The sequence below is a fragment of the Acidovorax sp. NB1 genome, from assembly GCF_005405905.1.
GTDB lineage: Bacteria > Pseudomonadota > Gammaproteobacteria > Burkholderiales > Burkholderiaceae_C > Acidovorax.
Genome location: NZ_BJHU01000060.1, coordinates 1 through 47,472, shown reverse-complemented (window position 1 = coordinate 47,472; position 47,472 = coordinate 1). Strand labels below are relative to the sequence as shown.

General features: G+C 64.1%; 46 protein-coding genes and 1 pseudogene. 35 read left to right on the top strand and 12 right to left on the bottom strand.

The features are described from left to right. The 13 genes and pseudogenes from AvAM_RS25555 to AvAM_RS25495 form a co-directional block, all read left to right on the top strand. A pseudogene (locus AvAM_RS25555) lies at positions 1-175 on the top strand (elongation factor Tu); the annotation flags it as partial. A 26-nt stretch (positions 176-201) separates the two neighbouring features. After that, positions 202-513 (top strand): 30S ribosomal protein S10, encoded by a 312-nt coding sequence (gene rpsJ, locus AvAM_RS25550; protein ID WP_005796953.1) that lies wholly within the window; start codon positions 202-204, stop codon positions 511-513. Between the two features lie 225 nt (positions 514-738). Next, a complete protein-coding gene (gene rplC / locus AvAM_RS25545; protein WP_063460174.1) occupies positions 739-1,413 on the top strand; it encodes a 50S ribosomal protein L3 in 675 nt (224 codons plus the stop codon). Further along, complete coding sequence (gene rplD, locus AvAM_RS25540; RefSeq protein WP_137749703.1) at positions 1,413-2,033, top strand: 50S ribosomal protein L4; 621 nt, start codon at positions 1,413-1,415, stop codon at positions 2,031-2,033. The genes rplC and rplD overlap by 1 nt, the downstream gene beginning before the upstream one ends. Next, entirely contained in the window at positions 2,030-2,344 is a 315-nt protein-coding gene (gene rplW, locus AvAM_RS25535; protein WP_007847815.1) for a 50S ribosomal protein L23, read from the top strand. Before rplD ends, rplW begins: the two co-directional genes overlap by 4 nt. Before the next feature lie 2 nt (positions 2,345-2,346). After that, positions 2,347-3,171 (top strand): 50S ribosomal protein L2, encoded by an 825-nt coding sequence (gene rplB / locus AvAM_RS25530; RefSeq protein ID WP_063460173.1) that lies wholly within the window; start codon positions 2,347-2,349, stop codon positions 3,169-3,171. A 10-nt stretch (positions 3,172-3,181) separates the two neighbouring features. Continuing rightward, a complete protein-coding gene (gene rpsS, locus AvAM_RS25525; RefSeq protein WP_010467177.1) occupies positions 3,182-3,457 on the top strand; it encodes a 30S ribosomal protein S19 in 276 nt (91 codons plus the stop codon). A 9-nt stretch (positions 3,458-3,466) separates the two neighbouring features. Next, a complete protein-coding gene (gene rplV / locus AvAM_RS25520; protein WP_005796970.1) occupies positions 3,467-3,799 on the top strand; it encodes a 50S ribosomal protein L22 in 333 nt (110 codons plus the stop codon). A gap of 15 nt (positions 3,800-3,814) precedes the next feature. Then, positions 3,815-4,696, top strand: coding sequence for a 30S ribosomal protein S3 (gene rpsC, locus AvAM_RS25515; RefSeq protein WP_137749702.1), 882 nt, complete (start codon positions 3,815-3,817; stop codon positions 4,694-4,696). 2 nt (positions 4,697-4,698) lie between these two features. After that, positions 4,699-5,115 carry a 50S ribosomal protein L16 gene (rplP, locus tag AvAM_RS25510; protein ID WP_015012190.1) on the top strand — a complete coding sequence of 139 codons (417 nt, stop codon included), beginning with the start codon at positions 4,699-4,701 and terminating at the stop codon, positions 5,113-5,115. Between the two features lie 17 nt (positions 5,116-5,132). Next, on the top strand, positions 5,133-5,330 hold the full coding sequence (rpmC, locus tag AvAM_RS25505; protein WP_137749701.1) for a 50S ribosomal protein L29: 198 nt from the start codon (positions 5,133-5,135) through the stop codon (positions 5,328-5,330). Between the two features lie 9 nt (positions 5,331-5,339). Further along, a complete protein-coding gene (gene rpsQ / locus AvAM_RS25500) occupies positions 5,340-5,609 on the top strand; it encodes a 30S ribosomal protein S17 (RefSeq protein ID WP_063460171.1) in 270 nt (89 codons plus the stop codon). Positions 5,610-5,791: 182 nt separating this feature from the next. Then, on the top strand, positions 5,792-6,301 hold the full coding sequence (locus tag AvAM_RS25495) for a peroxiredoxin (RefSeq protein ID WP_137749700.1): 510 nt from the start codon (positions 5,792-5,794) through the stop codon (positions 6,299-6,301). Between the two features lies 1 nt (position 6,302). Here the strand turns inward: AvAM_RS25495 and AvAM_RS25490 are convergent, their stop codons facing one another. From AvAM_RS25490 to AvAM_RS25480, 3 genes are all read right to left on the bottom strand, one after another. After that, on the bottom strand, positions 6,303-7,913 hold the full coding sequence (locus tag AvAM_RS25490) for a reverse transcriptase family protein (RefSeq protein ID WP_137749699.1): 1,611 nt from the start codon (positions 7,911-7,913) through the stop codon (positions 6,303-6,305). 243 nt (positions 7,914-8,156) lie between these two features. Then, entirely contained in the window at positions 8,157-8,648 is a 492-nt protein-coding gene (locus tag AvAM_RS25485; protein ID WP_137749698.1) for a GNAT family N-acetyltransferase, read from the bottom strand. Positions 8,649-8,709: 61 nt separating this feature from the next. Next, on the bottom strand, positions 8,710-9,390 hold the full coding sequence (locus AvAM_RS25480; RefSeq protein ID WP_137749697.1) for a cytochrome b/b6 domain-containing protein: 681 nt from the start codon (positions 9,388-9,390) through the stop codon (positions 8,710-8,712). A 157-nt stretch (positions 9,391-9,547) separates the two neighbouring features. Here AvAM_RS25480 and AvAM_RS25475 point away from each other — a divergent pair, with 157 nt between their 5' ends. Then, complete coding sequence (locus tag AvAM_RS25475; RefSeq protein ID WP_137749696.1) at positions 9,548-10,003, top strand: cytochrome c; 456 nt, start codon at positions 9,548-9,550, stop codon at positions 10,001-10,003. Between the two features lie 117 nt (positions 10,004-10,120). On the opposite strand, the gene AvAM_RS25470 is transcribed toward AvAM_RS25475, so the two are convergent. Beyond that, a complete protein-coding gene (locus tag AvAM_RS25470) occupies positions 10,121-10,624 on the bottom strand; it encodes a TlpA disulfide reductase family protein (protein WP_137749695.1) in 504 nt (167 codons plus the stop codon). A 126-nt stretch (positions 10,625-10,750) separates the two neighbouring features. On the opposite strand from AvAM_RS25470, the gene AvAM_RS25465 reads away from it, so the two are divergent. From AvAM_RS25465 to AvAM_RS25440, 6 genes are all read left to right on the top strand, one after another. Next, on the top strand, positions 10,751-11,287 hold the full coding sequence (locus AvAM_RS25465; protein ID WP_137749694.1) for a hypothetical protein: 537 nt from the start codon (positions 10,751-10,753) through the stop codon (positions 11,285-11,287). Next, the gene (locus AvAM_RS25460) at positions 11,284-12,537 is read left to right on the top strand and encodes an MFS transporter (protein WP_137749693.1); all 1,254 of its coding nucleotides are present in this window, start codon (positions 11,284-11,286) and stop codon (positions 12,535-12,537) included. Before AvAM_RS25465 ends, AvAM_RS25460 begins: the two co-directional genes overlap by 4 nt. Before the next feature lie 91 nt (positions 12,538-12,628). Next, positions 12,629-13,081: a PTS sugar transporter subunit IIA gene (locus tag AvAM_RS25455; protein WP_137749692.1), complete on the top strand. Its 453-nt coding sequence runs from the start codon at positions 12,629-12,631 to the stop codon at positions 13,079-13,081. Beyond that, complete coding sequence (locus AvAM_RS25450) at positions 13,050-13,319, top strand: HPr family phosphocarrier protein (RefSeq protein WP_137749691.1); 270 nt, start codon at positions 13,050-13,052, stop codon at positions 13,317-13,319. The genes AvAM_RS25455 and AvAM_RS25450 overlap by 32 nt, the downstream gene beginning before the upstream one ends. Before the next feature lie 45 nt (positions 13,320-13,364). Then, positions 13,365-15,122, top strand: coding sequence for a phosphoenolpyruvate--protein phosphotransferase (gene ptsP / locus AvAM_RS25445; protein ID WP_137749690.1), 1,758 nt, complete (start codon positions 13,365-13,367; stop codon positions 15,120-15,122). 56 nt (positions 15,123-15,178) lie between these two features. Then, positions 15,179-16,417: an MFS transporter gene (locus tag AvAM_RS25440; protein ID WP_375708172.1), complete on the top strand. Its 1,239-nt coding sequence runs from the start codon at positions 15,179-15,181 to the stop codon at positions 16,415-16,417. Between the two features lie 52 nt (positions 16,418-16,469). Here AvAM_RS25440 and AvAM_RS25435 read toward each other — a convergent pair whose 3' ends face one another. Together AvAM_RS25435 and AvAM_RS25430 are read right to left on the bottom strand one after the other, a co-directional pair. Beyond that, on the bottom strand, positions 16,470-17,303 hold the full coding sequence (locus tag AvAM_RS25435) for a DMT family transporter (RefSeq protein WP_137749689.1): 834 nt from the start codon (positions 17,301-17,303) through the stop codon (positions 16,470-16,472). A gap of 79 nt (positions 17,304-17,382) precedes the next feature. After that, positions 17,383-18,105, bottom strand: a complete 723-nt coding sequence (locus AvAM_RS25430) for an AraC family transcriptional regulator (protein ID WP_137749688.1) — start codon at positions 18,103-18,105, stop codon at positions 17,383-17,385. A 154-nt stretch (positions 18,106-18,259) separates the two neighbouring features. On the opposite strand from AvAM_RS25430, the gene AvAM_RS25425 reads away from it, so the two are divergent. From AvAM_RS25425 to AvAM_RS25405, 5 genes are all read left to right on the top strand, one after another. Then, positions 18,260-20,422: a type I secretion system permease/ATPase gene (locus AvAM_RS25425; protein WP_137749687.1), complete on the top strand. Its 2,163-nt coding sequence runs from the start codon at positions 18,260-18,262 to the stop codon at positions 20,420-20,422. 1 nt (position 20,423) lies between these two features. Continuing rightward, positions 20,424-21,839: an HlyD family type I secretion periplasmic adaptor subunit gene (locus AvAM_RS25420; protein ID WP_137749686.1), complete on the top strand. Its 1,416-nt coding sequence runs from the start codon at positions 20,424-20,426 to the stop codon at positions 21,837-21,839. Between the two features lie 5 nt (positions 21,840-21,844). Continuing rightward, positions 21,845-22,489, top strand: coding sequence for a response regulator transcription factor (locus tag AvAM_RS25415; RefSeq protein WP_137749685.1), 645 nt, complete (start codon positions 21,845-21,847; stop codon positions 22,487-22,489). Next, positions 22,482-22,700 carry a hypothetical protein gene (locus tag AvAM_RS25410; protein WP_137749684.1) on the top strand — a complete coding sequence of 73 codons (219 nt, stop codon included), beginning with the start codon at positions 22,482-22,484 and terminating at the stop codon, positions 22,698-22,700. The genes AvAM_RS25415 and AvAM_RS25410 overlap by 8 nt, the downstream gene beginning before the upstream one ends. A gap of 143 nt (positions 22,701-22,843) precedes the next feature. Next, positions 22,844-32,746, top strand: coding sequence for a retention module-containing protein (locus AvAM_RS25405; protein WP_137749683.1), 9,903 nt, complete (start codon positions 22,844-22,846; stop codon positions 32,744-32,746). Positions 32,747-32,997: 251 nt separating this feature from the next. Here the strand turns inward: AvAM_RS25405 and AvAM_RS25400 are convergent, their stop codons facing one another. Next, on the bottom strand, positions 32,998-34,911 hold the full coding sequence (locus AvAM_RS25400; protein ID WP_137749682.1) for an EAL domain-containing protein: 1,914 nt from the start codon (positions 34,909-34,911) through the stop codon (positions 32,998-33,000). Between the two features lie 31 nt (positions 34,912-34,942). Further along, positions 34,943-35,641 carry a transglutaminase-like cysteine peptidase gene (locus tag AvAM_RS25395; protein ID WP_137749681.1) on the bottom strand — a complete coding sequence of 233 codons (699 nt, stop codon included), beginning with the start codon at positions 35,639-35,641 and terminating at the stop codon, positions 34,943-34,945. Between AvAM_RS25395 and AvAM_RS25390 the strand changes: the two genes are divergently transcribed. Next, a complete protein-coding gene (locus AvAM_RS25390) occupies positions 35,640-37,280 on the top strand; it encodes a TolC family outer membrane protein (RefSeq protein ID WP_249368400.1) in 1,641 nt (546 codons plus the stop codon). The two genes, AvAM_RS25395 and AvAM_RS25390, sit on opposite strands and share 2 nt — an antisense overlap. An 82-nt stretch (positions 37,281-37,362) precedes the next feature. On the opposite strand, the gene lipA is transcribed toward AvAM_RS25390, so the two are convergent. From lipA to AvAM_RS25375, 3 genes are all read right to left on the bottom strand, one after another. Further along, positions 37,363-38,343: a lipoyl synthase gene (lipA, locus tag AvAM_RS25385; protein WP_137749679.1), complete on the bottom strand. Its 981-nt coding sequence runs from the start codon at positions 38,341-38,343 to the stop codon at positions 37,363-37,365. Between the two features lie 34 nt (positions 38,344-38,377). Beyond that, on the bottom strand, positions 38,378-39,019 hold the full coding sequence (gene lipB, locus AvAM_RS25380; protein WP_249368403.1) for a lipoyl(octanoyl) transferase LipB: 642 nt from the start codon (positions 39,017-39,019) through the stop codon (positions 38,378-38,380). 61 nt (positions 39,020-39,080) lie between these two features. Next, positions 39,081-39,398 (bottom strand): YbeD family protein, encoded by a 318-nt coding sequence (locus AvAM_RS25375; protein WP_137749678.1) that lies wholly within the window; start codon positions 39,396-39,398, stop codon positions 39,081-39,083. 288 nt (positions 39,399-39,686) lie between these two features. Here AvAM_RS25375 and AvAM_RS25370 point away from each other — a divergent pair, with 288 nt between their 5' ends. The 9 genes from AvAM_RS25370 to AvAM_RS25330 all read left to right on the top strand — a co-directional run bounded on the left by AvAM_RS25370 (position 39,687) and on the right by AvAM_RS25330 (position 46,855). After that, a complete protein-coding gene (locus AvAM_RS25370) occupies positions 39,687-40,160 on the top strand; it encodes an ATP synthase subunit I (RefSeq protein ID WP_137749677.1) in 474 nt (157 codons plus the stop codon). 19 nt (positions 40,161-40,179) lie between these two features. Continuing rightward, entirely contained in the window at positions 40,180-41,058 is an 879-nt protein-coding gene (gene atpB / locus AvAM_RS25365; protein WP_010467223.1) for a F0F1 ATP synthase subunit A, read from the top strand. Between the two features lie 56 nt (positions 41,059-41,114). After that, positions 41,115-41,384, top strand: coding sequence for a F0F1 ATP synthase subunit C (gene atpE / locus AvAM_RS25360; RefSeq protein WP_007847749.1), 270 nt, complete (start codon positions 41,115-41,117; stop codon positions 41,382-41,384). 34 nt (positions 41,385-41,418) lie between these two features. Beyond that, a complete protein-coding gene (locus AvAM_RS25355; RefSeq protein ID WP_007847746.1) occupies positions 41,419-41,889 on the top strand; it encodes a F0F1 ATP synthase subunit B in 471 nt (156 codons plus the stop codon). A gap of 10 nt (positions 41,890-41,899) precedes the next feature. Continuing rightward, on the top strand, positions 41,900-42,442 hold the full coding sequence (locus tag AvAM_RS25350) for a F0F1 ATP synthase subunit delta (protein ID WP_137749676.1): 543 nt from the start codon (positions 41,900-41,902) through the stop codon (positions 42,440-42,442). 42 nt (positions 42,443-42,484) lie between these two features. After that, positions 42,485-44,038 (top strand): F0F1 ATP synthase subunit alpha, encoded by a 1,554-nt coding sequence (gene atpA / locus AvAM_RS25345; RefSeq protein ID WP_137749675.1) that lies wholly within the window; start codon positions 42,485-42,487, stop codon positions 44,036-44,038. 18 nt (positions 44,039-44,056) lie between these two features. Beyond that, a complete protein-coding gene (gene atpG / locus AvAM_RS25340; RefSeq protein WP_137749674.1) occupies positions 44,057-44,923 on the top strand; it encodes a F0F1 ATP synthase subunit gamma in 867 nt (288 codons plus the stop codon). A 33-nt stretch (positions 44,924-44,956) separates the two neighbouring features. After that, a complete protein-coding gene (gene atpD / locus AvAM_RS25335; protein ID WP_137749673.1) occupies positions 44,957-46,363 on the top strand; it encodes a F0F1 ATP synthase subunit beta in 1,407 nt (468 codons plus the stop codon). 75 nt (positions 46,364-46,438) lie between these two features. Beyond that, positions 46,439-46,855 carry a F0F1 ATP synthase subunit epsilon gene (locus AvAM_RS25330; protein ID WP_063460851.1) on the top strand — a complete coding sequence of 139 codons (417 nt, stop codon included), beginning with the start codon at positions 46,439-46,441 and terminating at the stop codon, positions 46,853-46,855. Positions 46,856-47,138: 283 nt separating this feature from the next. Here the strand turns inward: AvAM_RS25330 and AvAM_RS25325 are convergent, their stop codons facing one another. Continuing rightward, positions 47,139-47,432, bottom strand: coding sequence for a DUF4148 domain-containing protein (locus tag AvAM_RS25325; protein ID WP_137745186.1), 294 nt, complete (start codon positions 47,430-47,432; stop codon positions 47,139-47,141). Between the last annotated feature and the right edge of the window lie 40 nt (positions 47,433-47,472).

Genomic DNA, 47,472 nt, shown 5'->3' with positions numbered 1-47,472 from the left:
CGTGACTGGCGCCATCGAGCTGCCAGCCGACAAGGAAATGGTCATGCCTGGTGACAACGTGTCGATCACTGTGAAGCTGATCAACCCCATTGCCATGGAAGAAGGTCTGCGTTTCGCTATCCGCGAAGGTGGCCGTACGGTCGGCGCTGGCGTCGTGGCCAAGATCATTGCTTAATTCATAAGCAGAACAAGGAACCCGCCATGTCCAAGCAAAAAATCCGCATCCGCCTGAAGGCGTTTGACTACAAGCTGATCGACCAGTCCGCTGCCGAGATCGTTGACACCGCCAAGCGCACCGGCGCCATCGTCAAGGGCCCCGTGCCCCTGCCGACACGCATGAAGCGTTTCGACATCCTGCGTTCGCCCCACGTCAACAAGACGTCGCGCGACCAGCTGGAAATCCGTACGCACCAGCGTCTGATGGACATCGTGGACCCCACCGACAAGACAGTGGACGCCCTGATGAAGCTCGACCTGCCCGCTGGCGTGGACGTCGAAATCAAGCTGCAGTAATCCCGGAAGGCTGGCCCGCAAGGGCCGGTCGGATGGTTTGTAACGCGGACTTGCTTGAAAAAGCAGTCCGCGTTATACTTTAGGGCTTCGCCTTTCTCGCGCCTGCAAAGTCGCGGGGTCTGGGTGGAGTTTTATTAACCTTCTTTCGCACGCTGGCGCGCAAGTGCTGAGCAAAAACGCTGAGGCCAATTGAAGTCGCAGCGGTGAAAGTTTTGGAGAAAACCAATGAGTCTGAGCAACTCCCTCGGGTTGCTGGGTCGCAAAGTGGGCATGATGCGTCTGTTCACCGATGATGGGGACGCAGTGCCTGTTACGGTGGTGGATGTGTCCAACAACCGCGTTACCCAGATCAAAACCCAAGAGAACGATGGCTACGTGGCCCTGCAGGTCACGTTCGGTTCGCGCAAAGCATCGCGCGTGACCAAGCCAGAAGCCGGCCACCTTGCCAAGGCAGGTGTGGAAGCCGGTGAAATCATCCAGGAATTCCGCGTGACCGCAGAAACCGCCGGCAAGTACGCCGCTGGTGCTGCAGTGCCTGTGGCTGATGTTTTTGCTGTCGGCCAGAAGGTGGACGTGCAAGGCACCTCCATCGGTAAGGGCTACGCCGGTACCATCAAGCGCCACAATATGGCCTCGCAGCGCGCGTCGCACGGTAACAGCCGTTCGCACAACGTGCCAGGCTCTATCGGTATGGCACAAGACCCCGGTCGCGTGTTCCCCGGCAAGCGCATGACGGGCCACCTCGGCGACGTCACCAAGACCACGCAAAACCTCGATGTCATCCGCATCGACGAAGCGCGTCAACTGCTCTTGATCAAGGGCGCTATTCCGGGCTCCAAGGGTGGGTTCGTGACGGTGCGTCCCGCCATCAAGGCCAAAGCCTCCAAAGGAGCGAACTAATGCAGCTCGAACTCCTGAGCGACCAAGGCCAGAGCGCGTCCAAGCTGGACGTGCCTGAGACCGTGTTCGGTCGTGAATACAACGAAGATCTGGTGCACCAGATCGTGGTGGCCTACCAGGCCAACGCCCGCCAAGGCACTCGCGCCCAGAAGGACCGCGAACAAGTCCGTCACTCGACCAAGAAGCCTTTCAAGCAAAAGGGTACGGGTAACGCACGTGCTGGTATGACTTCCTCGCCTCTGTGGCGCGGGGGCGGTCGCATCTTCCCGAATCTGCCTGATGAAAACTTCAGCCAGAAGATCAACAAGAAGATGTACCGCGCTGGCATGTCTGCCATCTTGTCGCAGCTGGCCCGTGAAGGCCGCCTGGCTGTGGTGGATTCGCTCAAGCTCGAATCGCCCAAGACCAAGGTTCTGGCTGACAAGTTCAAGGCCATGAATCTGCAATCGGTGATGGTGATTGCCGATGAAGTGGACGAAAACCTGTACCTGGCTTCGCGCAATCTGGTGAACGTGCTCGTCGTCGAGCCCCGTTATGCCGATCCCGTGTCGCTGGTCCGTTTCAAGAAAGTGCTCGTCACCAAGGGTGCAATCGACAAACTCAAGGAGATGTTCGCATGAGCACGCTCAAGTTTGACGAAGGTCGTCTGATGCAAGTGCTGGTCGCTCCCATCGTGTCCGAAAAGGCCACCATGGTTGCTGAAAAGTCCAATGCTGTGACGTTCAAGGTGCTGCAGAACGCTACCAAGCCAGAAATCAAGGCCGCTGTGGAATTGATGTTCAAGGTTGAGGTCAAGGGCGTTTCCGTGGTGAACACCAAAGGCAAGACCAAGCGCTTCGGCAAGACCGTGGGCCGCCGCGACAACGTTCGCAAGGCATACGTCACGCTGCAGCCAGGTCAAGAGCTGAACCTGTCCGGGGAGGCTGCTTAATCATGGCCGTTATCAAGATGAAACCCACTTCGCCCGGCCAACGTGCCGTGGTGAAGGTCACGCGTGACCACCTGTACAAGGGTGAAGCGTTTGCACCCCTGCTGGAGCCTCAGTTCCAGAAGGCTGGCCGCAACAACAACGGTCACATCACCACCCGCCACAAGGGCGGTGGCCACAAGCACCACTACCGTGTGGTGGACTTCAAGCGCAACAAGGACGGCATTCCCGCCAAGGTTGAGCGCATTGAGTACGACCCGAACCGTACGGCCCACATCGCTCTGGTGTGCTATGCCGACGGCGAGCGCCGTTACATCATCGCTCCCCGCAACCTGGAAGTGGGCGCAACCCTGCTGTCCGGTTCGGAAGCCCCGATCCGCGCTGGCAACACGCTGCCTATCCGCAACATCCCCGTGGGTTCGACCATCCACTGCATCGAGCTGAAGCCCGGTGCTGGTGCACAGATCGCCCGCTCGGCTGGTGCTTCGGCAACGCTGCTGGCCCGTGAAGGCACCTACGCTCAAGTGCGTATGCGCTCGGGCGAAGTGCGCAAGATCCACATCGAATGCCGCGCCACCATTGGCGAAGTGGCCAACGAAGAACACAGCCTGCGCCAACTGGGCAAGGCCGGTGTGAAGCGCTGGATGGGTATTCGTCCTACGGTTCGCGGCGTGGCCATGAACCCGGTGGATCACCCTCACGGTGGTGGCGAAGGCCGCACCGGCGAAGGCCGCCATGCAGTCGATCCTTGGGGCAATCTGACCAAGGGTTATCGCACCCGTAACAACAAGCGCACACAGATCATGATCGTGTCGCGTCGCAAGAAGTAAGGGGTAACAGATGACTCGCTCTCTCAAAAAGGGTCCATTTGTTGACCATCACTTGCTGGCCAAGGTCGAAAAGGCCGTTGCCACCAAGGACAAGAAACCAGTCAAGACCTGGTCGCGTCGCTCCATGGTTCTGCCCGAGTTCATCGGTCTGACCATCGCCGTGCACAACGGCAAGCAACACGTGCCGGTCTATGTCACCGACCAGATGGTGGGCCACAAGCTGGGCGAATTCGCCCTGACGCGCACCTTCAAGGGTCACCCCGCTGACAAAAAAGCGAAGAAGTAAGGAACGACCATGTCTGAAACACGTGCAGTCCTCCGGGGCGTCCGTCTGTCGGTCGATAAGGGCCGTCTGGTCGCCGATCTGATCCGCGGTAAGAAGGTCGATCAAGCTCTGAACATCCTGACGTTCACGCAGAAAAAAGCTGCTGGCATCGTCAAGAAGGTTCTGGAGTCGGCCATCGCCAACGCCGAACACAACGATGGCGCTGACATCGACGAACTGAAGGTCAAGACCATCTACGTCGAACAAGGCACCACGCTCAAGCGCTTCACCGCGCGCGCCAAAGGCCGCGGCAACCGCATCAGCAAGCCCACGTGCCATGTGTACGTGACGGTTGGCAACTAAAGGCTCGGGAAGACTATGGGACAGAAAATCCATCCTACCGGCTTCCGCCTTGCGGTCAGCCGCAACTGGTCCAGCCGTTGGTACGCCAGCAACCGCGATTTCGCGGGCATGCTGGCCGAAGACATCAAGGTGCGTGAGTACCTGAAGGCCAAGCTCAAGAACGCGGCCGTGTCGCGCATCCTGATCGAGCGCCCCGCCAAGAACGCCCGTATCACCATTTACTCGGCCCGTCCTGGTGTGGTGATCGGCAAGAAGGGCGAAGACATCGAGAACCTGAAGAAGGAACTCGCGTCGCGCCTGGGCGTGCCTGTCGCAGTGAACATCGAAGAAGTGCGCAAGCCCGAAATCGATGCCAAGCTGATCGCCGACAGCATCACGCAGCAGCTCGAAAAGCGCATCATGTTCCGTCGCGCTATGAAGCGCGCCATGCAGAACGCCATGCGTCTGGGTGCTCAGGGCATCAAGATCATGTCGTCTGGCCGTCTGAACGGTATCGAAATCGCTCGCTGCGAGTGGTACCGTGAAGGCCGCGTGCCACTTCACACGCTGCGTGCTGACATCGACTACGGCACCTCTGAAGCCAAGACCACCTACGGTGTGATCGGCGTCAAGGTCTGGGTCTACAAGGGTGACACGCTGGGCCGCAATGACCTGCCCGCTGTGGAAACTCCTCGTCCAGACGAAGAGCGCCGCCCACGTGGCCCACGCCGTGATGGCCGCCCAGGTGGCGACCGTCCAGGCGCAGGCCGTGGCCCACGCCGCCCAGTGGGTGCGAACTCCGCACCTGCCGATGGCAGCGATAAGCCCGCCGAAGCCGGTGGCGCTGACAACACCGCCGTTAAGCGCGTACGCAAAGTCGCCGCGCCCGCTACAGCAGCGGACGGTAAAGGAGAATAACTATGCTGCAACCTGCTCGCCGTAAGTACCGCAAAGAGCAAAAAGGCCGTAACACCGGCGTCGCAACGCGGGGTGCCTCCGTTGCGTTCGGTGACTTCGGTCTGAAGTGCACGGACCGTGGCCGTCTGACTGCCCGTCAGATCGAAGCCGCACGCCGTGCGATCTCGCGCCACGTGAAGCGTGGCGGCCGCATCTGGATCCGCGTGTTCCCGGACAAGCCAATCTCTACCAAGCCCGCAGAAGTGCGTATGGGTAACGGTAAGGGCAACCCCGAGTACTACGTGGCCGAAATCCAGCCCGGCAAGATCGTGTTCGAAATCGTCGGCGTGCCCGAAGAACTGGCCCGTGAAGCGTTCCGCCTGGCTGCTGCCAAGCTGCCGCTGCGCACCACGTTCGTCAGCCGCCACCTTGGCGCTTAATTCAGGAGACCATGAAAATGACCAAAGCTACTGAATTGCGCCAAAAAGACGTCGCCGGCATCGAAACCGAAATCAAGGCGCTGCAAAAGGCCCACTTCGGCCTGCGCATGCAAAAGGCTACGCAGCAACTGGGTAACACCAACACGCTGCGCACCACCCGCCGCGATATCGCACGTGCCAAGACCATCCTTGCTGAAAAGCAAGCCGCCAAGTAAGGAGCCCCTATGACGGAAGCTAAAAAATCCCTCAAGCGCACCTTGGTTGGCAAGGTGGTCAGCGACAAGCGTAACAAGACCGTGACCGTGCTGATTGAGCGCCGTGTGAAGCACGAGCTCTACGGCAAGATCGTTGGCAAGTCGAGCAAGTACCACGCGCACGACGAAAACAACGAGTACAAGCTGGGTGACACAATCGAAATCACCGAAAGCCGTCCGCTGTCCAAGACCAAGAACTGGGTCGCGACCCGCTTGGTGCAAAAGGCTGGCCTGCTGTAATAGGCAGCGCTGCATTGGAGACCGGGAACCCCCGGTCTGCAAGGCCCTTCAAAACGACCCACAATGTGGGTCGTTTTGCTTTGTGGGCGTCCTTTTTTGACGTCCCGGCAGATTCCCGGGTTCATGTTCTGCCATGGACCTCTCAACCCTCCCTCCCACCACCTATCCCCAAGGAGATAACAATGATCAAAGTCGGTGACACCCTGCCAGCCAGCACGCTGATGGAATACTCGGAAGTTGAAGGCGAGGGCTGCAGCATTGGCCCGAACCCCGTGCCGGTGGACAAGGCCACGGCGGGCAAGACGATTGCCCTGTTTGCGCTGCCTGGCGCCTTCACCCCCACCTGCTCGGCCAAGCATGTGCCCGGCTATGTAGAAAAAGCGGCCGAGTTCAAGGCGGCCGGTGTGGACGAGATCTGGTGCGTGAGCGTGAACGACGCCTTCGTGATGGGCGCCTGGGCGCGGGACCAGAAGACCGACGGCAAGGTGCGCATGCTGGGCGACGGTGACGCCACCTTCGCCAAGGCCACCGGCCTCACGCTGGACCTGAACGGCAAGGGCCTGGGCCTGCGCAGCAACCGCTACTCGATGCTGGTGCGCGATGGCAAAGTGCTCACGCTCAACGTGGAAGCCCCTGGCAAGTTCGAAGTCAGCGACGCGGGCACGCTGCTCGAGCAAGCCCAGAAGGCCTGAGCTACCTCTCGCTCTCAGCCACGTCCGTGAACCGGATGGCACCGAACAGCCGCTGGAGTTTGTCCTTGCGGGACGGTGCCAACCACTGGCAAGCCCAGTGGATCTCGCCCTCCAGCCGGGCGCGCTCGCCCACATCCACCCCGGGTAACTGCGCCAGCCGGTGCAGCCGGGCCTTCAGGATGTCGTACTGCTCCCGGCTGTAGTTCGGGCGCTGGTTGACCACCAGACCCGTGACGGACTGGCGCCGATGGGCGGGCATCAGCCGGGTTTTGTCACTGCGCAGTGCAAAACCCTCGTCCTGCGCAATGGCGCCGACCCAGGCGCGCAGCGCGGCAAACTGGCCCTGCAGGTTCTGCGGTCCCGAAAACACCAGGTCATCGGCATACCGCGTGTAGCGTGCGCCAAAGCGCTGCGCCAGCGCATGCAGCCGCACATCCAACCCCAACGCGCACAGATTCGCCAGGGCAGGTGAGGTGGGCGCCCCCTGGGGCAGATGGAGCTGCGCCAGGCGGGCCGAGTTGGCCCGGCGCTGCGCAATCATCTGTGCTGAGGTCGGTGCGCTGTCTTCCCACAGCCGTTCGCGGACGGCGGCAGGCGTGCGGGTGGTGGTCAGACGCGTGAGCAGCTCGGCTGCCGGGCGGCCATGCCCCAGTGCGCGCCAGAGGGCGCGCACGCGTGTGGCGCTGATGTGGGTGAAAAAATCGGCCAGATCAAAACGGACCACCACGGCCTGCCGGGTGTGCACCTGCGCGTGGCTGCCCACGCTGCGGCCGCGTACAAAGCCGTGCGCGGCCTCGTGGGTGGGGATGTGCGCCAGCAGCTTGTCGAGAATGTTGCGCTGCGCGGCTGCCAGGCGCGTTCGTGGTGCTTCTAGCAGGCGCAAGCCGCCGCTGGCTTTGAGCAGCAGGCGATAGCGGTAGTGTGAAACGGGCAAGGCGTGGCCGCCGCCTTGGGGCTCGCGCCAACGGCTGTGCTCGGGCGCCAGCCAGAGCAGATCTTCCAAAGGGATGCCCAGGGCCTGTGCCAGGTCCTGGGCGTTGCCCAGCAAGGGGCACAGGGGTTCTCGGCCCATCCAGGCGGGCGCCATGCCCGCTGTGCCAGGGCGCAGCAGCCAGTGCAAAGGCCTGCCGGTGCGGCGGCTGGCCGCCCAGGTGCGGAAGCTTTGGGCCAGTTGGGCGTCGGTCCATTGGTGCCAGGGGGCTGTAGAGGCACCGGGGTCGTCATCTTCACCATCACCGTCGATGTCCTGGTCCCACAGGCCGATGTCGTCGTCTTCAGCGGCCGGGTCGCCGTCCTCTTGCGACTGCCAGGGCGCGGTGGCATTGCGCACCCCGGCCTTGCGCCACCAGAAACCCCGGCACAGCCAGGTGGCGAGGTCTTCGGGCTCCAGCCGGGCCCATTCGGCTGCGGACACCGTGGACAGGCGGCGCAGTTGCTCAAACAGCGCCTCGGGCAGGGGGTGCGGGTCGGGCGCGGGCGGGGACTGGCCCAGGCAGTGCCCAGCACGGGCCGCCAGCGCGTGCAGGGTGCGGCGATCGGGGCTGTCCGCATCGGCCAGCAGGGCCAATGCCAAGGCCCTGGCCAGGGCGCGGATGGGGGCCGACAGCTTCATGGCGCGGCGCTCAGAAAAAGGTTGGCCTGGCACCAACCAGCGGGTTGGGCGCGAACATGTTGCCACTGCTGGCGGGAGGTTCGCGCGCCGCAATGTGCGCGTTGAAGAACACCGTGGGGCTGCCCCACGGCCCGAACCTGTGCAGGCTCGACATGCTTGGCACCAGGCCGCTGTGATTCTATGTGAACTATCAAATTGATAGCTATCAGCGCTTATGGGATGCGCGCAGAGGCCCCAAAAAGCTCAAGAAATATCGACCTTGAGGTAGTGCGCTCCGGCAATGGGGTTGTGATAGTAAGGCGGGATCTCTTCAAAGCCCAGGTCGGTGTACAGCGCGCGGGCGGACTCCATGTCGTCCAGGGTGTCGAGCAGCACGCAGGCATAGCCTGCCTGCCGCGCGCGGTCCAGCATGGCCTCGGCCAGTTCGCGCCCCAGGCCAAAACCGCGAAACGCCTTGCGCACAAACAGGCGCTTCATCTCGCTGGCGTTGGGGTAGTCGGCGGCGTCCAGCGGGCGCAGGGCGCAGCAGCCGGCCACGGCGCCTTCGACCACGGCCACCAGCAGGGCGCCGCGTGGCTCCGCGTAGTCGCCGGGCAGCTGGGCGAGTTCGGCGTCAAAGCCCTGGAAACACAGGTCCACGCCCAGTGTGCTGGCGTATTCCCGGAAGATGTCGCGCACGGCGTCCAGCTCGGCGGGGGTGCTGGGGGTTCGCAGGGTGATGGAAGGCTTGTCCAAAACGCTAGGGGGCAAAACGATGGAAGCCGCAGTGTAGCGAGGTCGTTCCTGGACCAGGCCGTCAGAACCCTGCCGCCATGGCCAGCGACGAGACCCACCAGGCCAGCCCGGCGCTTCCGGCCAGCACCAACAGCGCCAGGGTGCGGCTCAGGGCGTCGTCGCGCGACGGTGCGGCGGGCACGGGCAGGGCCTTGTCGCCGCCCAGCATGGGGCGCACCAGGGTGTGCTTGCGCACCAGCACATAGAACAGCACGGCCAGCACATGCAGGGCGATCAGGCCCAGCACGAGGTACTGGCCAATCTCCTTGTGGTAGCCCGTGGCCTGGCCCACCACAGCGCTGGAGACAAAACGCGTGAGCGGGCCCGCGAAGGCGATTTCGTCGTCGCTCAGCAGGCCTGTGCCCACCTGCGCGCCCAGCACGGCCAGCAGCGCAAACACCGACAGCGCACCCAGCGGGCTGTGCCCGGCACTGTCTTCGGGGTGGGCGTTGCCACGCAGGTAGCGCACCAGCCGGGCGGGCGAATACAGAAAAGCCGAGAAGCGCGACCAGCGCCCGCCGATCAGCCCCCAGACCACCCGGAACACCAGCAGCGCCAGCACGGCGTAGCCCAGGCGAAAGTGCCATTCCATGGCGTTGCCGCCCACCTTGGCGGTGATGACCAACCCCACCACGCAGACGGCCAGGGCCCAGTGGAAGAGGCGGGTGGGAAGGTCCCAGATGCGTACGGTGTGTTGCGTCATGGTGGCGAAGGCAGGGGAGGAGAGGAGGGGATGGGCGCATTGTGAAGGACGCTGCGCCCGGCTGGAAGGGCCCCGGCCATGCGAAAACGCGCCCGAAGCGGCATACTGCCAGCGGGCCCCAAGGTGGGAGCCCACCCCACGACAAAGGAAATCTCCCATGAAAGCACTTGCCGCATTTGCCCTTGCCGCCGCCACGCTGACCCTGTCGGCACCTGCCTCGGCCCAGTTTGCCAAGGCCGAGGACGCCATCAAATACCGCCAGAGCGCACTCTTCGTGATGGGCCAGCATTTTGGCCGCCTGGGCGCCATGGCCAATGGCCGCGTGCCGTTTGATGCCAAGGCTGCGCAGGAGAACGCGGACATCGTCGCCGACATGGCCAAGCTGCCCTGGGCCGGTTTTGGCGCGGGCACGGACAAGGGCGCTCCCACCAAGGCGCTGCCGGAGATCTGGACGGAGCAGGCCAAGTTCAAGGAGCATTCCGACAAGCTGCAGGCCGAGACCGTCAAGCTGGCCGCCGCTGCCAAGACGGGCAACCTCGACAACCTCAAGACCGCATTCGGCGCAGCGGCAGGTACCTGCAAGGCCTGCCATGACAACTACCGTGCGAAGTGATGTCTGCTATCAAATAAGTAGCTATTAGGGTAAGCCTATAAGGCGCAAGGGGCTGATTTCTCAAGGAATCAGCCCCTTTGTTCGTCAGAGCGGCACCGCCGTCCGGCTCACACTTTGTCAGGTCTCTGCCAGCAGCTTCTCGATGAGCTGGTGCAGCTCGGGGAAGTTGGGCGCGCCCACATAGGTTTTCACGATCTCGCCGCGCTTGTTCACGATGAAAGTCGAGGGCGTCAGGCGCACATCGCCCCAGGCCTTGGCCACGTTGCCGGTGTTGTCGATCGCCACCTTGAAGGGCAGCTTGCGCGTTTCGGCAAAGTTCACCACGTAGCTGGGCGGGTCGTAGCTCATGGCCACGGCCAGGGTCTCGAACCCCTTGGTGTTGTACTTGTTGTAGGTGGCGACGATCTCGGGCATCTCAGCCACGCAGGTGGTGCAGCTCGTGGCCCAGAAGTTGACCAGGGTGACCTTGCCCTTCAGGTCGGCGGTGGATTTGCTGGAGCCGTCCAGAAGCACAAAGGTCGATGCGGGCGCTTCGGCGCGGCCCGTGTCCAGGTACACGTACGCGCCCACGGCCGCAAACGCTGCCACTGCCACACCTGCTGCCCAATGCTTGATCGCCATGACTTCACCATCCATCCAGAAAAATCGAGGGGCTGAGGCCCACACGGCATTGTGCCGGATGGGCGCCCCTGGGGGTCGATTCGATCCCCAGGCAAAAGTTCGGGCCACTCTGCAGATAATGGGCCGATGCATAGGACATTGACCGGGGCGCTGGCCCTGCTGCTGCTGGCGGGCTGCAGCCCCGCGCTGAACTGGCGCACCGTGCCGCTGCCCGAGGCGGGCCTCACCATCACGCTGCCCTGCAAGCCCGACCAGGCCACCCGCACCGTGGAGCTGGCCGGGGCGCCGGTGGCGCTGGCCATGGTGGGCTGCGATGCCGATGGCGCGACCTTTGCCGTGTCCCACGCGGCGCTGGCCGACCCGGCCCAGGTGGGCACGGCGCTCACCCACTGGCGGGCGGCTGTGCTGGCGCGCTTGGGGCCACAGGCAACCACCTCGGCGGCCGACACCCCCTACACACCGCGCGGCGCCTTGCCGCTGCCACAGTCGCTGCGCACGGTGGCCCAGGGCCAGCGTGCCGATGGCTCGGTGGTCACGGCGCAGGCCGTGTGGTTTGCGCGCGCTGCAGGCCCCGAGGTGCGGCTGTTCCACGCGGTGGTCTACAGCCAGAAACCCCGGCCCGAGGTGGCCGAGCAGTTTTTTGCCGGCCTGGCGTTGCCATGAGCGGCGTGTTGTCGCGGCGCTCTGCCGTCATTGTTTTCCTGGCGTTTGCGTTTGCCTATTTTTTGTCGGCGCTGGTGCGCGCCGTCACGGCCACGCTGGCGCCCACGCTGGCGGCAGAGTTTGCGCTGCAGGCACGTGACCTGGGGCTGCTGGCCGGGGGCTACTTTCTGGGCTTTTCGGCCACGCAGCTGCCGCTGGGCACGTGGCTGGACCGCCACGGGCCCAAGAAGGTGGCGTTGGGGTTTCTGGGCGTGGCCGTGGTGGGCAGCCTGGTGTTTTCGGCGGCCACCGGGTTTTCGGGCCTGCTGGCCGGGCGCGTGTTGTGTGGTGCAGGTGTCAGCGCCTGCCTGATGGCGCCGCTCACGGGCTACCGGCGTTGGCTGGACCCTGTGGCCCAGATGCGGGCGAATTCGTGGATGCTGATGACCGGCTCGCTGGGCATGGTGGCATCCACGCTCCCCGTGCAGTGGGCCTTGCCGCTGGTGGGCTGGCGCCCGCTGTTCTGGGGGCTGGCGGTGTTGATTGCGCTGTCGATGGTGGTGATCGCCCTGTGGGTGCCGGGCTGGGGCCCGGCGGCACAGCCGAAGGCAGACTCTAGCGCCGCAGAGGCCGTGCCCCAGGGCTATGGCGTGGTGTGGCGCCACCCTTACTTCCAGCGCCTCGCGCCGCTGGGGTTCTTCTGTTATGGCGGCATGGTGGCCATGCAGACCCTGTGGGCCGGGCCGTGGATGCAGCGGGTGGCGGGCTACACCGCGCTGGAGGCCGCCACTGGCCTGTTCTGGATCAATGTGTCCATGCTCTGCACCTTCTGGACCTGGGGCATGCTCAACCCCTGGCTGCTGCGCAAGGGGTTTGGGGCCGACCGGCTCATGGCCTGGGGCCTGCCGTTGTGCTCGGTGGTGCTGCTGGGCATCATCCTGGCCGGGCCGCAGGCCGGGGGCGGGGCCTGGGCGCTGTTTTGCGTGTCGTGCACCTTTGTGTCGCTGTCGCAGCCCGCCGTGGCCATGGCGTTCCCGCAGGCGCTGGCGGGGCGGGCGCTTTCGGCCTACAACCTGGTGATCTTTGTGGGCGTGTTTGTGGTGCAGTGGGGCATTGGCCTGGCGGTGGATGCGTTTGCGGGCGCGGGCCTGGCCACGGTACCTGCGTTCCAGGCGGCCATGGCGGTGTACCTGGTGTGCAACGCGGGCGCCTATGCGTGGTTCCTGCTGCGGGGGCGGCGCCATAATGTGCTGCCAACCCCTGCACCATGAAGACCGACGCCCACCCAGCCGCCTCCACGCACCGCACCGGGCCCCTGCGCCCTGTGGTCCGTTGACGCTCTGTTGCGCGCAGGTCATGACCATGAGCCCCACCAGCATCCTCATCATTGCCCACGCCCCGCTGGCCCACGCGCTGCGCGAATGTGCCCTGCACGTGTTTGCCGATTGCGGTGACAGCGTGGCCGCGCTGGATGTGCTGCCCAACCAGCCGCCCGAAGAGTCGCTGGCCCAGGCGCGCATCCTGCTGGAGCAGCTGGGCACCGATTCCACCCTGGTGCTGACCGATGTGTTCGGCGCCACGCCGTGCAACGTGGCGCAGCGCCTGGTCGATGGCGTGCGCTCGCGCCTGGTGACGGGCGCCAACCTGCCCATGCTGCTGCGCGCCGTGAGCTACCGGGCCGAACCCCTCGACTCCGTGGTCAGCCGCGCGGTGGTGGGGGGCACGCAAGGGGTGATGCAGGTGGCCATTTCCGCGCCACAGAACCAGAACCGCCGTCACCGACATGATCAAGACCCGTACGACCATCAGCAATAAACTGGGCCTGCACGCCCGCGCATCGGCCAAGCTCACCAAGCTGGCTGGCAGCTTTCCCTGCGACGTTTTCATGAGCAAGGGCGACCGCCGCATCAACGCCAAGAGCATCATGGGCGTGATGATGCTGGCCGCCGGGCTGGGCTCCGAGGTGGAGCTGGAAACCAACGGCGACCGCGAGCAAGAGGCGATGGACGCCCTGCTGGCGCTGATCAACGACAAATTTGGCGAAGGGGAGTGATCCCCTCGACCGTTTTCTTGGCCCTTTTGACCCCGTGACACCACCATGACCTTCTCCGTCCACGGTCTCGCCGTTGCCCGCGGCATCGCCATCGGCCGCGCCGTGCTGGTGGCATCGAGCCGGGTGGATGTGGCGCACTATTTTGTGGAGCCCTCCCAGGTCGAGGGCGAGATCGAGCGCGTGCGCCAGGGCCGCAATGCCGTGGTCGAAGAGTTGCAGCGCCTGCAGACCGACATGCCCGCCGACGCGCCGCACGAGCTGACCGCGCTGCTGGACGTGCACCTGATGCTGCTCCAGGACGAGGCCCTCACAGGCGGCGTCAAGCACTGGATCACCGAGCGCCTGTACAACGCCGAGTGGGCGCTCACCACGCAGCTCGAAGTGATTGCGCGCCAGTTCGACGAGATGGAGGACGAGTACCTGCGCGAGCGCAAGGCCGACCTGGAGCAGGTGGTCGAGCGCATCCTGCGCCACATGAAGGGCGTGGCCAGCCCCGTGGCACCGCCCGCCAGCAGCCCGCGCCGCAAGACGCAGCAAGACCTGCTGCTGGACGACACGGTGGACGTCCCCCTGGTGCTGGTAGCGCACGACCTCTCGCCCGCCGACATGCTGCAGTTCAAGCAAAGCGTGTTCGCCGGGTTTGTGACCGATGTGGGTGGCAAGACCAGCCACACCGCCATCGTTGCGCGCAGCATGGACATCCCCGCCGTGGTGGGCGCGCGCGCCGCCAGCCAGCTGGTGCGGCAGGACGACTGGGTCATCATCGACGGCGATGCGGGCGTGGTCATCGTCGATCCCTCGCCCATCATCCTGGCCGAATACGGCTTTCGCCAGCGCCAGGTGGAGCTGGAGCGCGAGCGCCTGGCCCGTCTGCGCCATACCCCTGCTGTCACGCTCGACGGCCACAAGATCGAGCTGCTGGCCAACATCGAGCAGCCCGGCGACGCCGCCGCCGCCGTGCGCGCGGGCGCTGTGGGCGTGGGCCTGTTCCGCAGTGAATTTCTGTTCATGGGCAAAACCGGCAACCTGCCCGGCGAGGACGAGCAGTACCGCGCCTACTGCGAGGCCATCGACGGCATGCAGGGCCTGCCGGTCACCATCCGCACCATCGACGTGGGCGCCGACAAGCCGCTCGATAACAAGGCCCACAAGGACAACTACCTGAACCCCGCGCTGGGCCTGCGCGCCATCCGCTGGAGCCTGGCCGACCCGGCCATGTTCCGCACCCAGCTGCGCGCCGTACTGCGTGCGGCCGCGCATGGCAAAGTCAACCTGCTGTTCCCCATGCTCGCGCACACGCACGAGATCCAGCAGACCCTGGCGCAGGTGGACCTGGCCCGCGCCGAGCTGGATGCGCGCGGCGAGCCCTACGGCCCGGTGCAGCTGGGCGCCATGATCGAAGTGCCCGCCGCCGCGCTCATGGTGCGCACCTTCCTCAAGTACTTCGACTTCCTCTCGATCGGCACCAACGACCTGATCCAGTACACCCTGGCCATCGACCGCGCCGACGAGGCCGTGGCGCACTTGTACGACCCGCTGCACCCCGCCGTGTTGCGCCTGGTGGGCGACGTGATCGCCGAGGGCGAGCGCCAGGGCAAGAGCGTGTGTGTGTGCGGCGAAACGGCGGGCGACGTGACCATGACGCGCCTGCTGCTGGGCCTGGGCCTGCGCAGCTTCTCCATGCACCCGGCGCAGATCCTGGCGATCAAGCAGGAGGTGCTGCGCGCCGACACCCGCAAGCTCGCGCCCTGGGCGCAGCAGGTGATTGGCGGCGAGGAGCCAGCCGCGCTACTCGTGTCGTGAGTAAGTATCAAAAGTGATAGCATAAGAGACACGCTGATCAGGCGCAAAGGGCCCATTTGACTCACATTTCTGCGCCCGCTGCAGACGCCTCCCTCATCGACTCACGCCAGGCCCTGCAGCGCCTGCTGGTCACGCTGGGCCTGGTGGTGCTGGGCAACAGCAGCATGTATGTGGTGTCGGTGGTGCTCCCGGCCGTGCAGGCCGAGTTCGGCGTCGGCCGCGCCAGCGCCTCGCTGCCCTACACGCTGATGATGGTCTGCCTGGGGCTGGGCGGCTTGCTCACCGGCCGGCTGGCGGACCGCTACGGCCTCACGCCCGTGCTCTGGCTGGGCGCGCTGGCCGTGCTGGGCGGTTTTGTGGGCGCGGCGTTCTCCGGCAGCATCTGGGCGTTTGGCATCGCGCATGCGGTGATGGGCTTCATCGGCAGCTCGGCCACGTTTGCGCCGCTGCTGGCCGACACCGCGCTGTGGTGGAACCGGCGGCGCGGCATTGCGGTGGCGGTGTGCGCCAGCGGCAACTACGTGGCGGGCGCCCTCTGGCCTCCCATCGTGCAGTACGGCATCGACACCGTTGGCTGGCGGCCCACCTACATGGCGCTGGGCGTGGTCTGTGGCTTGGGCATGCTGGCGCTGTCGTTGCGCATGCGCCAGCGCCCACCCGCCATCCAGGCTGAAGCGGCAGGCGCCAGCACCATGCCCGTGGACCGCGCCCGCCCCTTTGGCCTGGCGCCGGGCACCGCGATGGCGCTGCTGTGTGTGGCGGGCGTGGCCTGCTGCGTGGCCATGGCCATGCCCCAGGTGCACATCGTCGCCTACTGCACCGACCTCGGGTTTGGCGCCGCCCAGGGCGCGCAGATGCTGTCGCTCATGCTCGCCTGCGGCATCGTGAGCCGCCTGGTCTTCGGGCTCATCTGCGACCGCATCGGCGGCATCCGCACGCTGCTGCTGGGCTCGGCCCTGCAGGGTGTGGCGCTGCTGCTGTTTCTGCCCTACGACGGGCTGGTGCCGCTGTACGTTATCTCGGCGCTGTTCGGCCTGTTCCAGGGCGGCATCGTGCCGACCTACGCCATCATCGTGCGCGAGCACTTTGCGCCCGCCCAGGCCAGCGTGCGCGTGGGCGCCGTGATCATGGCCACGCTGGTGGGCATGGCGCTGGGCGGCTGGCTGTCGGGCTGGATCTTCGACATCACCGGCAGCTACCACGCGGCCTTTGTGAACGGCATCGGCTGGAACCTGCTGAACCTCTCCGTCACCGGCTGGTTGTTTCTGCGGGTACGCAGGAAAGTGCAAATTTGATAGCTATAAATGCTTGATGGACGCGCGGTAGACGCCAATTTTGTTTGTATTTCTAGCGTGCCCGCATGCCCATGATGGCCGCACCGATGATCATCACCGTCGCCAGCGCAATGCTGGCGCTGAACGAGCGCCCGCTCACCACGATCAGCAGGGCGGTCGAGGCCAGCGGCGTGATGTAGCTCAGGATGCCGATGTGCCGCGCGTCGCCCAGCTTGAGCGCCTTGTCCCACATGAAGAACGACGCCCCCAGCGGCCCCAGGCCCAGCACTGCCAGCAGCGCCCAGTCGCGCGGCTGCAGGCTGACGGCGGGCTCCAGCGCCACATGGCACAGCAGCGACAGCACCCCCGACACCAGCCCGAACAGCCCGATGGCCGTGGTCGGGAAGGCGGCCACGCGTTTGGTCAGCAGCGAGTAGGTGGCCCAGATGAAGGCGGCAGCCAGCGCGGGCAGGTAGCCCCAGGCCAGGGTGCCGCTCAACTCGCGCCCACCGGCAATCGCAATGGCTGCGCCCCCAAACCCCAGCAGCGCCGCCAGCACATGCGGAAGGCGCAGCGCCACGCCGGGCAGCACCACGGGCGAAAGCACCACGATGAACAGCGGCCAGAGGTAGTTGACCAGGTTGGCTTCGACCGGCGGCGCATGGCGCAGCGCGATGAACAGCAGGAAGTGGTAGGCGAACAGGCCGTACACCCCCAGCGCCAGCGTGCGCAGCGGAATGCGCCACTGCGACGGGTCGCGCAGCACGAACGGCCAGGCGGGCACGCTGCCGATGATGAGCGCAACGCCCGTGAGCAGGAACGGCGGAATGTGGGTGAGCGACACGCCCAGCGAGGCGAGCGAGGCCCACAGCGCAATGGCGCCCAGGGCATAGAGGTTGGCTTGCATGGGGGCCGAGCTTACGCGCACCCATCGTCGCGCAACGGCGGTTTGTCGTCGCGTGCGGGGGGTTGCCCCGCGTCCAGGGTCAAGGATGCTGGGTGCGGCGCAGGGCGGCCGTGAGGGCCGAGGGCGAGCGGTAGCCGGTGCGCCGCGCCACTTCGGCCACCGCCATGCCCGTGCTGCGCAGCAGCCGGGCCTGCGCCAGCCGCTGGCTGCGCAGCCAGGCCATGGCGCCCATGCCCTGGTCGCCCTGGCAGCGGGCGGCAAACTGGCTGGGGCTCAGGTGCACCTGCGCGGCCAGGTCGGCCACGGTCAGCTCGGTGTGCCACTGCCGTGCGGCCCATTGCTGCAGCGCAGGCCAGTCGATGGGGCGGCGGCGCGTGGGGCCCGGGGCTGCGTACGGCTGTGTGGCAGGCCCGTGCCCAGCGGCCAGCCAGGCCTCGCGCAGCAATGCGGGGCCATGGGCCAGCGCCAGCGGGCGGCCCTGCTGCAGCGCACTGGCCAGGTAGTGCGCCAGGGGCAGCGCCTGGGCGGGCGGGGTCATCGCCCCGGGCAGGCGCGCGAGTGCAGCCCAGGCCGGGTGGGCGCTGTCGAGCACCAGGCACAGGCTGCCCCCTGCGGACTCGAAATCGTGCCGGTCCCCCGGAGCGATGACACAGCCCCCGCCAGTAGCCACCCGCACGCCGCGCCCTTCCACCTCCAGCTCCAGCGCACCCGACAGCCCCAGCAGGATCTGGAAGTGGTCGTGGCTGTGGCTGCCGGGGGAGGCGCCGTAGCGGCGCAGGGAGAGCTGGTCTGGGGTGTCCATAGGGGGCGTCCGACCCCGGATTTTGCTGCAACCGCTGGCTTGGCTCCAGAGGAGCAAGGGCGGGGCCGTTGCTGCCAAGGCTGCCATTTATTGCTTCGCGGTTTGAATTTATGTTGCTAGAGTGATTTGGAACATTCAGCAACAAGGAACTCATATGGTTTCAAATGCAGGTGTGGCACCGCCTGCAGAGCTTGCAGGGGGCAGTCCCGACGAGTTGTTGTCGTGCCTGCTCATCGTGGCCAAGGCGCATGGCCTGCCGTCCACCGCCGAGGCGGTGATGGCGGGCCTGCCCGCTGACCAGCACCGGCTCACGCCCGGGCTGTTTGGGCGTGCTGCGCGCCGCGCCCACATGAGCAGCCGCTTGGTGCGCGAGCCATTGGCCCGTGTCAAGGACGTGTTGCTGCCCGCCGTGTTGTTGTTGCAGGGCGAGCGCGCCTGCGTGCTGCTGGGCTGGAGCGAGGGGCGCAGCGAGGCGCTGGTCGTTTTGCCCGAGCTGGGCGATGCGCCCATCCAGGTATCGCGCGCCGCGCTGGAGGCGGACTACCTCGGGACCACGGTGTATGTGCGGCCATCCCAGCGCTTCGATGCGCGGGCGCCGCAGGTGAAAGCCGGTCGGCATGGGCACTGGTTCTGGTCCGTGCTGGCAGAAAACCATGGCCTGTACCGCGATGTGCTGCTGGCCGCGCTGCTGGCGAACCTGTTCGCGCTGGGCATGCCCATCTTCACCATGAATGTGTACGACCGCGTGGTGCCCAACAACGCGGTGGACACCCTGTGGGTGCTGGCGCTCGGGCTGTCCATCATGCTCGTGGGGGACCTGGTGCTGCGCACCCTGCGGGGCCGGTTTGTGGACCTGGCCAGCAGCCGCGCGGATGTGAAGCTGTCGGCCCACATCATGGAGAAGGTGCTGGGCACACGCATGGAGCAGCGGCCTGCATCGGCGGGGTCGTTCGCGTCGAACCTGCGGTCTTTCGAGTCGGTGCGGGATTTCATCAGTTCGGCCTCGGTGGTGGCGTTCATCGATCTGCCCTTTGCGCTGATTTTTGTTGTGGTGATCGGCTGGATTTCCTGGCCCATGCTGATTCCGCTGGTCATTGGTGCGCTGGTGATGCTGCTCTATGCGCTGGCGGTGCAGGGGCGCATGCACGAGCTGTCCGAGACCACCTACCGCGCGGGCGCACAGCGCAATGCCACCCTGGTCGAGGCGCTGGTGGGCTTCGAGACCGTGAAGGCGCTGGGCGCCGAGGCGCCGCTGCAGCGCAAGTGGGAACGCAGCACGGCCTTGCTGGCGCGGGTGGGCGTGCAGCTGCGCTTGCTATCGGCCACGGCGAGCAACAGCTCGGCCTTCCTGCAGCAGCTCATCAACCTGGTCATCGTGATCCTGGGTGTGTACATGATTGGCGAGCGCCAGCTCACCATGGGCGGCCTGATCGCCTGCACCATGCTGGCCTCGCGCGCCATGGCGCCGGTGGGGCAGGTGGCGGGGCTGCTGGTGCAGTACCACACGGCGTCCACGGCGCTGACCTCGCTGAACGAAATGATGAAGCGCGAGGTGGACCGGCCCGAAGGGGCCAGCTTCATCAGCCGGGGGCGGCTCCACGGGGGCATCGAGTTCCGCGATGTGAGTTTTACCTACCCGGGCCAGCAGGCAGCATCGCTGCGCAATGTGACGCTGAACATCAAGCCCGGAGAGCGCGTGGCCATCTTGGGGCGCATCGGCTCGGGCAAGACCACGCTGCAGAAACTGATCCTGGGGCTGTACCGGCCCACCTCGGGGGCGGTGCTCATTGACGGGATCGACCTGCGGCAGCTGGACCCCGCCGAGCAGCGGCGGCAGATGGGCTATGTGCAGCAGGATGTGATGCTGTTCTACGGATCGCTGCGCGACAACATCACGCTGGGGGCGCCGCTGGCAGACGATGAGTCGGTGGTGCGCGCGGCCGAGATCGGGGGCATCCTGCCCCTCATCAATGCCCATCCCCAGGGGTTCGACATGCTGGTGGGGGAGCGTGGGGAGTCGCTGTCCGGGGGGCAGCGCCAGGGGGTGTCGATTGCCCGGGCAGTGATCAACGACCCGGCCGTGTTGCTGCTCGACGAGCCCACCTCGTCCATGGACCATTCGAGCGAAGAAGACATCAAGCGCCGCCTAGCAGATTTTTCCAAGGGCCGCACCTTGGTGCTCATCAGCCACAGGACGTCGCTGCTGGAGCTGGTGGACCGCATCATCGTGATGGATGCCGGCCGCGTGGTGGCCGACGGACCCAAGGAGCAGGTGGTGCAGGCGCTGCGGCAGGGGCGCATCGGGAAGGCGGTGTGACATGGCCGAACTCAACGAGAAAGCCTTCCAGCAGATCGGGCGCGTCGTCAAGACGGGTGGAGCGGCCAGCGACTCCATCTTTGGCCGCATGGTCAAACGGCTCACGCCGGCAGGGGCTGCCGAATCGCTGGACTGGGCGGACGACGCCGACTGGGCGCGCCTGCAGCAGGAGCCTCTGCGCGCCCGCGCACTGCTGCGCCTGGCGGTTCTCTTTTTGCTGCTGCTGGTGCTCTGGGCCGCGTATGCCGAACTGGACGAAGTGACACGCGGCGATGGCAAGGTGGTGCCCACCAGCCAGGTGCAGGTGATCCAGAGCGTGGACGGCGGCATTGTGGAAGAGCTGCCCGTGCGCGAAGGGCAACTGGTGGAGGCGGGCCAGTTGCTGCTGCGTGTGGACTCCACCCGGTTTCTGTCTACCATGCTCGAAAGCCGGGCCAGTCTGCTGGCACTGCAGGCCAAGGCCTTGCGCCTGCAGGCCCTGACCCAAGGGGGCAGTTTCATTCCGCCACCCGAGCTGCTGCGGGATGCCCCGGACATCGTGGCGCAGGAGATGCGCCTGTACCGGTCGCGGCGCGAGGAGATCAGCGCGCAGGTATCCATCTCACAGAACCAGCTGATGCAGCGGCAGCAGGAACTCAACGAGGTGCGCGCGCGCAAGGAACAGGCCGAGCGGGGGTTGGAGCTGATGTTGAAAGAGCTGAATGCCACCAAGCCCATGGTGGCCACGGGCGCCGTTTCCGAGGTCGAGGTGCTGAGGCTCGACCGCGAGGTGGCGCGGCTGCGGGGTGACCGAGAGCAAGCGGATGCGCAGATTTCAAGGGTCCAGGCGGCCATCCAGGAGGCTTCCCGGCGCATCGAGGAGGTGCAGCTCACGGCGCGCAACCAGATGAGTGCGGAGCTGTCAGAGACCATGAGCAAACTCTCCAGCATGTCGGAAGGCGGCCGCGCGCTCGCCGACAAGGTCAAGCACGCCGACATTCGCTCGCCCGTGCGTGGCACGGTCAAGCGCCTTCTGGTCAATACCGTGGGGGGGGTGGTGCAGCCTGGCAAGGAGGTCGTGGAAATCGTACCTTCGGATGACGCCCTGATCCTGGAGGCGCAGGTGAGTCCGCGCGACATCGCCTTTTTGCATCCAGGCCAGGAGGCCATGGTCAAGTTCACGGCCTACGATTTTTCCATCTATGGGGGGCTGGTGGCCGAAGTGGTCAATATCAGCGCGGATTCGGTGGTGGATGAAAAGGGCAACGCCAACTACCTGGTGCGTGTGCGCACGCGCAAGGCCAGCCTGGGCCCCAACCTGCCCATCATTCCGGGCATGGTGGCGCAGGTGGACATCCTCACAGGCAAGAAGACTGTGCTGGCCTACCTTCTCAAACCTGTGTTGCGCGCCAAGGCCAACGCCTTGTCGGAGAGGTGAGATCCATGCGTCATTTTTTGGCCAGTGACTCTGTGCAGCCATCAGACCGCTGGTGGATGGCCTTTCCAGAGGGGGCCTGTTTTGGCAAAGCCGACAGGGCCGCCCTGATGGAGGCCTTGCAAAAGGCCGGTGAAACGCCGGCGGCCGCGTGGCTGAGCACGGAGTATTCCGATTGGCCGGAGCTGCTGCGCGCGGTGCTGGCGCAGGCCCCCGCAGCCCGTGTGGTGGTGGTGTCCGGCGTGCCCGATGACCGCGAGGGGTTGCGTGCCATCAATGAGGGCGCGCGGGCGTACTGCCATCTTTTTGCCGTCCCCGAAATGCTGCAGGAGGTGGCCGTGGTGGTGCAGCACGGGGGCCTGTGGGTGGGGCCCGCGCTGGTGGCCCGGCTGGCGGCTGCTACCTGGAGTCTGACGGCTTCGCAGACCGCGCCGCAGGACCAGGAGGAATTGCAGCGGCTGCTGTCCTCGCGTGAGCTGGAGGTGGCCCAGGCGGTGGCGCGGGGGCTCTCCAACAAGGAAATCGCCGAGAAGCTGTTTATTTCGGAGCGGACGGTGAAGGCCCATCTCGGGTCCACCTTCGAGAAGCTCCATGTGCGTGACCGCGTGCAGCTGGTGCTGCGCCTCAACCAAGGGGCCAACGGCCATGCCTGACAAAGACACCCATCCCTTGAGCTCTTCGGACGCGGGGTTGGCCCGGGTCACGGAGGACCTGATCGAGTTGCTGATCGCGCGGGGCGTCATCCGCTTCACCGATCTGCCATTGGCCGCGCAGAACAAATTGCTGGAACGCAAGGAGACGCGGGCGCGCCTGAGTAATAGCCTGGATCTATTGGGAGACGATTCGGGCAACGAAACGATTTGAGTGCCAGGGGGCGTCAGACCCCAAAAGTGGACCTAAGTCCAATGGTGAGCCAGAGGCCCCGCCGGTAGCCTTCACAGCTATCAGTCACATGCCGTTCTTCTGGGCAAAAGGCGCAGAAGTTTCTGGTTTACCGGAGCATTCTCATGTCTCAAATCGCCACTGTCGTAGCCGTGACCGGCACAGCATTTGCGGTCGATGCCAATGGCAATCGCCGCGCCCTCAAAGCGGGGGACACTCTGCAAAAAGGAGAGGTCGTCCAGACCCCGGCGGGTTCCAGGGTGGAGCTGCTGATGGACGACGGCAAGGTGCTGGCCGTGGCACCTGAGCAAAACATCAAGCTCGACGAGAGTGTCACCCAGACGGCGGAGCGCCCCACGGCGCAGGATGCCAGTGTGGCCCAGGGCACCATTGACACCGTGATCCAGGCGCTGGAGCGTGGCGGTGACCTGAATGCGCAGTTGGACGCCACAGCGGCCGGCCTCGGTGGTGGTGGCGGCGGTGAAGGTGAGGGCAGCAGCTTTGTGCAGCTGCTGCGCATCTTTGAAGGGGTGGACCCGCTGGCTTACCTCTACAGCTTCACACCCCAGTCTGCGCCCCAGATCGATGTGAATCCACTGGCCGTGCTGGCACTCGACACGCCCGCACCGGCGCCAGCGCCTGCACCTGCACCGGCGCCCACACCTGTGCCTCCCGCACCGCCACCAGCTCCCAATCCTCCGGTGCCTGCGCCTCCCCCACCTCCGGCGCCTCCTCCACCCGGCCCACCCCCTGTCTCGCCACCGCCCCCATCGCCCGAACCGGTGCGGGTGAACCTGAGCATTACGTTGGAGGAGGAGTCTGTCTCTTCCGGCCGTGGCGACAGCGTGTCCGGGGTGATTGGCAACGATGAGGACGAAGGGCTCTATAGCTACCAGCAAGGCACGTTCGACCTGGGCGGTGGCAGCATTTCCTCCATCAGCGTGCCAGGTTTTTCACCAGTGCCAGTCACAGCGGCAGGCGTGACCATCTATTTCAACGCGCTGGGTCAGCCGATTCCCCAGGGCGATCCCACTCCTCCAGCGGTCCTGCTGGTCATCACCTCCAGTGGTAGCTACACGCTGACGGTGGTAGGTCCACTGCAGCATGCCCCAGGTGGCGGTGAGAACTTCCTGGCCCTGCCTAACGTGACCATCAATGGCGTTACGGGCGAAGGCGGCGCGTTCACCGCCGAGGTGGGTATGTCGGTGCAGGATGACATCCCTGTGATCGAGTCCAGCACCGAAGGTATCCCGACGCTCATGACCTCGGACCGTGGCGTGAACCAGGCCACCAACACCGGGTCCGAAGGAACCGAAAACAACCCGCAAGGGCCCGATGCGGACACCGACAGCAACACCTTCAACGGCACGGCCTTTGTGGTGTCCTTTGGCGCCGATGGTCCCAAGCTGCGTCCTGGCGGAGGCAGTGAGGGCGAGGGAGAAGGCGAGAAGACTCCTGATGGCTACGCTTTTGCCTTCCAGATCGGCAACGGCGGCGCGACGGGGCTCTATGCCACCGGCACCAACACCGAGATCATGCTGAGTGCCACGGGCAACCCTGGCGAGGTGGTCGGTCGCGATGGCAGCGGCAACGTGATCCTCACGCTGCAGATGGACCCGCACACGGGCGCCGTGGTCATGACCCAGACGGGTGCCATTCGCCATGCCACGCCTGATGGCGTGGAAGGTGGGCTGGACGAGCTGCAAGCGATTGGCAAGGGCGTGCTTTCCGTGGTGCTGGCCGCCACGGACAACGACGACGACACCGTGATGGCCGCGCTGGATCTGGGCGGGCGATTGCTCTTTGGCGACGACGTGCCGGTCTATCGCTACGGCAATGATGGGGAAGAATGGCCCGAAGAGGGCGGTGAAAACCAATACTTGCAAGCAGGGCTGGAGCCCAGCCTGTCTCTGGACGCCGAGGAAGAGTCCGTGCGCGTGGGGGGCACCAAGATCGGCAACGACGAGAACGACCTGCCGCTGACTTCCACCGCCAACGGCGGGCTCACCCAGATCAATGGCGCCATCAACTGGGGTGCGGACGGTTTTGGTCAGCTCACCGGCGTGCGCGTGGGCAGTGGCGAAGCTGCCAGTGTGGTGCCCATTGGGCAGACCGTCTGGTTCGGTGCTGATGGTTCCGTGATTCCTGCGGGGCCTGGTGGAGCGCAACCTGATGGTGCCGCTGCCAGCCTGCTGGTCGAGGCCTCGGGCAGCTACACCCTGACCGTGCTGGCCACCATGAACCATGCAGCCGGTGGCACCGTGGTGCAAGGGGAGGATTGGCTCAATCTGGAAACTGTGCGCCTGATGGGCGAAGACGGCGATGGCGACCCCATCTCCGTAGCGCTGGAAACCCGGGTGCAGGACGACGTGCCAGTGCACGTGAAGGTACTGGGCGTCCCGGTACCTCTGGTCGCGCTGCTGGAAGAGGAGTCTGCATCGAATGGCGATGGCGGCGTGATTGGCAACAACGAGTCGTTTGACTCGCTGCTGGGCCTGATACCGCTGGGCTCGTTGAGCGCCTCCACAGGCCACGAGTCCATGACGGGCGTCGTGCGCTGGGGCGCTGATAAGTTCGGCGGCGTGGAGGCTGTGCGCATTGCCGGACAGGAATACGCAGTGGGCAATACCGTTGCCACGATGTACCTGGATCGCAATGGCCAGCCCATTGCTGACGGTGATACGAGCACCCCCCGCTCGGTGATGCTGGAAATCAATGGCGATAGCGGCGGGTACCGCCTCACCGTCATCGGTCCGCTGGACCACGAAGCAGGAGGTGGCGAAAACCTGATGCTGCTGCCCACCGTCACCTTCGTGGGGGTGGATGGGGACGGTGACCAAATTGGTGTGGACCTCATCGCCAAGATCCAGGACGACGTGCCAGAGGCGGTCCGGGTGGATGGGCGGGCCGTCAAGCTCAGCGTGTTGGTCGAGGAAGAGTCCGTGCCTGTGTCGGGTGGCGGTACGTTGGGCAACAACGAAACCGAGAACCCCGACCTCAGCTATGTGAAGTCGGATGCCACCGGCTTCCAGGGCGCGGTGAAGTGGGGCGCGGACCAGTTCGGCGGCCTCACGGGCATCAAGGTGCAGACGGGGTTCTTCACCGAAAACAGCTACAGCCCGGTGGGCGGCGTGGTGACGGTGTACTTCGACCAGAACGGCAAGGCGCTGGCGGCGGGCGCCACCAGCGGCGCAGCGGTGCTGACGGTGAATGCAGAAACAGGGGCCTACCAGTTCGAGGTGCTGTCGGCGCTCAAGCACTCCTCGCAGGGCGAGGATCTGCTGAACCTGCCCAAAATCACCTTCGTGGGCCAGGACGGCGATGGCGACACCATCGGCGTGGAACTCAATGCATCGATCAAGGACGACGTACCCATCGTGACGGTGTCCGAAGCCGTGCCTGTGGCGGCACATGGTTTCACGGTTGAGTACAAAGGCGGCGAGGCGGGCTACAACAACAGTTTCGGCTACTACTTCAAGAATCCCGACGGCACGATCGACACCTCCAAAGGGGGCATGGTGCTCTGGGACAACGTCAAGACCGAGGGCAATGCGGTGGTGTCGCTGCCCACAGGGGTCACGGCGGACCAGATCGGCTTCTTCATCATCCCCAACGGTGACGGTCGCAACGGCGCACTGGGCGACGCGCAGGCCGTGTCCTTCCAGCAGGTCAACGGAAAGTGGACGGCCTTTGTCGGGGGCGTTGCCTTGTCGGGTGATGGCGCGCCGGTCTACTTCTCCGACCAGCGGCTCAATAGCGATGGCCAGTCGCATGTGCAGCAGACACCTTCCGGGACATCGTCCGGCCAGAGCAGCCGGGGCAATTTCAACTGGGAAGACCTGAAGATCACCTCCACCAGCTCGGACAAGGACTATGACGACGTCAACCTGAACCTGAACTGGAACGTGCCACTGCTGGTGAAAGATGCCGAGGCCGATGCAGGCACCAGCTCCGACACGGATGGCAAGGCGCTCTCGGGCAGCTTCCAGTTCAATTTTGGAGCAGACGGCGCTGCCGCCACGGGCAGCAAGACGTTTGGCCTGAGTGTGGGCACCCAGGGGCAGGCCTCTGCCCTGAAAGACACCGGAACGGGTTTTACCGTGCTGGTGAAGAAGGAAGGCGACGCCGCCGTGGGTTACATCCTGATTGGCGGTGTCCAGACCAATGTGTTCAAGGTGACGGTGGCGGGCGATGCCGCCAACAATGGCCAGGTGACGGTGGAGCAGTTCCGTGCGGTGGTGCATCCCACCAACGACCCGCACGAGATCGTCAACATCGGCAGTGGCGTGATCCAGTTGACGGCCTACGCCAAGGATGGCGACGGCGATCTGTCTAACGTGGCCACGTACGACATCGGCCGGCAGATCAACTTCCAGGATACCGGGCCGGTGGCTGCGGACGATGCCCGCAACCTGGTGGCCACGGAGGGGGCCACAGGCACCACGAATCACGCCATCGGCAATGTGCTCACCAACGATGCCTATGAAGCCAAGGCCGACGGTGGTGCCGCCAGTGTGGTGTTCACCCGCTCGGGCGGCGACCGGTCGTACGACACGACCGACCTCACCGGTCCGTCGCTGGACGCGACCGGGAGCATGGGTGTGCTCAAGATCGAGACCGACGGCAAGGTGTCCTACACGCTCGACAACCTCAAGGCCATGGCCCTGGGTGCCGGGGCCACTTTGGCCGACCAGTTCAACTACCAGATGAAGGACGCGGACGGCGACACCGACGTGGCCAACGTGCGGGTGACGGTACAAGGCGTCAACGATGCGCCCGAGTTCGTGACCGGCAACGACCAGACAACCCAGATATGGATCGACAAGGACGGCGATGGCAACAAGGATGACGGAGAGGTGTCGCGCTACTCCGGGCCGAATGCAGACCAGATTGCCGTCACCGTGCACGAAGACGCCTTGTCGCAGGGCAACCGCGAAAACCCAGGCCAGAGCACCAACGGTGCTGCCGGCTTTGGTGTGGCGGACCCGGACATCGGAGACACGGTGGCCATCCGGTTCGACACCGCCCCGGGTTCGCTGCCGGTGTTGACTTCGGGTGGTGTCCCGGTCAACTGGGTGGCCAATCCGTCTGGCACCGAGCTGGTGGGCTGGGTGGGCGGCACCCAGGTCATCAAGGTGACGCTGGGTGGCACCTACGACAGTGGCTACACCAGCACGGTGGAGCTGCTGGGCCCGGTGGACCATGCGCGGCCCGCACCGGGCACGAGCACCGACAGCGATGTGAAGGACCTCGATTTCACCGTCATCGCCAACGACCGGCCTGCCAACCCTGCCACAGGCCTGACCGACAGCATGGCACTCAAGGTCACGCTGGAAGACGATGCGCCCAAGGCCACGCTGGTGGATGGTGCCCCGGTGGTGCTGAGCGCACTGCTGGAGGAAGAATCGGCCCTGCGCGGAGGTTCCAAGATCGGCAACGACGAGCGCGATGCCACGGACCTGGTCAACGGCTCACAGCTGGAGGCTTCCACGGGCGTCAAGGTGATGACGGGCGCCGTGCAATGGGGCGCTGACGGCTTTGGCAAGGTCACGGCGGTGCAGTTTGGCGGCACCACCGTGCTGGTCGATCCGTCTACGGGCGGCACGGTGTACTTCAATGCTGCAGGGGTGCCCCAGGGCACTGCCAGCGGTGCGGCCGCAGTGCTGGAGGTCAAGGCCAACGGCGAGTACACGCTCACGGTAACCGGTGCCCTGACACACTCCGCCCAGGGCGAGGACACGCTGAATCTGGGCGTGGTGAACATCGTCGGTGAGGACCGCGATGGTGACTCCATCGGCGTGGGGCTGGCGGCCAGCGTCAAGGATGACATCCCTGTCATCGCCACGGTGGAGCCCGAACCCGTGCCGGGCATCACCGTGCAGCTGGTGGGCAGCGACGCCGGGTACAACAACACCTGGGGCTACTACATCAAGAATGGCAGTGGCGAGCCCACCACCGGCATGGTGGTCTGGGACAACGTGAAGAACCAGCCGGTGACCAGCGTCACCCTGCCGCCCGGCGTGTTGCCCGGCCAGGTGGGTTTCTTCATGATCCCGAATGGCGACAGCCTCAATGGATCGCTGGGCAACAGCACCCCGGTGAGTTTCTCCAAGGACGGCAGCGGGCAGTGGGTAGCCAATGCGGGCGGGACGCCGCTGGCGGGGCAAGGGGCAGCGGCGCTGTTCGACAACAGCGCGCTGAACCTGGACGGACTCTCCCATGTCAACACGGTGGCCGTGGGACCGGTTTCGGGCAACCAGAACTGGGAGGACATCTATGGTGGGGGCGACCAGGACTACAACGATGTGCTGCTCAATGTCACCATGCCTCTGCTGGTGGACGACAGCTTCTTGAATCAGGAGGCAGAGTCCGATCTCGGGACTACACGCTTCACCGTGAGCTATGGGGCTGACGGTGCGGCCACGTCAGACAGCAAGGTATATAGCCTGGTACTCACAGGCGGCGAAGGCGGCGCCTCAGGCTTTCGTGATACCGCGCTGTACTCCAACGGCCAGCCCTCGGACGTGCTGCTTAAAAATGGTCCTGGAGGCTCGGTGCTCGGCTACGTGATGGTCGATGGCAAGGAGAAAACGGTTTTCACTCTGTCCGTCGATGCCGCCACAGGTGAGGTGACCTTCGAGCAGCAGCGCACGGTGGTGCATTCCACGCCGGGCGACTCGAACGAGGTGCAAGCAGGCATGGCAGGCAGGATTGGTCTGCAGCTCACCGCCGTTGACGGCGATGGCGACCATGTGCAGGCCAGCATCGACGTAGGCCGCATGCTGTTCATTGCCGATGATGGCCCCATCGCACGGGACGACACCGATGGCACGCAGTGGGTGGTGGACCACCGGGTTGCGACCGGCAACGTCCTCACGGGCGCAGGCACCACCTCGGGGGTGGCGGGCCAGGACCTGCACGAAGGCATGCAGGACGGAGCCAAGGCCGAGGTGGTCCAGGTGCGCGCCGGTGCTGAAGGTGCGGTGTGGACCCCCGGCACGGCTGTCGCCAGCGGCGGCAGCGCCACGGTGGCGGGCCAGTACGGCTCGCTCACCATCGAATCCGATGGTGATTACACCTACACAGGCCACCAGACGACCATCCAGCTGGGTGGTGGTGCCGGTGTGCCCGCAGGCACCGATGCGTTCGACTACGGCAAGCCTTACACCACGAACCTGGGCGAGCAGCTCATCACCAACCCGAGCGTGGCACAAACCGGCGGTGCAGTGGTCACGGACCAGCCCAACGGCGCCGGCGTGGATGACCCGACAGAGCCCGTGCCCGGTGACGTGGGTGCGAGCACCCCCGAGCAAGTGGGCTATTCGCCGAGCCAGGGCACGGAAGCCCTGTCGGTGGACCTGGGCAAGATGGCCGTGCGGGCGGTGGTGGATATCTCCAACCTGTACCAGAACGAATCCGGCCAGGCGGGCAACAACGGCGAAACCGGCCGCTGGGAGGCGTTCGACGCTGCTGGCAACAAGGTGGGCGAGGGGATGATTGGCGGCGCGCTGTTTGCCAACACCAACGTGCACCAGGGCCAGGTCGAAATCGAAGTGCTGGGCGCCGATGGCAACCCCATTGCCTTCCAGAACGTGGTGTTCACCGGCGTGGACTACCTGGCGGGCGACAAGGGCAGCGACAGCTCGGACTATTTCGTCAAGGCTGTCAGCTTTGAAGAGTATGTGGAGAGCGGCACCAAGGACCAGTTCAGCTACCAGATGAAGGACGGCGACGGCGACACCGACAGCGCCACGCTGACCATCGACACGGGCCACCAGTTGAGCACGCAGGGCCTGGGAATGGTCTATGAAGATGGCCTGGCCACAGGCAACGTAGACAGCAGCCCGCACACCACAGACACCACGGGTACGCTGGGCATGGGCAGCGCCACCTACACCCTGGGTGTGCCGGTACAAAAGATCACCTCGGCAGGTGACGAAGTGCGCTGGACGGTGTCGGGCGATGGCAAGACACTGACCGGTGTGGCGGGGGCAGGCGCTGACGTACGCACGGTGGCTGTGGCCACCATTGACGACAGTGGCCAGTACAAGCTGGAGCTGAAAGGCCAGGTGGACCACGCCTACACCGAAAGCGGCGAGGAAAACCTGTACCTGCAACTGGTGGCCAACAAGACCGAGGGTGGTGAGACCGAGGTGCAGGGCTTCAACGTCAAGATTCAGGACGATGCACCGGTCTACATGGGCGGAACGCAGGACACCCTGGTCGCCAACAGCGGTGTGGGCGAGGTCGTCGCTGACCTGGGCGCCCGCGTGGGGGCCGATGTGGTGGGGGCGGATGTGAACATGGCGGCTACCACAGCGGCGTCTGTGGGCGGCTCGTCGCTGCGCTATGTGTCCCTGTCGTACATGCAAGGGGGCTCGGTGCAGTCCACGGTGATGACGGTGGATGGCAACAAGGTGTACTACCAGACCACCACCGACGGCACCATCAAGGCGGTGTACGAAGACTGCGGCGAAATCAAGACCGCCTTCACGGTGGAGGGTGTGGTGAACGCCGATGGCACCACGAGCTATGTGACCAACATGGTGGCTGTGGCCGACAAGGTGCAGGTGGGGACGACCGAAGTCCCTGGCGAAACGACCACGGTGACCAAGACGGTGACTTTTGGCAACAGCACGCAGGACAAGGTGTACAAGCCCGACAACTACACGCAGTCGTCTTCTGGGGGCAATGCAGACGCGGCCCGGTATGTGGATTCCGCCACGGGCGTCTACATGCAGATTTCCGCCGAGAAGGACAAGACCATCGTCAACGAGGTCGAGCGGCAGCGGGATGGCGATTGGGAGGTGAAGAAAAACGACACGACCTTTGGCCCGGTGACCAGCGACGAAGACGTCAACTGGTCGTCCACGGGCGGCGGTAACGGTGGTGGCGGCTTTGGTGTGGGAGACAACTACATCGGCAACAAGACCTACGTGGGCTACGAGGAAGACTCCCAGTCCGATGCCATCAAGAAAGGGGATGGTGCCGGGGAGCGGCTGGTCATCGAGTTCTTCAAGCCCGATGGCACACGGCTGAATGTGATCTCTGCGGGCTTCGAGCTGGATCACCTGGGCACCAAGGACACGGCCATCGTCACTGCAGCCAGCACGACCACGCCCGTGGGGTCAGCGCTGGACATCCAGGGAACAACTTCGGGCAACAACACAAACACCGGGAACGCCAGCGTGGAAACGCCCGTCGGGGTGGACCCCAGTGGCCCGGCGACTTTCAACACGGTGCAGTTTGCGGCCAAGGATGGAACAGAGTACCGCGTGACGGATGCCATGACGCTGACCTACACCGAAACCAAGGTCGAGCCTCCGGTCATCAAGCCGGTCTATGCCGACCAGATGTGGATCGACTTCCAGGCGGTGGTGGTGGATGGCGACGGCGACCAGCTGGCCAAACCGATCGACGTCAAGGTGGTCATCGACACCGACAACACGCTCGACGGTGACAAGGTGAGCCTGTCAGACCCCGCACATGGCGGTTTGGCCATCAAGGGTGGCGATGCATCGGAAACCATTGTCGGCAGCAAGGGCGACGACACCGTGCTGGCGGGCAAAGGCAATGATGTGGTCAAGGGCGGCGACGGTGACGACAAGCTCGACGGTCAGAGCGGAAACGACACGCTGGACGGCGGCAAGGGAAGCGATACCCTGGTGGGCGGCAAAGGCAGCGACACCCTCACCGGCGGGGATGGCGACGACACGATCAAGATCAACCTGGCGGACAGCACCACGGGCGGCACCCCTGACAAGGATGTCGTCAAAGACCTGGCCGAGGGCGACAAGATCGAAGTGGCTGACCTGCTGGCGGACGATGGTGGCGACCTGCTGGCCAGCCTGCCCCCCGCGGCCGTCGCCGGCGACACCACCATCACGCTCGACAGCAACGGGCCTGCGGCTGGCGGCGCATCGCAGACGGTGGTGGTGGAGGACACCACGCCTGCAGCCCTGGCGGTGGATCTTGCCCTGGGGGCGCCCAGCGTGGTGACGATTGAGGTCAAGCCGAACGACGACTGACCCAGATGCTGGCCTGGGACTGTGTTCCAGGCGCCTTTGGCCGCTGTGGCTCTTGCCTCAAGGCCCTTGCGCTTCGCAGCGTGAGGGCCTTTTCTATTGAGTTCTTAATAAAAAATGGCCGTCTCCGCGCATGGGAGTAAGAGAGTTTGCTATCAATTTTAAATGGTTAATCAGTGTTGGCTATGTGTCTAGCGGGCGCAGGAATGCATCCGCTGTGAATGGGCCAATACCCCGGCCAGTGTCCGGCCGCTTTAACGGATGCCCGGCCCGGTGGCGCCATCAAAGCCGAGTGAGGCCAGCAGCGGCAGGTCGTCCCGCGACTCCACCCCCAGGGCGATGACCTGGATACCAATCGCGTGGGCGATGTTGCACAGGCCCCGCAAGAACTCCTGGTTGCCCAGGTTGTCGCCAATGCCGCGCACGTAGCTGGGGTGGACCTTGATGTAGTCCAGCCCCAGGTCGGCGAGCTTGTTGCCCTCGGTGAAGCGCTGACCGAAGTACTCGATGCCCACGCGGCAACCCAGTTGCTGCAGGGTGTGGGCCAGTTCCTTGAAGGCATCGAACGCGCGGAACACGCCGTATTCGGGCACCTCGAACAACAAGCGCGCGCACATGTCGGGGTAGGCGTGCAGCAGCTGGGTGAGTTCGTTGCGGAAGCGGAAGTCCGCGATGGTCTCTGCCGAGAGGTTGACCGCAATGTCTCCGGCCGAGCTGCGCAGGTGCTCGATGGCCAGGCGCACCACGCGCAGGTCGATGGGGGCGGTGAGGTTGAGGTGGGCCGCCATGGGCATGAAGTCGCCCGCCGACAGCAGCGCACCGGAGGCATCGGCCACCAGGCGGATCACGCCTTCCTGGTGGATGGCACCATCCCCGCTGCCGTCCACCACGGGGTAAAAGGCCAGCTGGAGCCTGCCGCCGCTGACTGCCTCGGTCAGCAGGGTGCGCCACTGTTCGGCAGGCCGTGCGTCGGCCGGGTGCGTGCCCTCATCCACATACATGCTGTTGGGCCCGAGGGACGCTGCGCGGGCCAGTGCTTCGTCTGCGCGGCTGAAGAGTTCGCCCAGGGGCTCCTGCCTGCGGTATCCCACGGCGCCGATGTGGAACAGGTCCGGGACGAACGCTGACCAGTGGGGAAGCCACTGTGAGGACAGGGCGGCGAAGATGTCCTGTGCTGCTTCTTGAGGCGATGGCGTGGAGGGGCACAGCACGCCGAATTCGCCCCCTTTGAGCCGACCCGCCCGCTGGCCGGGCTTGCCTTCGCCGCTTTTGTACAGCACGGTGCCCAGGTGCTTGAGCAGTGCATCGGCCTTCTGGTGTCCCAGCTGGTTGTTCAGCCCTTCGAGATCGGTCAGCCGCAGGATCACCAGACTGCCTGCAGAGAGAAACTGCTCCCCTTCCAGCGCCTCCTGAAGGTGCGACAGAAAGTAGTCCCGGCTGGAAAGCCCGGTCACCGCGTCGCGATTGACCTTCTTGCGCAGGCCGTCCAGGCGCGCGGCCTCCTCGCCGAACATCGACCGCAGGCGCGTGACCATGTCATTCATGCCACGCGCTACGCTGCGCAGCTCTGGCGTGCTCGGCTCGGCAATCTTGATGAAGCGCCGGTCTGCGATGGCCTCGGCCTGTGCCACCACGTCGCGCAACGGTTTGGTGATGCGCTTGACCGCCAGGGTGCCGATGCCACCCGCAACGATGCTGCCCAGGACAAACCAGGCCAGCAGTTCCAGAGTGCCCGTCCACAGGCTTTGGTAGGCGTACTGGTCGTGGCTGGCGAGGGTGAGGGTGCCGTATTGCTTCCAGCCATCCTGGATCTGGGCCCGGCCGGGCTCGGCGTTCATGGAGATCAGCCGCGCGAACCAGGCTGGTGCGCCCTGCAAGGAGCCAGAGAAGCTGCGTTCGACCAGCGTCTGGCCGGTGGGCGACACAATCCGGATGAAGCGGTAGTGCCCCGCGTCGAACTGTGCTGCCACCTGCAGTTCGACCGTTACGGGGTCCTTGTCCAGTTGCGACAGGGCCAGCGCCAGCGAGGTCGCGTTGTCGATGTTCTTGACCTGCAGCTGCTGCTGCAGGTAGTGCCTGGCAGACAGCACACTGACCAGCATGCTGCCTCCAAACGCAATCGCCATGACCAGGCCGATGGCAAGCCAGAGTTGTTTGGTGAGTGACATGGTGCTGTATCTCCGAGAAAGGGCGCAGCGTTCAGAAGCCTTCTTGCCGCATGCGCTCCAGGACATCGCGCCAGCGCGACAAGCGGGCCGTCGGGTCTGCCGAAGAGGTGGTGGCGCCGGAGACCCAGAGGCCTTCGTTGTTGAAGCTGAAGACGGGTGAAAGATCGGCCCGGGACGAGGCGGGGCGGATGGTGGTGATCAGGTTGTCCAGCACCATCGGTTCGTCTGCGGGGTTGGCGTAGTAGCCCAGCACCATGTGTGCTTCGCTTTTCGTGCTGCCAGCGCCCCCGATCCGGGCCCGCACATAGATCATGCGCAGCTTGGCGTTGGGCACCCCCATGTGCAGCAGCGTGATGTATTTGGCAATGGAGAAGTCCTCGCAGTCGCCTGCGGTTTTTCCCATGAATTCCAGGGGAGTGGCCCAGTAATCGTCCTGCTGCCAGACGGCGATGTCGTTCTCGAACAGCATCCGCCGGTTGAAGAAATTATTGACATGGGCAAGCTTCTCGGGCTCGCTCAGGTGGCTTCCTTCGGTCATCATGGCCCTCCAGGCAATGACGAGATCAGCGCCTTTGGCGCCATAGCGCTGCAGCGCCACCGCCTGGATCTTGTCCAGATCCGGGGCACTGAAAACCGCCCCCAGCACCAGTGCAATGGTGCACGCCACCAGCACCCTAAGTAGCGCAATGACTCGGGGGACGCGCTTGAAAAGTGGCGGTAGGGAGGGCATGGAACGCGGAAAACGCGGTGACCTTGCTGAAAAGTACCCTGTCAGGGGGCAGAGTTTTCTTTGTAAAAAAAAACTGTGCGAGTTTCAAGGTAAATGTTACGTTTCGATTCTGCATCACAAACGATTCGGAGTCGCCATGAAACTGCCTCTTACCCTGATCGCCGCCGCTGTTGTCGCCAGTACGGGCGCTGTTGCGCAAACCCTCCCCGAAGGACTGGTTGAGGCGGCGCGAAAGGCCGTGACAAACAATCCGGATGTGCAAGCGCGTTGGTTCGGATTTCGGGCCGCCGACTCCGAGCGCGGAGTCGCGCGGGCAGGCTTCTTGCCGCAGCTCGATGCAGTGGCCAGCACCGGGCGGGAGAACCGCGTGCGCCCCTCTGGCAGCACGGGCTCATACCACCACACGGGGGCGGCGCTGACGCTGAACCAGATGTTGTTCGACGGGTTTTTCACCAGCAACGAAGTCAAGCGCTTGGGGCATGCCAAGCTGACTCGCTATTACGAGCTGGTGGAAGCGTCGGAGACCGCTGCGCTGGAGGCCGTGCGCGCATATGCCGACGTGGCGCGCTACCGGGAACTGGTTGAGCAGGCAAAACAAAATTACGTCGAACACAAGCTGACCACGAACCAGATCGACGAGCGCACCTCTGCAGGTGTAGGCCGTCGGGTGGATCTGGAGCAGGCGACGGGCCGCCTGGCTTTGGCGGAGTCCAATCTGCTGACGGAAATGTCCAACCTGCACGATGTCAGCGCCCGGTACCAGCGGTTGATCGGGGAGCTGCCCCCCGGGGCTCTGGCGCCCTTGCCGGAAGGATTCAAGCTCAGCACCTTGCCCCCGAAAGCCGAGGATGTGGTGACATTCGCACTGAACAACAGTCCAACGATCAACGCCGCGATCGAGAACATGCTGGCCAGTGAGGCGGGCATTGCATCGCAGAAGGCGGGTTTTGTGCCCCGGGTCGATTTCCGGGCCCGCCAGTCCTGGGACCGCAATCTGATCGGAGAGCAAGGGCGGTCGCGTGACAGCACTGTCGAGCTGGTGCTGACCTACAACTTCTACCGGGGCGGCGCCGACAAGGCCCGTGAGCAGCAAGCGGTGGAAAACAAGTTTCAGGCGCGTGAGTTGAAAGAGAAGGCCTGCAGGGATGTGCGCCAGAACACGGTGATCGCGTTCAACGACGTGCGGCGATTGATTGAACAGATGACATATCTGGACCAGCACCGGCTTTCCACCGAAAAGGCGCGGGAGGCTTATCGCCAGCAGTTTGATCTGGGGCAGCGTACGCTGCTTGATTTGCTCGATACCCAGAACGAGGCATTCCAGGCCAGCCGGTCCTACGTCAACGCACGCTATGACCAAGTGGTGGCCCAGGCGCGCACCCTGAGCGCCATGGGGCAATTGCTCCCTGCACTCAACGTGACCCGTGCCGATATGCCTTCGCCTGCAGATGCTGGACAGCAGCGCAGTGGCATTGATCCTGCGGAGCTATGCCCTGCAGAGGCCCCAGTTGCTATCGTGGTTGACAAGGCCAAAGCCGTGGCGGATACGCCGGCCCGGCCGCGCGCAGTCCTGCCACCGCCAGCCGCAGCCACACCGGGTGCTCCTGCGGGTGCTGCCAAACCTGCTGCAAATCGGTAGCAGTGAGTAGATCAGCGGCCCATCCTTCGGGGGCCGCTACGGCGGGGCCCTTCTATGAAGTGGATGGGCCTGGCCTGAAGGGTCAGACCCCGGCTGCGTGCGCCTGCTGGTCTGCATGGTAGCTGCTGCGCACCATGGCGCCCACGGCGGCGTGGCTGAAGCCCATCTTGTAGGCTTCTTCCTCGAACATCTTGAAGGTGTCGGGGTGCACGTAACGGCGCACGGGCAGGTGGCTGTTGCTGGGCGACAGGTACTGGCCGATGGTCAGCATGTCGATGTTGTGTTCGCGCATGTCGCGCATCACCTGCAGGATCTCTTCGTCCGTCTCGCCCAAGCCGACCATGATGCCGCTCTTGGTGGGCACATTGGGGTGCAGGGCCTTGAACTTTTTTAGCAGGTTCAGGCTGAATTGGTAGTCGGAGCCGGGACGCGCTTCCTTGTACAGGCGGGGGGCGGTCTCCAGGTTGTGGTTCATCACATCCGGGGGGGCTGCCTTGAGGATTTCGAGCGCTCGGTCATCGCGGCCACGGAAGTCGGGCACCAGGATCTCGATCTGTGTAGAGGGCGACAGTTCGCGGATGTTCTGGATGCACTCCACAAAATGGCCGCTGCCACCATCGCGCAGGTCGTCGCGGTCCACGCTGGTGATCACCACGTACTTGAGCTTGAGGGCGGCAATCGTCTTGGCCAGGTTCACCGGCTCGTCCTTGTCGAGCGGGTCGGGACGGCCGTGGCCCACGTCGCAGAACGGGCAGCGGCGCGTGCACTTGTCGCCCATGATCATGAAGGTGGCCGTGCCCTTGCCGAAGCATTCACCGATGTTGGGGCAGGAGGCTTCTTCGCACACCGTGTGCAGCTTGTGCTCGCGCAGGATTTCCTTGATCTCGTAGAAGCGCGTGGTGGGGCTGCCCGCTTTCACGCGGATCCACTCGGGCTTCTTCAGCACCTCGCCTTGTTCCACCTTGATCGGAATGCGCGACAGCTTGGCGGCGGCCTTTTGCTTGGCCAGCGGGTTGTAGGCTTCGGTGGATTGCGCTTCGCGGACGACTTCAGGGGTGCTCATGGCTGTGGGCGGCGTGTGAACGACGGGGTGGAGGTCAAGGCGCGAGCCGGATGCTGAGCTGCTGGCCCAGCACCTGCGCGGCTTCTTCCCAGGTGGTGTGGACCCCGATTGTAGAAAGGTCCACCGTTTGCAATCCTGCGTAACCGCAAGGGTTGATGCGCGAGTAGGGTTCCAGGTCCATGGCCACGTTGAGTGCGACGCCGTGGTAGGTGCAGTGTCGGCTGACCTTGATGCCCAGGGCCGCGATCTTGCCCAGGCCGTCGAAATCGGGGGCTGGAGAGGGGTCGGTGCCGGTGCGCTTTTGCGGGCGCTGGGGCAGCATGGCGTGGCTGTGGGGATCGTCCAGGCGCACGTAGATGCCCGGTGCGCCGCCCACGCGGTGGCCCGTGACGCCAAAATGCGCTAGCGTGCGGATCACGGCCTCTTCGACGCGGTAGACATACTCTTTGACGAAGTAACCAGCACGCTGCAGGTCGATCAGTGGATAGGCGACCACTTGGCCGGGGCCATGGAAGGTGACCTGCCCGCCACGGTTGGTGGCCACCACGGGAATGTTGCCAGGGGCCAGGACGTGGTCGCTTTTGCCCGCCAGCCCTTGCGTATAGAGCGGCGCGTGCTCGCACAGCCACAGGGCGTCGGGGGTGTCGGGTGTGCGCGTGGCTGTGTAGTCCTGCATGGCCTGCACGGTGGTGCTGTAGTCCACCCGGCCGAGGATCTGGGGGCTGGCAGGCACGGGTTTACAGAACGACCTTGACCAGGGGGTGCGAAGACAGGGCGCGGTACAGGTCGTCGAGCTGTTCGCGGCTGGTCGCGGTGATGGTGATGGTTACTCCGAGGTAATTGCCTGCGCGGCTGTCGCGCAGTTCAATCGTGCTGGCGTCAAAGGTGGGGTCGAACTGGCGTGCCAACTCGGTGATCGCGTGCACAAAACCATCCACCTTGGCACCCATGACCTTGATGGGGAACTTGGAGGGGTACTCGATGAGCGAGTCTTTGCGTGGGTCGGTGGCCTGCCCGGCCAGACCGTTGGGGGGCGGAGGGGTTGTGGATGTCATGGTGAAAAGCCCTTGGGTCTTTGCTTCGGTTTCAATAGCTGGCGGCGCTGTGCCATTGTGCGCTAGAGGCCTGCTGGTGAGGCTCTGCTGGTCCATTCGGCGTGCGCCAAGTCGGTGCGTCGCGGGGCGGTTTTTACCGATGAGGCCGTTGGCGTGTCACCACAATGGAGCATGCCTTCACACCGGCCACACACCCGGTTTGCGGGTTTTTGCCGACCGCCATGGGTTTTTACTTATAATTAGAGGCTTTGTGAAAGTTGCAGTCTGTAACGCGGGCGTCATTCAACAATGAAAACAATCGCTCCCGAGACTGAAGCTGAGGCTGAAGAATCTGACTTCAAGCCCCTGACGGCCCAAGAGGCTGAGCAGTGGCGCAGTCGCCATCCTCCCATCTCGGTGTGGAAGGTGGTGGCAGGTCAGGCGCTGGTTGGAATGCTGGTGGCCCTGGTGGCCTGGGTTCTGACGGGTCGTGCAACGGTGGGCTGGTCTGCGGCCTACGGGGCGCTGGCAGTGGTGGTTCCGGCAGGCTTGTTCGCCAGGGGGGTGTTTCGCCACAAGGCGTCATCCGATCCGCGTGCGGCCATGCTGGGGTTCTTTGGTTGGGAAATCGCCAAGATCGTGTTGACGGTGGCGCTGCTGGCAGCGGCACCCCGGCTGGTGCCGGACTTGAGCTGGATGGCCTTGCTGATTGGCATGGTGATCACAATGAAAACGTACTGGGCGGCACTGTTGGTGCGGTCTGGTGTCCGAAAAACCGATTGATATAGAGAAGAGTTGTCCGATGGCCGCAGAAGCGCACGCTCCGACTGCAAGTGAATACATCGTTCACCACCTGCAGCATCTTCAAAACGTCAACCAGACCAAGATTGTTGATTTCACGGTCATCAACTATGACTCGATCATCGTGGGTTTGGTTCTGGGTGCCCTCACCCTCTTGATCCTTTGGTCAGCTGCCCGTAAGGCGACCTCCGGCGTGCCCGGCCGCTTCCAGGCCGCCGTGGAGATGCTGGTCGAGATGGTGGACAACCAGGCCAAGGCCAACATCCACAACGCCGAAAGCCGCAAGTTCATTGCTCCTCTGGGTCTCACAGTGTTCGTCTGGATCTTCCTGATGAACTTCATGGACATGCTGCCTGTGGACCTGCTGCCCGCCATCTGGGCCCAGATCTACGGTGCTGCCGGTCACGACCCTCATCATGCTTACCTGCGTGTCGTGCCCACGGCCGACCTGTCCACGACGCTGGGCTTGGCATTCGCCATTCTGATCCTGCGCTTCTGGTACAGCGTGAAAATCAAGGGCGCTGGCGGTTGGGCTCATGAACTCGTTTCTGCTCCATTCGGCACCAGCAAGAATCCCATCTTCGCCCTGATTCTGGGCGTGGTAAATCTGCTCATGCAGATCATTGAATATGTCGCCAACACCGTATCGCATGGCATGCGGTTGTTCGGCAACATGTACGCCGGTGAACTGGTGTTCATGCTGATCGCCCTGATGGGTGGTGCAGCTGCACTGTCGCTGTCGGGTGTGCTGCTGCCTGTGGGCCACGTCATCGCTGGCACCATCTGGACGCTGTTCCACATTCTGGTGATCTCGCTGCAAGCGTTCATTTTCATGATGCTTGCGCTGATCTACCTCGGTCAGGCGCACAACGCGCACTAAGTTTCCCTTTCGTTTTTTCTTTCCCTTAACTTTTCTTTCTTAACTCAGGAGTCATCATGGAAAACATTCTCGGTCTCGTCGCTCTGGCTTGTGGTCTGATCGTTGGTCTGGGCGCTATCGGCGCTTCCATCGGTATCGCACTGATGGGTGGCAAGTTCCTCGAATCGTCGGCTCGCCAGCCTGAACTGATCAACGAACTGCAAACCAAGATGTTCATCTTGGCCGGTCTGATCGACGCTGCGTTCCTGATCGGTGTGGCTATTGCTCTGCTGTTCGCTTTCGCCAACCCCTTCGCTTCGACGTTCTTGGCCAACCTGCCCAAGTAATTCCCTCCCAACGCCACTCTAGAAAGGTGTTGCCGTGAGTATCAACGCGACCCTGTTCATTCAGGCCATCGTCTTCCTGATCCTGGTGTGGTTCACGATGAAATTCGTGTGGCCCCCGATCGCGAAGGCGTTGGATGAACGAGCCCAGAAAATCGCCGAAGGCCTCGCTGCTGCCGACCGTGCCAAGTCCGAACTGACCGCTGCCAACCAGCGCGTCGAGAAGGAATTGTCGCAGGCGCGCAACGAAACGGCCTCGCGTCTTGCGGACGCCGACCGACGTGCCCAGGCCATCATCGAAGAAGCCAAGGCACGCGCCACGGAAGAGGGCAACAAGATTGTTGCTTCCGCCCGTGCCGAAGCCGAACAGCAAACGGTGCAAGCCCGCGAAGCCCTGCGTGAGCAGGTGGCAGCGCTGGCCGTCAAGGGTGCAGAGCAGATTCTCCGCAAGGAAGTCAATGCCGGCGTTCACGCCGACCTGCTCAACCGCCTGAAGACCGAGCTGTAAGGGGACACACATGGCTGAACTCGCCACCATTGCCCGCCCTTACGCCGAAGCCCTGTTCAAGGCCGCTACTGCGGGTGCGGGCATGGACCTGGCCAGCACCGCTGACTGGGTCGATGAACTGGCGGCCATTGCTGCCAACCCCCAGTTGCGCCAACTGGCGGACAACCCCAAGGTGACGGCAGACCAAGTGTTCGCCGTCTTCACGGGTGTTGCGCGTTCGGCACTGCCCGATACGGCCAAGAACTTCCTGCGCACGGTCATCGACAACGGGCGCCTTGCTGCGCTCCCGGAAGTCGCTGCACAGTTTCGTGCCCTCGTGAATGGCCGCAGCGGCTCCTCGGATGCTGTGGTGCACAGCGCTTTTCCGATGGATGCTGCCGCACTGGCTGAGGTCGGCTCGGCGCTTGAAAAGCGTTTTGGCCGCAAGCTCAATCTCACCGCTCAGCTGGACCCGTCCCTGATCGGTGGCATTCGCGTAGTTGTGGGTGACGAGGTGCTGGACACTTCGGTCAAGGCCCGTCTTGAACAAATGAAAGCGGCCCTCACCGCGTAACGCGCGGCGAGGACAGCGAACCAAAGAAAGAAGGAAAGAGTCATGCAACTCAATCCCGCAGAAATTTCTGAACTCATCAAGAGCCGCATCGAAGGTCTGGCCGCCAGCAGCGATATCCGTAACCAGGGTACCGTGGTGTCCGTGTCTGACGGTATCGTGCGCGTGCACGGCCTGTCGGACGTGATGGCTGGCGAAATGCTTGAGTTCCCCGCCACCAAGGACGGTCAGCCCTCCTTCGGTCTGGCCCTGAACCTTGAGCGCGACTCCGTCGGCGCCGTGATTCTGGGTGAGTACGAACACATCTCCGAAGGCGACACTGTCAAGTGCACGGGCCGCATTCTGGAAGTGCCGGTCGGCCCCGAGCTGGTCGGCCGCGTGGTGAACGCCCTGGGCCAGCCGATCGACGGCAAGGGTCCCATCAACGCCAAGCTCACCGACGTGATCGAAAAGGTCGCACCGGGCGTGATCGCCCGTAAATCGGTGGACCAACCCCTGCAGACCGGCCTGAAGTCGATCGACTCCATGGTGCCCGTGGGCCGTGGCCAGCGCGAGCTGATCATCGGTGACCGCCAGACCGGCAAGACGGCTGTCGCCATCGACGCCATCATCGCCCAGAAGGGCCAGGGCGTGACGTGTATCTATGTCGCCATCGGCCAGAAGGCTTCGTCGATCAAGAACGTGGTGCGCGCACTGGAGCAAGCCGGTGCCATGGAATACACGATCGTGGTGGCCGCATCGGCATCCGAATCGGCAGCCATGCAGTACGTGTCGGCCTACTCGGGTTGCACGATGGGCGAATACTTCCGCGACCGTGGCGAAGATGCCCTGATCGTGTATGACGACCTGTCCAAGCAAGCTGTGGCTTACCGTCAAGTCTCGCTGCTGCTGCGCCGCCCACCAGGCCGCGAAGCCTATCCTGGCGACGTGTTCTATCTCCACAGCCGCCTGCTCGAACGCGCTGCCCGCGTGAATGCCGACTACGTCGAAGCCTTCACCAAGGGTGAAGTCAAGGGCAAGACCGGCTCGCTGACCGCACTGCCGATCATCGAAACGCAAGCTGGCGACGTGTCCGCCTTCGTGCCTACCAACGTGATCTCGATCACGGACGGCCAGATCTTCCTGGAAACCAGCCTCTTCAACGCCGGTATCCGCCCCGCCATCAACGCCGGTATCTCGGTGTCGCGCGTCGGTGGTGCCGCCCAGACCAAGCTGGTGAAAAACCTGTCCGGTGGTATCCGTACCGACCTGGCCCAGTACCGTGAACTGGCTGCGTTTGCGCAGTTTGCTTCCGACCTGGACGAAGCCACCCGCAAGCAACTGGACCGCGGTGCCCGCGTGACCGAACTGCTCAAGCAGGCACAGTACAGCCCTCTGTCCATCTCGCTGATGGGCGCCACGCTGTTTGCTGTGAACAAGGGCTTCATGGACGACATCGACGTCAAGAAGGTTCTCGACTTCGAACACGGCCTGCACCAGTTCCTGAAGACCAGCCACGCCGCACTGCTGGCCAAGCTGGAACAGGCCAAGGCCATGGACAAGGACGCAGAAGCCGAATTGACCGCTGCCATCGGCGCGTTCAAGAAGTCGTTCGCTTAAACCGGACGAGGAGCCATCATGGCAGCAGGCAAGGAAATACGCGGCAAGATCAAATCGGTGGAAAACACCAAGAAGATCACCAAGGCCATGGAGATGGTGGCCGCATCCAAAATGCGCAAGGCGCAGGACCGGATGCGGGCTGCCCGCCCTTACAGCGAGAAGATCCGCAACATTGCAGCCAACCTCGGCCAAGCCAACCCTGAATACGTGCATGCGTTCATGAAAGTGAACGATGCCAAGACGGCTGGCGTGATCGTGGTAACCACCGACAAGGGCCTGTGCGGCGGCATGAACACCAACGTGTTGCGCGCCGTGACGACCAAGCTGCGTGAGTTGCAAGGCGCTGGTGTTTCGACGGAGGCCGTGGCCATTGGCAACAAGGGCCTGGGTTTCCTGAACCGCGTCGGTGCCAAGGTGGTTTCGCATGTAACGGGCCTGGGCGATACGCCCCACCTGGACAAGCTGATCGGCCCCGTGAAGGTGCTGCTCGACGCTTACGCGGAAGGCAAGATCAACGCGGTGTACCTGAGCTACACCAAGTTCATCAACACCATGCGCCAGGAATCGGTCGTGGAGCAACTGCTCCCGCTGTCGTCCGAGCAAATGCAGGCCGAGAAGACCGAACATGGCTGGGACTACATCTACGAACCCGATGCCCAGACCGTGATCGACGATCTGCTGGTCCGCTACGTCGAATCCCTGATCTACCAGGCCGTTGCGGAAAACATGGCGTCCGAGCAGTCGGCGCGCATGGTGGCCATGAAGGCCGCCACCGACAACGCCGGCAGCGTCATTGGCGAGTTGAAGCTGGTCTACAACAAGACGCGCCAGGCAGCGATCACGAAAGAACTTTCGGAAATCGTGGCTGGCGCCGCTGCTGTGTAAGCAGCTCAACCAACATCTAAATTGGAGCGAAAAATGGCTCAAGTGCAAGGCAAGATTGTTCAATGTATCGGCGCTGTGGTGGACGTTGAGTTCCCGCGCGACCAGATGCCCAAGGTGTATGACGCGCTCAAGCTGGAGGGTTCTGCCCTGACGCTGGAAGTGCAGCAGCAACTGGGTGACGGCGTGGTGCGTACCATTGCCCTCGGCTCGTCTGACGGCCTGCGTCGTGGCCTGATGGTCACCAACACGGCCAACGCCATCACCGTCCCTGTGGGCAAGGCCACGCTGGGCCGCATCATGGACGTTCTGGGCAACCCCATCGATGAACGCGGTCCTGTGAGCCAGGAACTGACGGCATCCATCCACCGCAAGGCCCCTGCGTACGACGAACTGTCGCCTTCGCAAGAGCTGCTGGAAACCGGCATCAAGGTGATCGACCTGGTGTGCCCGTTCGCCAAGGGCGGCAAGGTGGGTCTGTTCGGTGGTGCCGGTGTGGGCAAGACCGTGAACATGATGGAACTCATCAACAACATCGCCAAGGCACACTCGGGTCTGTCGGTGTTCGCTGGTGTGGGCGAGCGTACCCGCGAAGGGAACGACTTCTATCACGAAATGGCCGACTCCGGCGTGGTGAACCTCGAGAAGCTGGAAGACTCGAAGGTCGCCATGGTGTACGGCCAGATGAACGAGCCACCAGGCAACCGTCTGCGCGTGGCGCTGACCGGCCTGACCATCGCCGAGTCCTTCCGTGACGAAGGCCGTGACGTGCTGTTCTTCGTGGACAACATCTACCGCTACACGCTGGCCGGTACCGAAGTGTCCGCTCTGCTGGGTCGTATGCCTTCCGCCGTGGGCTACCAGCCTACGCTGGCCGAAGAAATGGGCCGTCTGCAAGAGCGTATCACCTCGACCAAGGTCGGCTCGATCACCTCCATCCAGGCCGTGTACGTGCCAGCGGATGACTTGACCGACCCATCGCCTGCCACGACCTTCGCCCACTTGGACTCCACTGTGGTGCTGTCGCGTGACATCGCTTCGCTGGGTATCTACCCTGCCGTGGATCCTCTGGACTCCACCAGCCGCCAGCTGGATCCGAACGTCGTGGGCGAAGACCACTACGCCACGGCCCGCGCCGTGCAAGGTACGCTGCAGCGCTACAAGGAACTGCGCGACATCATCGCCATTCTGGGCATGGACGAACTGGCTCCTGAAGACAAGCTGGCCGTGGCCCGCGCGCGCAAGATCCAGCGTTTCCTGTCGCAGCCATTCCACGTGGCCGAAGTGTTCACGGGCTCGCCAGGCAAGTACGTTCCTCTGTCTGAAACCATCCGTGGTTTCAAGATGATCGTGAACGGCGAGTGCGACCACCTGCCAGAACAAGCGTTCTACATGGTCGGTACCATCGACGAAGCCTTCGAAAAGGCCAAGAAGGTGGCCTGATTGCCCGGTGGCTGAGCGGCCCACGGTAGCTCAGCCTTCTGCAATCAAGCAACCCACCTTTTCCTAGGAGCAATGATGAACACCATCCACGTTGATGTGGTCAGTGCCGAAGAGTCCATCTTCTCCGGTGAAGCACGTTTCGTCGCGCTGCCTGGCGAGGCTGGTGAGCTGGGCATCTATCCCCGCCACACCCCGCTGATCACGCGCATCAAGCCCGGCTCGGTGCGCATCGAGATGGCCAACGGTGACGAAGAGTTTGTTTTCGTGGCCGGTGGCATTCTGGAAGTGCAGCCCAACTGCGTGACTGTGCTGTCTGACACCGCCATCCGCGGCAAGGACCTGGACGATGAGAAGGCCAATGCGGCCAAGGCATCGGCCGAAGAAGCGCTCAAGAACGCCAAGAGCGAGCTGGACCTGGCCAAGGCCCAGTCCGAACTCGCCGTGATGGCTGCCCAGATTGCGGCGCTGCGCAAGTTTCGCCAGAAGAAATAAGCCCGGAATCCTTCCCGGACTGACCAAAACCCGGCCTGGCCGGGTTTTTTTATGCCCGAGTGAAAGGCTGTTTAGAGAGGGAGCGACCAGATAGAGGTGAGGATTGCCCCTGGGGGCGCCGTCGGCGCATCGCCCTTGTGGTGACTTGTGCCTCTGTTCTCCTTAAACAGGCTTGGGCAAGGTACACGAGCGAAGAAAAACAAAAGGCCGGAGCCCCGCAAGGGACTCCGGCCTTTTGTATGGCATTTGCACTTCACGACCGGCCTGCACAGGCCGGTTGGAATTACATGGCGCTGAATTCGCCTGAAGGGATCTGGCCCGTGCGCAGGGCTTCAGCAGCCTGGGCACGCACAGCAGCGCGGTCAGCGGTGCTCTTGTAGGTCACCACACGCGAACCTGCGGGTTCGATGGAGCGGGTCTGGGCCACCGTGGCGGCTTCGGCAGCCACTTCAGCACGGGTGCGGTTCGTGTCGAACTTCAGTGCGAACTGCGAGCCATCGGCTTCGTCAGCGTGGGCGCCGAAGGCAGAGAAAGCAGCCACAGCGGCGATGGAGATGATGCGAGCGGTCTTGTTCATGGTGAAACTCCGATGAAATTCAAAAAAGAGGGATGTACTA

Coding starts and splice junctions, on each gene's coding strand:
- rpsJ (WP_005796953.1), top strand. CDS start 202: ATGTCCAAGCAAAAAATCCGCATCCGCCTGAAGGCGTTTGACTACAAG.
- rplC (WP_063460174.1), top strand. CDS start 739: ATGAGTCTGAGCAACTCCCTCGGGTTGCTGGGTCGCAAAGTGGGCATG.
- rplD (WP_137749703.1), top strand. CDS start 1,413: ATGCAGCTCGAACTCCTGAGCGACCAAGGCCAGAGCGCGTCCAAGCTG.
- rplW (WP_007847815.1), top strand. CDS start 2,030: ATGAGCACGCTCAAGTTTGACGAAGGTCGTCTGATGCAAGTGCTGGTC.
- rplB (WP_063460173.1), top strand. CDS start 2,347: ATGGCCGTTATCAAGATGAAACCCACTTCGCCCGGCCAACGTGCCGTG.
- rpsS (WP_010467177.1), top strand. CDS start 3,182: ATGACTCGCTCTCTCAAAAAGGGTCCATTTGTTGACCATCACTTGCTG.
- rplV (WP_005796970.1), top strand. CDS start 3,467: ATGTCTGAAACACGTGCAGTCCTCCGGGGCGTCCGTCTGTCGGTCGAT.
- rpsC (WP_137749702.1), top strand. CDS start 3,815: ATGGGACAGAAAATCCATCCTACCGGCTTCCGCCTTGCGGTCAGCCGC.
- rplP (WP_015012190.1), top strand. CDS start 4,699: ATGCTGCAACCTGCTCGCCGTAAGTACCGCAAAGAGCAAAAAGGCCGT.
- rpmC (WP_137749701.1), top strand. CDS start 5,133: ATGACCAAAGCTACTGAATTGCGCCAAAAAGACGTCGCCGGCATCGAA.
- rpsQ (WP_063460171.1), top strand. CDS start 5,340: ATGACGGAAGCTAAAAAATCCCTCAAGCGCACCTTGGTTGGCAAGGTG.
- AvAM_RS25495 (WP_137749700.1), top strand. CDS start 5,792: ATGATCAAAGTCGGTGACACCCTGCCAGCCAGCACGCTGATGGAATAC.
- AvAM_RS25490 (WP_137749699.1), bottom strand. CDS start 7,913: ATGAAGCTGTCGGCCCCCATCCGCGCCCTGGCCAGGGCCTTGGCATTG.
- AvAM_RS25480 (WP_137749697.1), bottom strand. CDS start 9,390: ATGACGCAACACACCGTACGCATCTGGGACCTTCCCACCCGCCTCTTC.
- AvAM_RS25475 (WP_137749696.1), top strand. CDS start 9,548: ATGAAAGCACTTGCCGCATTTGCCCTTGCCGCCGCCACGCTGACCCTG.
- AvAM_RS25470 (WP_137749695.1), bottom strand. CDS start 10,624: ATGGCGATCAAGCATTGGGCAGCAGGTGTGGCAGTGGCAGCGTTTGCG.
- AvAM_RS25465 (WP_137749694.1), top strand. CDS start 10,751: ATGCATAGGACATTGACCGGGGCGCTGGCCCTGCTGCTGCTGGCGGGC.
- AvAM_RS25460 (WP_137749693.1), top strand. CDS start 11,284: ATGAGCGGCGTGTTGTCGCGGCGCTCTGCCGTCATTGTTTTCCTGGCG.
- AvAM_RS25455 (WP_137749692.1), top strand. CDS start 12,629: ATGAGCCCCACCAGCATCCTCATCATTGCCCACGCCCCGCTGGCCCAC.
- AvAM_RS25450 (WP_137749691.1), top strand. CDS start 13,050: ATGATCAAGACCCGTACGACCATCAGCAATAAACTGGGCCTGCACGCC.
- ptsP (WP_137749690.1), top strand. CDS start 13,365: ATGACCTTCTCCGTCCACGGTCTCGCCGTTGCCCGCGGCATCGCCATC.
- AvAM_RS25435 (WP_137749689.1), bottom strand. CDS start 17,303: ATGCAAGCCAACCTCTATGCCCTGGGCGCCATTGCGCTGTGGGCCTCG.
- AvAM_RS25430 (WP_137749688.1), bottom strand. CDS start 18,105: ATGGACACCCCAGACCAGCTCTCCCTGCGCCGCTACGGCGCCTCCCCC.
- AvAM_RS25425 (WP_137749687.1), top strand. CDS start 18,260: ATGGTTTCAAATGCAGGTGTGGCACCGCCTGCAGAGCTTGCAGGGGGC.
- AvAM_RS25420 (WP_137749686.1), top strand. CDS start 20,424: ATGGCCGAACTCAACGAGAAAGCCTTCCAGCAGATCGGGCGCGTCGTC.
- AvAM_RS25415 (WP_137749685.1), top strand. CDS start 21,845: ATGCGTCATTTTTTGGCCAGTGACTCTGTGCAGCCATCAGACCGCTGG.
- AvAM_RS25410 (WP_137749684.1), top strand. CDS start 22,482: ATGCCTGACAAAGACACCCATCCCTTGAGCTCTTCGGACGCGGGGTTG.
- AvAM_RS25405 (WP_137749683.1), top strand. CDS start 22,844: ATGTCTCAAATCGCCACTGTCGTAGCCGTGACCGGCACAGCATTTGCG.
- AvAM_RS25400 (WP_137749682.1), bottom strand. CDS start 34,911: ATGTCACTCACCAAACAACTCTGGCTTGCCATCGGCCTGGTCATGGCG.
- AvAM_RS25390 (WP_249368400.1), top strand. CDS start 35,640: ATGGAACGCGGAAAACGCGGTGACCTTGCTGAAAAGTACCCTGTCAGG.
- AvAM_RS25395 (WP_137749681.1), bottom strand. CDS start 35,641: ATGCCCTCCCTACCGCCACTTTTCAAGCGCGTCCCCCGAGTCATTGCG.
- lipA (WP_137749679.1), bottom strand. CDS start 38,343: ATGAGCACCCCTGAAGTCGTCCGCGAAGCGCAATCCACCGAAGCCTAC.
- lipB (WP_249368403.1), bottom strand. CDS start 39,019: ATGCAGGACTACACAGCCACGCGCACACCCGACACCCCCGACGCCCTG.
- AvAM_RS25375 (WP_137749678.1), bottom strand. CDS start 39,398: ATGACATCCACAACCCCTCCGCCCCCCAACGGTCTGGCCGGGCAGGCC.
- AvAM_RS25370 (WP_137749677.1), top strand. CDS start 39,687: ATGAAAACAATCGCTCCCGAGACTGAAGCTGAGGCTGAAGAATCTGAC.
- atpB (WP_010467223.1), top strand. CDS start 40,180: ATGGCCGCAGAAGCGCACGCTCCGACTGCAAGTGAATACATCGTTCAC.
- atpE (WP_007847749.1), top strand. CDS start 41,115: ATGGAAAACATTCTCGGTCTCGTCGCTCTGGCTTGTGGTCTGATCGTT.
- AvAM_RS25350 (WP_137749676.1), top strand. CDS start 41,900: ATGGCTGAACTCGCCACCATTGCCCGCCCTTACGCCGAAGCCCTGTTC.
- atpA (WP_137749675.1), top strand. CDS start 42,485: ATGCAACTCAATCCCGCAGAAATTTCTGAACTCATCAAGAGCCGCATC.
- atpG (WP_137749674.1), top strand. CDS start 44,057: ATGGCAGCAGGCAAGGAAATACGCGGCAAGATCAAATCGGTGGAAAAC.
- atpD (WP_137749673.1), top strand. CDS start 44,957: ATGGCTCAAGTGCAAGGCAAGATTGTTCAATGTATCGGCGCTGTGGTG.
- AvAM_RS25330 (WP_063460851.1), top strand. CDS start 46,439: ATGAACACCATCCACGTTGATGTGGTCAGTGCCGAAGAGTCCATCTTC.
- AvAM_RS25325 (WP_137745186.1), bottom strand. CDS start 47,432: ATGAACAAGACCGCTCGCATCATCTCCATCGCCGCTGTGGCTGCTTTC.